Raw genomic sequence first — 57671 nt, forward strand, 5'->3', positions numbered from 1 at the left:
GCACCGACTCGGACTGGATCGCGGACATCGTGCGCTTCGTGGTGGCGCGCAAGCGCCGCTGGTCGGGAGGGGTGGCCTGATGAGCTTCACGGGTTTCACCGCCCCGTGGTGGTTCCTGCTGCTGATCGCCGTGGCGGCGGTCGCGGCGGTCTACGTGGTGATGCAGCGGGTGCTGCGCAAGCGGATGCTGCGGTTCGCGAACCTGTCCATGCTGGAGAAGGTCGCCCCGAAGCGGCAGGGCTGGTGGCGGCACGGGCCGGCGGCGTTCCTGCTGGTGGCGTTCATCCTGCTGACGGTGGCGCTGGCCGGGCCGACCGCCGAGCAGAAGGTGCCGCGCAACCGGGCGACGGTGATGCTGGTGATCGACACGTCGCTGTCGATGAAGGCGACCGACGTCCGGCCGTCCCGGCTGGAGGCGGCGCAGGTCGCGGCCAAGTCGTTCGCCGACGGCCTGACGCCGGGCATCAACCTGGGGCTGATCTCGTTCGCCGGGTCGGCGACCGTCCTGGTCGCGCCGACCACCGACCGCGGCGCGGTGACCCAGAGCATCGACGGCCTGAAGCTGGCGCAGGCGACCGCGACCGGTGACGCGATCGTCGCGGCGCTGGCGTCGATCGACTCGTTCGGCAAGGTCGTCGGGGGAGCCGACGGGCCGCCGCCGGCGCGGGTCGTGCTGATGACCGACGGCAAGGAGACGGTCGGCACGAAGCGGGCGTTCGACGCGGCGGAGGATGCCAAGAAGGCGGGCATCCCGATCTCCACGATCTCGTTCGGCACCGAGGACGGCGTGGTCGAGATCGAGGGCCGCCGGCAGGAGGTCCCGGTGGACGACGACTCGATGAAGGAGATCGCGAAGCTCTCCGGCGGCGAGTTCTTCAAGGCGGCCAGCGCCGAGGAGCTCCGCCGGGTGTACGACACGCTGGGCGAGCAGATCGGCTACGAGAAGAAGCAGGCCGACGCCAGCCGGCCGTGGGTGGTGCTGGGCACGCTGATCGGCCTGGCGTCGCTGGCCGGGGCGCTGCTGCTGGGGCAGCGCCTGCCCTGAAGGCGCGAACGTCGCCGAACCCGCCCGCGGCGCCCCTCGCCGCGGGCGGGTTCGTCCTTTCAGGTCCGTTCCGCCGACGGCGTTTCGTTGGTGGTGCGAAAGGGCGTGCGCCACGGTGATCACCGTGGCACCGGTCACGGCCGGATCGCTTCCCGCGCGCGGTTCGCCGGTACCCGGCAGGATGGCCGCCATGACCCAGGTGTCGAGTTGGAGCGAGATGGTCGACTGGTCGGTCGGCCTGCTCCACCGCAGTACCGGCCACGGGGTTCCGGAGTGGAACCGCCGGGTGCTGGAGTCCGGCATCGACTCCGAGCGCGAGCTGCGGTCGTGGCTGCGCGAGCGCGAGGTCACCGGGTACGCGCAGATGCTGCTGGTGATGGAACGCTTCGGCTACCCAGAACTGGAAGCGGCCACCTCGGACGAATTGGTCGACCGCCAGTACGCCGACCGCCCGGAACTGCGCCCCATCCTCGACCGGCTGCTCACCGAGGCGGCGCTGATCGGCCCGATGCACGTCCAGGCGCGCAAGACCTACGTCGCCCTGGTGTCACCGCGCCGCACGTTCGCGATCGTCAAGGCGACTACCCGCGCCCGCGTCGACCTGGGCCTGCGCCTGGCCGGCCACGAACCGTCCGGCCGGCTCGAAGGCGCGTCCGCGCTGGGCAACGACACGATCACCGTCCGGATCGCGATCGCCAGCGCCGACGCGATCGACGAGGAAACCCTGGACTGGCTGCGCCACGCCTACACCAGCAACCTTTGAGTCGCGGGGGTCACGTCGCGTCCGGGTCGTCGCCGACGGCACCACAGGTCGGGACCGTTCAGCCGGTGGAACCGGTCGAGCGCCCAGCCGTCGTCGTAGACGGTCGCGGCCCGGTACCGGTCGTCCAGCCCACGTGCGCACCCGTTCAGCGACTGTGAACGCCGCCCGCCAGCCGCGCTGGTGCAGCAGTTCGCCCACTTCGGTTTCGCCCGCCACACAAGTGAGGCTCTCACGCCGAAACCGTGCGGGCGATGACGAGGTGTCCCTCCGGTGCCGGCCACCCGTACCGGGTCCACGCGCCTCGCCGGACAACGGGGCAGCACTCAGCCGTGCAGGTCGCGGTACGCCTCTGCCGCACCGGGGTGCAGGGGGAGGTCTGCTGTGCCGATCAGGCTGCGGACGTCGAGGAACTGGGTGCCCAGAGCCTGTTCGGGTACCAGGGCGGCGGCTTTGCCGACCAGTGTCCGGGTGACGGCCGCGGCTACGTCGTCGGGCAGGGAAGCTCGGCACACCAACAGGTTCGCCACGCCGATGGTGGACACCTCGTGGGTCGCGCCGTACACGCCGGCCGGTACCGGGACCTGTTCGTAGACCGAGCCGTGGGCCGTGCGCAGGCCGGGCAGGAGGTCGGCCAGGGGCAGCAGGCGGATGTCGGGCAGTTGCGCCAGGATCGGGGTCGGCACTCCGCCGGACCACAGCAGGGCGTCGATCCGCCGCTCCACCAACGCCGCCACTGCCTCGGCCAGCCGCAGGTGCTCGACCCGCACCGAGGCCGCCAGGCCCGCCGTGCCGAGCATCCGCTCCCCGGACAGCGACGCGCCGGAGCCCGCCGCGCCCAGCGACACCACGCGCCCGGCGAGGTCCGCGACGCGGCGGGCCGGGTCGTCCGCGCGCACCACGAGTTGCAGGTAGTTCTCGTACACCCGGCCCAGCGCCCGCAGGTCCAGCGCCGGGTCGGCCGCGCCGGTCGCGTCGGCCAGGGTCAGCGCGACCTGCGCGGCACCGGAGCCGAGCAGGGCGAGGTTCGCCAGGCTGCCCTGGGTCTCCACGACCCGGCTGGGCGGGTCGAGCTGCCCGGCCAGCAGGGTGGCGAAGTCGAAGTACATCCCGCCGCGCTCGCCCGCCGCGACGGACAGCTCGCCGGCCCGACCGGTGGTCGCGCAGCCGCCGACGCACCCGAGCACACCCAGCAGGAAGACCCGGCGGTTCACAGGGCCGGCTCCAGCGGCAGCACCAGACGGGCCACCAGACCGTCCACAGAGGACAGTTCGAGCGCGCCGCCGCGGGCGCGCGCCAGCCGGTCCGCGATGGCCAGGCCGAGCCCGGTGCCGGCGCGGTCCGACCGGCCGCGCCAGAACCTCGACGTGGCCAGGGCAAGCTCCTCGGCACCGAGGCCGGGCCCGTCGTCGGACACCTCGACCCAGCCGACGCCCGCCGCGCGGTCCGCGCCCAACGCCACCCGCACCGCACCGCCGCCGTACTTGATCGCGTTGTCCAGCAACACGTCCAGCACCTGGGCCAGGTCCGCCTCCGGGCACCGGACCAGCACCGCGAGCGGCGGCACGGCCGGCACCGGCACCTGCCAGAAGTCCGCCCGGTCCGCCGCCACCACGCCCACGTCGGCCAGGTCCGGGGCCCGCCCGCCGGCCGCGACCTCGGTGGCCGTGCTCTCCGCCGTCGCCAGCGCCAACAGCCCGTCCAGCAGCGATTCCAGCCGTTCGATCTCGGCCACGCCCGCGTCGTAGGCGCGCACGCCGTCGGGTTTCACCTGGCCGCCCAACGTGTCCATCCGCAGCCGCAACGCGGCCATCGGGTTGCGCAACTGGTGCGAGGTGTCGGCGATCAGCCGCCGCTGCTGGTCGGCGGCCTCGGTCACGGCGTCGGACATCCGGTTGAACGACTCGGACAGCTCCCGCACCTCCGGCGGCCCGCTGCGCTCCGGCACGTGCGCCCGCCGTTCGCCGGCGGCCACCGCCCGCACCCCGACGGCCAGCTCCGCCAGCGGTTCGAGCAGCCAGCGCGCCACCGCGAGCACCAGCAGCACCGAGCCGACACCGGCGGCCAGCGCGCCCGCCAGCACCCACAGCCACCGCCGCGCCACGTCCGACGCCGCCCGGTCGACCGACGCGCGCAGCACCACCGCGCCCGCGACCCGCGTGCCGGTCCCCACCGGTCGGGCGAACACCACCGTCCCGGACGACCACGGCGTCACCGTCGGCACGGTCGGCGCGTGCTGGTTGCGCAGCGCCGCGTCCAGCACGTCGGCCAGCGCTGGGTCGTCGGCGGCGATCCCGGCCCGCGCCACGGGCCGCCGCCGCGCGTCCACCACCAGGACGGGCTCGCCGTAGAGCCGCACGTACGCCTCGACCTCGTCGACCAGCGCCGCTGTGCTGCCGGCGGCCTCGGCCTGCTGCGCCAGCGCGGCGAACCGGTCCAGTTCGGCGGTCCGGTCTATCACGAACCGCTGCGTGCGCTCGGTGGCCGTGGAGGCCAGCAGCGGCACGGCGAACGCGGTCACGGCCGCCGCCGAGAACAGCAGCAGCACCAGCAGGAGTCGGCGGCGCACCTAGTCACCGAGCCGGTAGCCGAAACCGCGGATGGTGGTCAGCAGGCCGGGGCGGTCCAGCTTCGCGCGCAGCCCGGCCAGGTGCACGTCCAGCGACCGCGACACCGCCAGGTACGCGTCGCCCCACACCTCGTCCATCAACTGCTGCCGGCTCACCGCCGTGCCCGCCCGGCACGCCAGCGCCGCCAGCACCTCGAACTCCTTGGTGGTCAACGTGACCTCCCGGCCGGCCGCGGTGACCCGGCGGGCCTCCAGGTCGATCTCCACGTCGGCCACCCGGACCAGCCGGTCGGCCGGTCCCAGTCGGGCGGTGCGCCGCAGCACCGCGTCCATCCGGGCCAGCAGCTCGCCCAGCCGGACGGGTTTGACCAGGTAGTCGTCCGCGCCGAGGCGTAAGCCGCGCACGATGGACCGCTCGTCGCCGCGCGCGGTCAGCACCAGGACCGGGGTCCGCGCGACCTTGCGGATCTTGCGCAGCACCTCCAGCCCGTCGGTGTCGGGCAGGCCCAGGTCGAGCAGCAGCAGGTCGAAGTCCCGGTGGCGGAGCAGCGCGTCCGCGCCCCGGGCGACCCGGCGGGGGCGGTGCCCGTGCGCCTCCAGCGCCTCCACCAGGGCGTCGGCGACCCCGTCGTCGTCCTCGACCAGCAGCACCCGCACGGGCCACCCCCTCGACCGGTAGCGGCGATTATGGCCCTCGCGGTGTAGAAAATGCTCGTGAGCATCGAAGACCGCGTGCCCGCCTCCCAGTTGGACGAGGCCAGCGAGGCGCTGGAGCAACTGGCCGGCGTGCTCGCCGACGAGCAATCGCTGGACGAGGTGTTGCAGCAACTGGTCGAGTCGGCGTCCCGGGTGATCCCGGACGCGGAGAACGTCTCGGTGACCGTCGTCGGGCCGGAAGGCGCGAGCACCGCCGCCGCGACCGACCAGCGGGTGGTCGCCATCGACACCGACCAGTACGCCGCCGGGCAGGGACCCTGCCTGGAGGCGGCGAAGACGCTGCGGCCGGTGCGGGTCGCGGTCGAGAGCGGCCGGGAGAAGTGGCCGGAGTTCGCGGCGGCCGCGGAGCAGGCGGGGGTGCAGGCGTACCTGTCCGCGCCGCTGGTGGTGGAAGGCGGCGTGCTGGGCGCGCTGAACCTGTACAGCTCGGTCGAGGCCGCGTTCGACCCGTTCGACGAAGCTCTGCTGCGGCTGTTCACCACGGCGTCGGCGGCCTCGATCACCGGGTTCCGCCGCTACGAGCGGTCACGCACGCTGGTGACGAACCTGGAGCGCGCGCTGGAGTCGCGCGGCGAGATCGACCAGGCGAAGGGGGTGCTCATGGCGGCGCACGGGATCACCGCGGCCGAGGCGTTCCAGCGGCTGGTCGAGGAGTCGCAGACGCACAACACCAAGCTGCGGGTCGTCGCCCGGAACCTGCTCGACTCGGTCCGCAGACCCTGAGGATTTCATTCCCGTGACCATCACCCGCTCCGAGTCGAGTTTTCGCCGGAGCTTTCAACGGATGTTCCCAACGGCAAGGGCAGTCGCGGGCTGCGCACCGACGACTTGGCGTTGACCTGCGAGATCGTCGTCGCCGACGCCGAGAAGGTCGCCCATCTGCCGCGCTGGTGCCGTGACCCCCGTCAGACGGACGGGGCCTCCTCGGTGTCGTCCTCGGCGAGGATGGCGACCATCTCGTCCGGGATCCAGAACTCGTCCGCTTTGACCCCGCTCAGGTAGTACGGGGTGAGCGCGGCCTCGACACCGGCGGCGACCAGGCCGACCGCTTGGAGGTCGTTGGTGATCCGGGCGGTCGGCTTGGTGAAGCCGGTGAGGTTGCGCTCCGGGTCGAAGTTCCCGAGCCGGTAGACGGCGTCGCGGTCGACCCGGCCGCCGTTCGCCGCTGCCGCGCGGATCACGTCGGCTTGCACGCGCCCTTCCGCGTCCAACCGGCTGAGCAGGGCGAACACCCCGCGCGGCGTCCACAGCGGGCGGTCCTGGGTCTCCCGGCTCACCCGGTCCACGTCGGCGACCGACCCGCTGGCGACCTCGAACTCCAGCGCCTTCGCCCGCCGCAGGAGGTCCGCCGGCCGCAGCATGAACAGCCGGCGCCCGCCCAGCGCGGCGAACTCGTCGGCCAGTTCGATGCGCGGACCGAGGAACTCCGACCGGTGCCGCCACCACCAGTCCTCCTTCTCGTCACCGGTGACCAGCAGCAGGTCGGCGTCGCGCCGCGCGGCCTCCTGGACGGCCTGGGACCAGACCAGGTAGTCGCCCGCCGCGCCTTCCGGCAGCTCCGACCCGAGCTTCTTGGAGTCGAGGTAGCCCGGCGGCTCGTCGTCGGCCACCCGGCGGTTGCCCTCCGCCACCAGCCGCTGCCACTCCTCGTCGTCGGGCCGGCCGCCGACCTTCCCGCGCAGCAGGGATTCGAGGCTGTGCAGCACCGGGTCGTCGGCGGGCTTGCCGACCACGGCCGGTGACGACGGGGTGTGCGCCCGCACGGCCTTCTCGACGTCGGCGAACAGCCCCCGCACCCGCTCGGCGAGCGAGTCCAGCTCCGGGACCGGGATCGCGGTCGCCTTGGCCCACTGGTCCAGCGCGTTCTTCGCCGCCCGCTGCTGCTTGCCGAGCGCGTCGAGGAGCTGGTCACCGGCCGACGCCCGGCCCGACAGCACGGTCAGCCGGCTGCGCCAGAACTCCCGCATCACCTGGTGCGGCACCCACAGCCGGTCGCCCAGGCGGGCCAGCACGCCCAGCAGGTCGTCGCGGGTCGATTCGTTGTACCGGTACAGGTTGAGCAGCACGTTCGCGTCGACCACGACCAGCGCGCCGCCCAGCGCGCCGTCGAGTTCGTGGTCCGCGGGCACGCGGTGGCCGGGGAACTCGTCGTAGATACCCATCATCGAGGGCTGCTCGTCCATGCCACTCCACGTCCGGTGTCCGTCCGCCCTCCCGGCGGGCGACTACCTCCCGTTGATCGGGGAAGGCTCGCGGTGCGTTGCGCGGCCGGGCGAAGGGCACCCGTTCGGCCCAGTCCCGGACGTCGGCGTGCTCGGTTTCGGACGGGCTCGGTGGGCTCAGTCCCGGACGGGTTCCAGGTAGAGCCACCGGCCGTCGTCGCGGACGAAGCGGCTGTTCTCGTGGAGTTCTTCCCGCCGGCCCTGCCACCGGTAGATCGCGCGGAACTCGACCGTGCCCGTCGTGTGCAGCAGACCGCCGCCGGTGCGGGCCAGCACCTCCAGCCGCAGCCACTTCTGGTCCGGGTCCAGGTCGAGTTCACCCGGACGGGTGGTCGGGTGCCACGTCGACAGCAGGTACGGCTCGTCCGCCACGGCGAACGCCGCGTACCGCGACCGCATCAGCGCCTCCGCCGTGGGCGCGGTCTTCAGCCCGGAGTGCAACGCGCCGCAGCACGTCTCGTACGGCTCACCCAACCCGCACGGGCACGTCACGGCCGCTCCACCTCGCACGCCGACCGCTCCGACCGGGAGAAGCGCAGCCACCGCAGCGCGGCCTCCGCCGAGGCGTCACCGCCCGCCGCGGCCGCCGTCAGCTCCGCGTGCGCCTGGTAGCGCACGTCCGCGGCGGCGTCCGGATCCGTCAGCACGGCCACGGCCTCGTCAGGGGTCACGCGCACCAGGATAGGGAAACCCCGGCCCCATTACCCTGCCGAGGATGAGCGACAACCACGTGGTGGTGATCACGACCACCGACAGCGAGGACGCCGCCGCCACCCTGGCCCGCGCCGTCGTGGACGAACGCCTGGCTGCCTGCGTGCAAATCAGCGCCCCGGTCCGCAGCATCTACCGCTGGGACGGTGCCATCCACGACGACCGGGAGTGGCAGCTCTGGATCAAGACCACCTACGACCGCCTGGACGAGCTGACCGGGTTCATCGAGGCCAACCACAGCTACGACACGCCCGAGGTGCTCGCCCTGCCCGTGCTCGGCGGCAGCCCCGACTACCTGGCCTGGCTCACCGAGCAGACCCGGTAGCCACGCCCAGCGCCCGCGCCACCAGCGTCGCGGTGTGCACGGGTTCGACCTCCGTACCGTGCCTGACCTGAGTGCGGCAGCTGAAACCGTCGGCCACCACGGCCGTCGACGGTGCGGCGGCGCGCACGGCGGGCAGCAACGTCTGCTCGGCCACCGCCATCGACACCTCGTGGTGCCCCTTCTCGAACCCGAAGTTGCCCGCGAGACCGCAGCAGCCCGACAGCACCGAAGCGTCCACGCCCGCCTTGTCCCACAGCTCCCGGTCGGCGTCCAGGCCCATCTCGGCGTACTGGTGGCAGTGCGGCTGGACCACCGCCGAACCGCTGCGCGGCAACGGTTCCAGCAGCGGGGAGACGTGTTCGGCGAACGTCCGCACGGACTGCGCGAGCCGCACCACGTCCTGGTCCTCGCCGGCCACCTCCAGCGCGTCGGACCGCAGGAACGCCGTGCAGCTCGGTTCCAGCCCCACCACCGGCACGCCCGCTGCCGTCCACGGCCGCAGCGCCCGCGCCGTCCGCCGCACGACCTGCCGCGCCACGTCCAGCTGCCCGGTGGAGAACCACGTCAACCCGCAGCACACCGCCGACTTCGGCACCTCGACGCCCTGCCCGGCGAACGACAGCACCGCCGCCGCGTCGTGCCCGACCGCCGGGTCGAAGTGGTTGGTGAAGGTGTCCGGGAACAGCAGCACCCGCTCGCCCGCGCCGCCGCCGGTGAACCCGCGCTGGAACGTCCGGCGCGCGGGGCGCGGCAGCGGCCGTTCGGCGGCCACCCCGGCGAACCGGGCGAACCGGGACGTCACGCCGTTGACCAGGCGCAGCCGCAACCACAGCGGCAGCCACCCCATCGAGTAGTGCGCCAACGGCCGTAGCCGCCGCTTGTAGTGCTGGTGCAGGAACTCCGCCTTGTACGTGGCCATGTCGACGTCCACCGGGCAGTCCCGCTTGCAGCCCTTGCACCCCAGGCACAGGTCCAGCGCGTCGCGCACCTCCGCCGAGCGCCACCCGTCGCGCACCACCGAGCCGTTGAGCATCTCGAACAGCAGCCGGGCCCGGCCGCGCGTCGAGTGCTTCTCCTCGCGGGTCACCCGGTAGCTCGGGCACATCACGCCGCCGGTGGTGTTGAGGCACTTGCCCACGCCCACGCACCGCCGGGTCGCCGCCGCCAAGTCGCCCCGGTCGGCGTGCAGCGCGAGCTTGGCCCGGGTCGGGATGGTCGGCGGCGCGACCACCACCCGCAGGTCGGCGTCCAGCGGCAGCGGGTCGACGATCCGGCCGGGGTTCATCCGGTTCTCCGGGTCGAACGCCGCCTTGAACCGGCCGAACGCGGCGATCGCGGCCGGTGGGTACATCCTGGTCAGCAGCTCCGAGCGGGCCTGGCCGTCGCCGTGCTCGCCGGACAGCGAACCGCCGTGCGCCACCACCAGGTCCGCCGCGTCCCGCAGGAACGACCGGTGCCCGGCGCGCAGGTCGAAGTCGATCCGGACGTGCACGCAGCCCTCGCCGAAGTGCCCGTAGGTCACGCCGCGCCGCCCGTGCCCGGCCAGCAGCGCGTCGAACTCGCGCAGGTAGGCCCCGAGCCGCTCGGGCGGCACCGCCGCGTCCTCCCAGCCCGACCACGCCTCGCCGCCGTCGGCCATCCGGGTCGCCAGGCCCGCGCCGTCCTCGCGCACCCGCCACAGCGCGCGCTGCCGCACCGGGTCGGTCACCACCACCGAGTGCGGGGCGAGCTTCGCCGCGACGTGGGCCACCGCCTCGTCGGAGGTCTCGACGAACAGCCAGCTCACGCCGCGCGGCAGCAGCAGCCGGGAGCCGCCCGCCGCCTCGGCCAGCGCCCGGTCGATGCCCTCCACCGCCAGCACGTCGAGGTGCCGCACCTGCTCGGCGAGGTCGGCCGCGTCGTAGGGCCCGTCGAACCCGAGCACCGCCAGCACCCGCCGGGGCGGGACGGCGACCAGGTTCACCGTCGCGCCCAGCACGGTCACGCAGGTGCCCTCGGTGCCCACCAGCGCCCGGGTCAGGTCGGGCAGCGCGTCCAGCCGGTAACCCGACACGCGGCGGTCCAGCGCCGGGAACCACGCCGGGTCGGCCTCGGGCAGCCGCAGCGGCGGGGGTGTGCGGGTGTCGAACCGCCGGCCGTCGGCCAGCAGCACGTCGAGGCCCAGCACGTTGTCGCTGGTCTTGCCCCACGCCACGGAGTGCGCGCCGCAGGCGTCGTTGCCGATCATCCCGCCGAGCGTGCACCGCGAGTGGGTGGACGGGTCGGGGCCGAACAGCAGGCCGTGCGGACGGGCGGCGTCGTTGAGCCGGTCGAGCACCACGCCGGGCTGGACGACGGCGGTGCGGGCGTCCGGGTCGATCGAGACCACCTGGTCGAGGTACCGGGCGAAGTCGACCACCAGGCCGGACCCGGCGGAGTTGCCCGCGATGCTGGTGCCCGCGCCGCGGTTGGTCACCGGCACCCCGAACGCCGCCGCCACGCCGACCGCCGCCACCGCCGCGTCGACCGACCGGGGCCGGACCACGACCTGCGGGACGTGCCGGTAGTTGGAGGCGTCCACGGAGTAGAGCGCGCGGGTGGCCGGGTCGGCCAGCACGTCCCCGTCCACCTCGGCCCGGAGCTGTTCGACGAAACCGGTCACCCGGTGATTGTGATCCACCCCGGCCACTGGTGGCGCACTTCGCGGCAGGAGATAGCCTCGCCCCGCATCAACCAGCGGCGATGGGAGCAGGGCGTGTCGAGGTCCGTACTGGTCACCGGCGGGAACCGGGGGATCGGCCTGGCGATCGCGCAGGCGTTCGCCGCGCAGGGCGACAAGGTCGCGGTCACCCACCGCGGGTCCGGCGCGCCGGAGGGCCTGTTCGGCGTGAAGTGCGACGTGACCTCCTCCGCCGAGGTCGACGCGGCGTTCACCGAGGTCGAGGCCGCGCACGGGCCGGTCGAGGTGCTGATCGCCAACGCGGGCATCACCGACGACACCCTGCTGCTGCGGATGACCGACGAGCAGTTCACCCGCGTCCTGGACGCCAACCTGAGCGGCTCGTTCCGGGTGGCGCAGCGCGCCTCCAAGGGCATGCTGCGCAAGCGCTACGGCCGGATCGTGTTCATCTCGTCCGTGGTCGGCCTGCTGGGCAGCGCGGGCCAGGTCAACTACGCGGCCAGCAAGGCGGGCCTGGTGGGCGTGGCCCGCTCGATCGCCCGCGAGCTGGGGTCGCGCAACATCACCGCCAACGTCGTCGCGCCCGGTTTCGTCACCACCGACATGACCGACGCGCTGCCCGAGGAGCGCCGCAAGCAGATCCTCGCCCAGGTGCCCGCCGGCCGGTACGGCAGCACCGAGGAGATCGCCGCCGCCGTCACCTTCCTGGCCTCCGACGCCGCCGCCTACATCACCGGCGCGGTGCTGCCGGTCGACGGCGGCCTGGGCATGGGCCACTGAGGCGCCGGGGCGCTCCGGCACCGACCGCACAACACAACTCTCGGAGGAAACACACGTGACGGGTCTGCTCGAAGGCAAGCGGCTGCTGATCACCGGGGTGATCACCGACGCGTCGATCGCCTTCCACGTGGCCAAGGTCGCCCAGGAGCAGGGTGCCCAGGTGGTGCTCACCGGGTTCGGCCGGATGAGCCTGGTGGAGCGGATCGCGAAGCGGCTGCCGCGGCCCGCCCCGGTGGTGGAGCTGGACGTGCAGAACCAGGAGCACCTGGACACGCTGGCCGACCGCGTGCGCGAGCACGTCGACGGCCTCGACGGCGTGGTGCACGCGATCGGCTACGCGCCGCCGTCGTGCCTGGGCGCGCCGTTCATGGACGCGCCGTGGGAGGACGTGGCGACCGCCATGCACATCTCCGCGTACTCGTACAAGGCGCTGGTGCAGGCCACGCTGCCGCTGATGGGGCGCGGCGCGTCGGTGGTGGGCCTGGACTTCGACGCCCGCCAGGCGTGGCCCGCCTACAACTGGATGGGCGCGGCCAAGGCGGCGTTCGAGTCGGTCAACCGCTACATGGCGCGTGACCTCGGCCCGCAGGGCATCCGGGTGAACCTGATCTCGGCCGGCCCGGTGCGCACCATGGCGGCGAAGTCCATCCCCGGCTTCTCCGACCTGGAGGCGATGTGGGGCGAGAAGGCCCCGCTCGGCTGGGACGTCAACGACCCGACGCCGGTCGCCCAGTCGGTCTGCGGCCTGCTGTCCGACTTCTTCCCGGCGACCACCGGCTCGATGGTGTTCGTCGACGGCGGCGTGCACTTCCTGGGCCTCTGACCAGGGCCTGACCCCGGCTCCGGCCGGGGCGCGGCCACCCGACCGGGTCGGCGTGCCGTTGATCACGCCGACCCGGTTGTGCGGTCGCCGGCGGCCGGGGCGAGGATGTCCGGGTGAGTTACGACGCGCTGCTCTGGCTGTCCTTCGGGGGACCGGAAGGACCGGAAGACGTCCGCCCCTTCCTGGAGAACGTGACCCGCGGCCGGGGTGTGCCGCCTGAACGCCTGGACGAGGTCGAGCAGCACTACCAGCACTTCGGCGGCGTCTCGCCGATCAACGCCCTCAACCGGGCCGCGATCGCGGCCGTCGAGGACCTGATCGACCTGCCGGTGTACTTCGGCAACCGCAACTGGCACCCGATGGTCGAGGACACCCTCGCCGAGATGAAGGCGGCCGGGGTGCGGCGCGCGCTGGTGTTCCCGACCAGCGCGTACGGCGGCTACTCGGCGTGCCGGCAGTACGACGAGGACATCCTGCGCGCCCGCGCCGCCGTGCCGGACGCGCCGGACCTGGTCAAGCTGCGCCAGTTCTTCGACCACCCGCTGTTCATCGAGTCGTTCGCGGACGCCGTGCGCTCCGCCGCCGCCGAGTTCGCGGAGTACCGCCTGGTGTTCACCGCGCACTCGGTGCCGATGTCGGCGGACCAGGCCGCCGGACCGCCGGCCGAGGGCGGGCACCGCTACTCCCGGCAGGTGGCCGAGGCGTCCCGGCTGGTCGCCCGGTCGGTCGGCGTGGACGACTACGACGTGGTGTGGCAGTCGCGCTCGGGCCCGCCGCAGGTGCCGTGGCTGGAGCCGGACATCGTCGACCACGTCGACGCCCTGCACGCCAAGGGCGTGGCGAACGTCGTGGTGTGCCCGATCGGGTTCGTCTCCGACCACCTCGAAGTGGTGTGGGACCTGGACACCGAGGCCCGCGACCGGGCGCTGGAGCACGGGATGGGCTTCGCCCGCGCCGGCACGCCCAACGACGACCCCCGGTTCGCCCGGCTGGTGGCCGAACTGGTCGCCGAGCACGTCGGCGGCGCGCCGACCCGGAAGCTGTCGGCGTTCCCGGCCTCCGGGTGCACGGTGAACGGCGCGCCGTGCGCGCCGCTGTGCTGCGAGCCGGCGAAGAGGCCCGCCCGGTGAGCGTCGACTTCATGTGGTCGCCGCGCGCGGCGGACTGGCGCGACGCGTTGCGGACCGCCGTGCCGCTGTACCGGTGGGCGCCGTGGTTCGGGCTGGCGCTGGGCGTGCTCGGGGTGGTCGTGCTGTTCCTCGACATGACCTGGGCGGGCGTGTTCGGCATCGCGCTGGCTGTGATCATCGTCGCACTGGTGCCGATCGGCACCGCGCTGAACTTCCACAACCACCCGCTCGCGGCGAAGACGGTGACCGGGTCGGCGGACGAGCACTCGCTGCGGATGTCGGTCGGCGAGGCGGCGCGCAGCGAGCTGGCCTGGGACGAGCTGCCCGGCTGGGCGGAGACGCCGCACGGGTTCGTCCTGCGCACCGGGACGTCGGCGATGTACGCCGTGCCGCACCGCGCCTTCACCGCACCGGACGACGTCGACCGGTTCCGTTCCCTGCTGGTGGAACACGTCGGCCCGGCGGCCTGACCGGTCGCGGTGCGCGCGTAACCTTGGCGAGCGTGTCCTGTGCGAGTGCGACGCTGGTCGTCTGGACGTCCGCCTGGCTGCATGGTGCGGCCGCGGCTGACGACGTCCTCGACGCTTTGGGGTTCTGGGCGGAGCTGCACGAGGTGGTGGCCGACGACGACGGCACGGCCACCGCGCTCGACCTCCCCGGCCCCGACGAACGCCCGGTGGGCCCGGCGCTGCTGCTGGCCGCGCTGCGCCGGGGCAACGCGAGCACCGCGCGGATGGTGCTGCCGATCCCGGGTGACGTGCGCGGGCTGGGCGGTCAGGGGCCGCTGAGCCGGTTCGCGCTCAGCGTCGGGCACGCGGCGGTGCTGCCGGAGGTCGGCGTGGGGCTGGTGCCCAAGCTCGTCGCGGACGGCGTGCTGCGGTGGACGGTGTTCGACCTGCCGACCGTGACGGCGGTCGAGCACGTGCCGATCGGCGAGGCGGAGCACGGGCTGGGGTCGGCGATGCGCGAGGCGGCGACGGCGCTGGTCACGCTCGACGTGGCGCGGCACCGGCCGAACGTGCGCGCGGAGATCGCGGAGCTGTCGGCCGAGCACTCGAAGCTGGCGTGGCCGGCCGGGATGCCGCCCCGGGCGTTGCGCGTGCTGCAACGGGCGGCGGAGGTCGCGGCGATCCTCACGGTGGCGGCGTCGGACGCGCCGGGCGGGGCGATGTCGGCGTCCGCGCAGGCCGGTCGGGACCAGGCGCTGCGCCCGTTGTCGGAGGCGGTCCGGCGGGCCCGGCTGGCGGCCGTGGACGAGGCCGTGCGGGTGCTGTCCGACCAGGGCGCGGGCCGGCACTGACCGCCGCTCCGCGCGTCGCGACGATCACCGCCGGGCGCCGACGTCGTCGGATTGTCCAACGATCGGGCGGTCAACGGGATCAAGCGGTGTGTTTCAGCCGCGTGGCCGTGTGCGTTCGGCCGCATTCCACGTAGGGTCGCCACTATTCGCTCCGACCGAATACCCGCGATTCCAGGTGACGGTCTTCCCGCCGCCAGTCGGACCGGGTAAGTGACTTGGGGTCGTCAGAGAGGAGACCCCTGTGCTCGGCAGACTGCGTCAGGCGCTGAGCGGCTCGCTGGCCCGGATCGTGAGCGACGCGGTGGACCGCGACGAGCTCGTCCGACAGCTGCGCCGCGAGTTCGAGGACGTCGCACGGCAGGAGACGGACCGGCTGGTGAAGGCCATCCGGGAGATCGAGCACGAGTCGCGGCGCGACATCCACGCGGAAGCCGACCGGTACGCGCTGCGCACCACGGAGCGGTTCGTGCGGGAGCACCTGCTCAACGCCACCACGTACGACAACCGGTTCGACACCCTCAAGCACGCGCTGGAGCTGGCCCCCGACACCGGCCTGGCGATGGAGTTCGGCGTGTACAAGGGCACGACGCTGAAGATCATCGCCGAGACCCGGGGCGGCCAGGACGTCTACGGCTTCGACTCGTTCGAGGGCCTGCCCGAGGACTGGCGGCCCAAGCGGCCGGCGGGCTGGTTCCGCAACGAGAACATCCCGGACGTGCCCGGCGCGGAGATCGTGCCGGGCTGGTTCGACGACACGCTGCCGAAGTTCATGGCCGAACACCCCGGCGACGTGTCGTTCCTGCACCTGGACGCCGACCTGTACTCCTCGACGGTCACCGCGCTGGAGCACGTCGGTCCGCGCCTGCGGCCGGGCAGCGTGGTGCTGTTCGACGAGTACTTCAACTACCCCGGCTGGGAGGTCCACGAGCACCTGGCGTGGCGGGAGTTCGTGACCCGGCACAACGTGTCGTTCGAGTACCTGTGCTTCACCGCGAACAACGAGCAGCTGGCCGTGCGGATCACCGAGATCTGAGCACCTGTCCACCGGCCGGTCACCGTGACGTCACGGTGACCGGCCGGTGTGGTCGTGGGCGGTGTCCGGATGGCGGACACCGCCCACGGCGTTCGCCAAGCCCTAACAAGGAGGCCGCGCCGAACGATCCCCCTCGGGACGACCCGTCCCAACGAAAGCCCGAGGAGGGCGCATGTTGCGGTTACCCAGGCTGCTCGCGGCGGTGTTCGCGGTGATCCTGGCAAGTTCGGGCACGGCCTACGCGCAGGACCACCCGACGGCGGGCATCCACACCCCGCGCGACGGCTCGTACGCCGCCGTCGGCGAGTCCCTGCTGGTCATCGGCGGCGCGGTCAACGGCGAGGCGGCCGGCATCACGGCGGTCGAGGTCTCCGTGGACGGCGGCACGACCTGGCAGCTCGCCGAGACGGTCAAGGAGCGGTGGCGGTTCCAGTTCACCCCCACCACGGCCGGTGACGTCACGATCGTCGCCCGTGCGCACACCCGGTCCACGGTCGGCAACCCCAGCCTGCCCGCCACGGTGCACGTGGGTGCGACGCCCGGCCCGCTGCCGCGGATCCACGACGCGACCAACACCCTGAGCCTGCCGACGTTCGACCAGGCCCTCGACCCCGACTGGGAGCCGGTCGAGCTGGGCCTGAAGTTCCAGGTGGACCGGCCCGGCACGCTGACCGGCGTGACCATCGACCGCGGCCCCTACACCGGCCCGATCGAGACCCGGGTGTGGACCGGGTCCGGTGAGCTGCTGGCCGACACGCTGTCCGGAGCGCCCGGGATCGGCCGGGAGTGGGTGTCGTTCGAGCCGCCGGTCCCGGTCCAGCCCGGCCAGGACTACGTGGTGTCGTACTTCAGCCGCTGGTCGTCGCGCTACCAGGCGTCCCAGGACTACTTCACCGGCACGATCCTGCAAGCCCCGTTCATCGTGAAGCCGGGCGCGGGCGTCTTCCACTACGAGGTGCACGGCGGCTTCCCGACCGACACCTGGCGCAACAGCAACTACTGGATCCTGCCCCTGTTCCACGAGTAGCCCGACGGGTAGCGGCCGGCCGGCGCGGAGCGGCTCGCTGGAGTCGCTCCACGTCGACCGATCGCCGAGGTGTGCGTAGCGTCGAAGGGTGACCTCTGGACTTCCCACGACCGTGGGCGCGCTGCGTGCCGCCGGGTACCCGCCGCGCAGCGTCAAGGCCGAGCTGCGGGAGAACCTGGTCGAGGCGTTGCGCGCGAAGCGCGACCCGTGGCCGGGCATCGTCGGGTTCGACCGGACCGTGCTGCCGCAGCTGGAGCGGGCCATCCTGGCCGGCCACGACCTGGTGCTGCTCGGCGAGCGCGGCCAGGGCAAGACCCGGCTGCTGCGCTCGCTGGTCGGCCTGCTCGACGAGTGGACGCCGGTCATCGACGGCGCGGAGCTGGGCGAGCACCCGCTGCTGCCGATCACGCCGGAGTCCCGGCGGCGGGCCGCGGAGCTGGGCGACGACCTGCCGGTGGCGTGGCGGCACCGCGACGAGCGGTTCGCCGAGAAGCTGGCCACGCCGGACACCAGCGTCGGCGACCTGGTCGGCGACGTCGACCCGGTGAAGGTGGCGCAGGGGCGCAGCCTCGGCGACCCGGAGACGATCCACTACGGCCTGGTGCCGCGCGCGCACCGGGGCATCATCGCGGTCAACGAGCTGCCCGACCTGGCCGAGCGGATCCAGGTGTCGCTGCTCAACGTGATGGAGGAGCGCGACATCCAGATCCGCGGCTACACGCTGCGGCTGCCGCTGGACGTGCTGGTGGTGGCGACCGCGAACCCCGAGGACTACACGAACCGGGGCCGGATCATCACCCCGCTCAAGGACCGGTTCGGCGCCGAGATCCGCACCCACTACCCGCTGGAGGTGGCCGCCGAGGTGGCGCTGGTCCGGCAGGAGTCGGAGCTGGTGGCGGAGGTGGGCGACCACCTGCTGGAAGCCGTGGCGCGGTTCGTGCGGCACCTGCGCGAGTCGCCGGCGATCGACCAGCGCTCGGGCGTGTCGGCGCGGTTCGCGGTGGCCGCGGCGGAGACGGTGGCCGCGGCGGCGTTGCGGCGCAGCGCGCTGATCGGCGAGCACCCGCCGATCGCCCGCCCGGTCGACCTCTACTCGGTGCCGGACGTGCTGCGCGGCAAGCTGGAGTTCGAGGCGGGGGAGGAGGGGCGTGAGCACGAGGTGCTGACGCACCTGCTGCGCCGGGCCGTCGCGGACACCGCGCGCTCGGCGTTCGCCGGGCTGAACCTGCGCTCGCTGGCCGAGGTGGTCTCCGACGGCCACCCGGTGGCGACCGGCGAGCAGGTGCCGGCGGCCGAGGTGCTCGCCGCGCTGCCGGAGCTGCCGGTGCTGCACGACGTGGCGCAGCGGGTCGGCGCGGGCCCGGCGGACCCGCCGGGGCGGATCGCGTCGGCCGTGGAGCTGGCGCTGGAGTCGCTCTACCTGACCCGTCAGCTGGCCAAGGACAGCGACGAGGACCGGACGGTCTACGGGTGACCGGGTACCGCTACGACCGCTACGTCGACGGGCCGGACCCGCTCGCGCCGCCGACCGACCTGCGGGCGGCGATGGACGAGCTGGGCCGCGAGGTCATGGAGGGCGCGTCCCCCGAGTCGGCGCTGCGCGAGCTGCTGCGGCGCGGGGTGCCGGGGTCGCGCGGCCTGGACGACCTGACGGCGCGGTTGTGGCAGCGGCGCTCGGCCATCCAGCGCCGGCACCGGCTCGACGGCACGCTCCAGGAGGTCCGCGAGCTGCTGGACCGGGCGCTGGAGGCCGAGCGGGCGGCGCTGTTCCCGGACCCGGACGACGACGCCCGGTTCCGCGAGGCGCAGCTCGACGCGCTCCCGCAGGGCACCGCGGCGGCCGTGCGGGAGCTGGCCGAGTACGACTGGCGTTCGCCGCAGGCCCGCGAGTCCTACGAACAGATCCAGAACCTGCTCGGGCGCGAGCTGCTCGACCAGCGCTTCCAGGGCCTCAAGCAGGCGATGCAGAACGTCGACCCGGAAGACGTGCGGCGCATCCAGGAGATGCTCGCCGACCTCACCGCGCTGCTGGCCGCGCACGCCCAGGGCGCCGACACCGCCGAGCGGTTCGCGGAGTTCATGCGCCGGCACGGCGAGTTCTTCCCGGAGAACCCGCGGACCGTGCAGGAGCTGGTCGACGCGCTCGCGGCCCGGTCGGCGGCGGCGCAGCGGATGATGAACTCGATGACCGAGCAGCAGCGCGACGAGCTGAACGCGTTGTCCCAGCAGGCGTTCGGCAACTCCGGCATCGGCTCCCAGCTGTCCACTCTGGACTCGCTGCTGCGTGGCCTGCGGCCGGGCGAGGACTGGGACGGCGCGGCGCGCTTCCGGGGCAACCAGCCGCTGGGCCTGGGCGAGGGCGCGCAGGCGATGGCGGACCTGGCCGAACTCGACGCGCTGGCCGAGCAGCTGTCCCAGTCCTACCCCGGCGCGCGCCTGGAGGACATCGACGTCGAGGCGCTGGTCCGCCAGCTCGGCGACGAGGCGGGCGTCGACGCGCGCCGGCTGGCCGAGCTGGAGCGCGAGCTGCGCCGGCAGAACCTGCTCGAACGCGCGCCGGACGGCTCGCTGCGGTTGACGCCCAAAGCGTTGCGGCGCTTGGGCGAGACGGCGCTGCGGGGCGTGATCGACAGCGTCCGGGCGCAGGGTCGGCGGGACAACTCGCACGCCGGCGCGGCGGGCGAGTTGTTGGGCAGCACGCGGGCGTGGCGGTTCGGCGACACCGAGCCGTGGAACGTGCCGCGCACGATCACCAACGCCGTGCTGCGGTCGGGTCTCGGCGAGATCCGGCTGGACGTGGCCGACGTCGAGATCAGCGAGACCGAGCAGCGGTCGCGCGCGGCGGTCGCGCTGTGCGTGGACACGTCGTGGTCGATGGTGCAGGACGGCCGCTGGGTGCCGATGAAGCGCACCGCGCTGGCCCTGCACCACCTGGTGAGCACCCGTTTCCGGACCGACGCGCTGCAGCTGATCACCTTCGGCCGGCACGCCGAGGCGGTCGACATCGGGCAGTTGACGGCGCTGGAAGGGGTGTGGGAGCAGGGCACCAACCTGCACCACGCGCTGCTGCTGGCGGGCCGGCACCTGCGCCGGCACCCGGACGCGCAGCCGGTGGTGCTGGTGGTGACCGACGGCGAGCCGACCGCGCACCTGGAGTCGGACGGCGAGGCCGAGTTCCACTACCCGCCGCTGCCGCGCACGATCGGCAAGACCCTGGTGGAGGTGGACGGCCTGGCCCGGCTGGGCGCGTCGATCACGGTGTTCCGGCTGGGCGACGACCCGAGGCTGACCGAGTTCGTCGACCTGCTGGCCCGCCGCAGCGGCGGCCGGGTGGTGGCCCCCGACGAGGACGGCCTGGGCGCGGCGGTGGTCAGCGACTACCTGAGGTCGCGCCGCAAGCGCTGACCGGCTCAGGTCGGCTCCGGCACCCAGACCAGGTGCGCGGTCACGCCGCCGGACGCGGCGAACAGCCGCACGGCCGTCTCCGGTTTCTCCGTGGTGAGCCGGAAGCCGCCGTCCACGCTGAGCACTTCGGCGTGGTCGCCGAGGTCGATGCCCCACGCGGCGACCCAGGCGTCCTCGCGCACCCCGTACTCCTCGACGATGGCGAACAGCCGGGGCGCGTCGCCGTCGACCAGGTCCCGGAGGATCGCGGCGAACTCCCGCTCGTCGCACAGCGGCTTGGGCTCGGCGGCCATCGGGGCCCCTTCCTGCGGAGTGACTATTGCCGGTTTGACAACTGCGAGACTATTACTGTCATGCGACGGTAGGAACTGCACGATCGGGTGTATTGCCCGGACCGGCTGCGTCCCGATATTCCTTGCGCCGCAACGGAACACCGGGACGAGAGGACCACCACCGATGGCCGACCAGCCGCCGCCCCTCGCGCGGCGCATCGAACTCGGCGCGCTGCTGCGCGCCTACCGCGAACGGGCGGGTGTCGACGCCGCCGCCGTGGCGGACGCGCTCGGCTGGTCGTACGTGCAGAAGGTCGGCCTGGTCGAGGGCGGCAAGCGCAAGCTCGCGGCCGTGGAGGTGACCGCGCTGGCCGACCTGCTCGGCCTCGACCCGGCCGAGCGCGCCAAGGTAGTGGAACTGGGCAAGATCGCCCGCAAGCGCGACCCCGGCCCGGCGTTCGTCGCGGACTGGGCGCAGACCTACATCGCGCTGGAGACGGCCGCCGACCGCATCGAGCTGGTGGCCGAGGAGTTGGTGCCGGGCCTGGTGCAGACCGAGGACTACGCCCGCGCGCTGCTCGGCCAGGGCGCGGCGCTCACGCCCGACGAGATCGAGTCGGCGGTCCGGCAGCGGGCCGACCGGCAGCGGCGGCTGCTCGAACCGGGAGCGCCCCGGGTGGACCTGGTGCTCAGCGAATCGGGGCTGCGCCGCCAGGTCGGCGGTCGCGCGGTGCTGCGCAACCAGCTCGCCCACCTGCGGGACCTGGCTTCCCGGCCGAACATCACCGTCCAGGTCCTGCCGTTCGAGGCGGGCGCGCACCTCGCGCTGGGCACCTGGTTCACCCTGCTCCACATCGGTGACCCGGCGGTGACGTTCGTCTACGTCGAGGCTCTGACCAACGCCGACATTCATGATCGTCCACCGCACACCGACGTCTATAGACTGGCGATGGACCGGGCCCGGCGCGCGGCGTTGTCAGCTGCCGATTCCCTTGCGCTGCTTGGTCGTCTGATCGGAGAACTCGACTAGCGGGAGGCTGCGCGCCATGGCGAACAGGTTCGGAGAACCCCAGTGGCGCAAGAGCAGCCGCAGTCAGAATGGCGCGAGCAACTGCGTGGAGATCGCCGACCTGCCGCGCGCGGCGGCCGTGCGTGACTCGAAGAACCCCGGCGGTCCGGTGCTGGTGTTCGCCCCGGCGGCGTTCGCGGGCTTCCTGGAGAGCCTCAAGGACTAGTAGGACGTCGTTGGGTGTGGTTTTGTCGGGGTGTCCGGGTCTGGACGTGTTGTCGGCGGGTGTGGCGGTGGCCTGTGCAGACCGCGAGTGGGTGGTGGAGGTGGCGCAGGGCGGCGTAGAGGGTCGGCCTTGCGCGGGGGCTTGTGGGGTGCGGCGGAGCTTGGTGCAGATCGCCTGGGCGACGGAGGCGAGGGTGCCGGTTGGCCGTGCTCTGGTGGGTGCCGTGGCGCCGGACGACGGACTTCCCCGCCGACCGGCCCGCGGCCATGGTCAGTGTCTTCAGGTCGACGGGCGGGTCGGGGTGGCGGGGTTCGGGTCGCCGGCCGGTCCGGCCGTAGGCGGGGGTGACCGGCACCGCCGTGGCGGGATACGCGGTGGCGATCGGGTCGACCGCCACCGCGTAGGCCGGTCCGCGGCCGGTGAGTTCGTCGATCATGTCCAGTGCCGGCCGTCACTTCTCCCGGTGCCGTTGGTCGCCGGGGATCGCACACCGCTGCCGCCCGCGTCGGGTTTCGGCGGCCCGCGCCGGGTCGGCGGCCTTGCGGTCGTCCCGGGACTCGGGCATAAACAACCGCCGGTCCAACGGTGTCGTCCACCGCGAACGCGTCCGGATCCACGAAGCCCCGCGCCCACACCGCCGACCGACGCCGCACCTCCACGTGATCCCACGTCGAAGTCGTCACGAACCGCTGCAACCGCCGGTGGTCCACCCCGAGACGCTCGCCCATCGGCCGCATCGACCTGCGCTTGCCCTCCGACAACAACCCACGCAGGCACAACCCGCCCTTGCCCCTCCGGTCACACCGGGCGAACCAGCACCATCTCCTCCGACCTCACCGCGCCCAGAAGCTCACACCCCAACACTCGACCTAACGAAGTCCCACTAGCCGAGTGGCGCAGCGTCTGCGAGCTCACTCAAGCGTGGCCAGGTCCAACTGGCGCATGTGGCGGCTTCGGACAGCAGGAGTGCCGCCGGGGCGAGCGTCGGCACGCTGAGGAGCATCCCGACCGTGCCCGCGACGAACGGCAGCTGCAGGCCAGTGACCCGGACCTCGCCTACCTGCCGACGCGGTGAACGACCTCAGACCCCGATGAACCAGCGACCGGAACCACTGGCAGTGGCCTAGGCACCGGCTCGGCCCGCGTCGACCCTGAGGCTCGACGGCAACGGCTGGTGCAGCCGGAAGGCCGGCACGCGGCGGGTGCGTGCCTCGCTCCGGTAGCGGCCCGGAGTCCGCCCGTGGGCACGGGTGAATGCGCGGGAGAACGCCGGCACCGACCCGTACCCGACGGCGGAGGCGATCGCCTCCAGGGAGTCGTGCGTGTCGCGCAGGCGGACCGCGGCCAGATCCATCCGCCAGTTCGCCAGGTACGCGGCTGGGGTCGCGCCGGTGGCCGCCGGGAACCGACGCGCGAGGGTCGCCCTGGAGACCGAGATGGCCGCCGCCAGCGTCGCCGTCGTCCACGGCGTCGCCGGGTCCTCGTGCAGGCATTCGAGCGCCTTGCCGACCACGGGGTCGTGGAGCGCGCCCAGCCACGTGCCGAGGCAGGCCGGGGGATCCTCGGCCAGCCAGGCTCGCAGCATCTGCACCAGCACCACGTCGACCAGGCTCTTGAGGACCGTCCGGGTGGCGATCTGCGGGTGGGCGAGCTCCCGGGCGAGCATGCGCACGGTGTCGTCCAGGCCGGTCGTGCCGGTCTCCGCCCGCACGTGCACGATGCCGGGCAGGATCGCCAGCACCTGCGTGAGCGCGGCCGGATCGCAGTCGTAGTGGATGGTCACGATCCGGGTGGTGGCCGGCGACGACCCGAGCCGGATCAGATCACCGTCGCCGCGCCCGCGGGCCGTGGCGTGCTCGCGCCTGTCGGTCCCCTCCGGATCCACAGGCTCGTCGCCGAGGCCGTGCGGGGTGCCGGCCGGAAGCAGCACGACGTCGTCGCCGGCCAGCTCCACCGGCTCGCTGCCCGGCACCGTGAGCCAGGCCCGGCCCGCGGTCACCGCGTGCAGGGCAACCCCCGGATAGTCGTCCAGGACGACCGCCCAGCGACCGCCGGCCTCGATTCGGGTGCTCAGCGTCCCCTTGACGCCCGAGACGTCCAGCACGTCACTGAAGGGATCCACCGTGCCACGGTAGCTTCCTGCCAGAGGCTGAGGCAACTAATCAATATGTTGCGAGATGTGAACATTGCTTGACTCAGCATCCGATACATACGGTTCATGTCATGAACTATCACGACTGGACCGGCCTTACCGTCAACGTCGCCGATGGGGTCGCGACCGTGACCCTCGACCATCCGCCCCTCAACCTCATGGACGGCGTGCTGCTGCCCTCGCTGCGCGGGTTCGTGCGGCAGGTTCGCGACGACGCGGCCGTGCGCGTCATCGTGTTCCAGAGCGCCGACGAAGAGTTCTTCAGTGCGCACGGCGACATGGGCTACCTCACCGACCCGGACGCCCTGCCCGCTGCCACCCGCGCCGCGCTCGCCGCCGCGCCGGACACGCCGGTTCCGGACGGCCTGAACATCATCCAGGCGTTGGGCGTGGAGGTGCGCGCTCTTCCGCAGATCACCATCGGCAAGATCGCCGGCTTCGCGCGCGGCGCCGGCAACGAGTTCCTCATGTCCCTCGACATGAGGTTCGCGGCGATCGGCCGCTCGGGTCAGGCCCAGCCCGAGTCGCTGCTGGGCATCCTCCCCGGTGGCGGCGGCACGCTGAACACGACCCGACTGGTCGGGCGGGCCCGGGCCCTGGAACTGGTCGTCGGCGGGCAGCTCGTGGACGCTGAGGTGGCCGAGCGGTACGGCCTGGTCAACCGCGCCCTGCCCGCCGCCGACCTGGACGCGTTCGTCGACGCCCTGGCACGCCGGATCGCACGCGTACGCCCCAAGGTCGTCGCCGAGATCAAGAGCACCGTCGACGCGGTGGCGCCGGGCATCTCGCACGAGGCGTACAAGGTGGAGAACGCCTCGCTGTACGCGCTGTTCAGCGACGAGGTCGTCGCCACCGCACGCCGGCAACTCACCGCAGGCGTGCAGACCCGCGACGGCGAGCGGGACCTCGAAGGACTGCTCGACCGCATCGCCTAGTGGGACTTCGTTAGGTCGAGTGTTGGGGTGTGATCTTCTGGGGCGGTGAGGCCGGAGGAGATGGCGCTGGTTCGCCCGGCGTGACCGGAGGGGCAAGGGCGGGACCGGCGGTTGTTCCCGCCCGGGTCCCGGGACGACCGCAAGGCCGCCGACCCGGACCGGGCCGCCTAAACCCGGCGCGGGAGGCAGCGGTGTGCGATCCCCGGCGACCAACGGCACCGGGAGAAGTGGCGGCCGGCACTGGACATGATCGACGAACCCACCGGCCGCGGACCGGCCTACGCGGTGGCGGTCGACCCGATCGCCACCGCGTAGGTCGGTCCGCGGCGGTGCCGGTCACACCCGCCTACGGCCGGACCGGCCGGCGACCCGAACCCCGCCACCCCGACCCGCCCGTCGACCTGGGGACCCTGACCACGGCCGCGGGCCGGTCGGCGGGGAAGTCCGTCGTCCGGCGCCACGGCACCCACCAGAGCCCGACCAACCGGCACCCTCGCCCCCGTCGCCCAGGCCGTCCGCACCAAGCTCCGCCGCACCCACAAGCCCCCGCGCAAGGCCGACCCTCAACGCCGCCCTGCGCCACCTCCAACACCCACTCGCGGTCTGCACCAGGCCACTGCCACACCCGCCGACAACACGTCCAGACACAAACAGCCCCACAAAACCGCACCCAACGAAGTCCTACTAGCGGGCCGGATCGCGCCTTGGGCGTGCCGGTCGGTGCAACCGCCCGCCCGGTCCGTCCCGTCCTGGTACCGACGGACAAGTCGGCGCGAGGAGGTCGGGACCGGTGAACCGGGTGGTGCTCGCAGTGCTGGTGGCGGGGGCGTTCGCGGTGGGTGGCTGTGGTGCCGGGAAGGGGCCGGAGCAGGTCGCGGAAGACCTGCCGAAACCCACGTCGTCCTCGGTGACGCCGACCAACGACCCGGCGGCCGAAGCCGCCGCGTCCGCGCTCGGACCGCTGCTGGAGACCGGGTTCCCGCAGACCTACGCCGGGCTGCGGCTCGTCGGCGACCGGGTCGTCGTCTACCGCCTGCCGGACCAGGCCCTGGACGACGCGGCGCGCGCCGCCGCGCACGGGGCTCGGCTGGAGCTGTCCGACGCGAAGTTCCCGTTGAGCCGGCTCAAGGAGGTCGCCGAGCGGATCGACGCCGACGCCGAGTACTGGAAGGGCAGGAACGTGCGGATCTCCACGTGGGGCCCGGCGGTGGACGGCTCGGCGGTCGACGTGACGACCGTGGACGGCAGCGACGCCGACCGGGCGGCGCTGGCCGAGCGCTACGGCGCGGACGTCATCCGGCTGTCGAAGGGCGACTTCCCGACCACCGCCCCGGCTCCCGCGACGACGTGACCGCGACGGCCATCGCGGTTCCGGGCCCCCGGCGCTCCAGGCCGTCGAGGATCGAGCGCAGGCCCAGTTCGAACAGGGCGTCCAGGTCGAGGTCGTAGCCGGTCTCGGCGAAGGTCGACATGATCCGGGCGAACGTCGGGTGGGCCGGCGCGAGGCGGCCCAGGTTGCGGGCCTGGCCGTCCATCCACTGCTCGGTCGACAGGCCGGTGGCCCCCTCCGCCTGCGCCTCCCGCTCCAGGTGCACCGAGAGCCCCAGGACGTGGCTGTAGAGCAGGACGTTCAGGTCGAACGTGGTCGTCGGGTCCAGTCCCAGCTCGGACAGGCCGGTCAGGGTCCACTCCGAGTAGGCCAGCAGGCTCGGCACCAGCATGGGCCGGGTCAGCGGGCCGAGCTGCGCCAGCCACGGGTGCGCGCGGTGCAGCTCCCACAGCGCCCGGACGCCCACCTCCACGCGCGCCCGCCAGTGCGCGGGCGGGTGCACGGGCAGTGAGGTCTCGCTGAACACCGCGTCGGCCATCATCAGCACGAGGTCGCCCTTGCTCGCCACGTGGCGGTAGGGCGACATCGCCGCGACGCCGAGCCGGGCCGCGATGCCGCGCATCGACAGCGCCGCGAGCCCTTCGGCGTCCGCGATGTCGATCGCCGCCCGGACGACCCGTTCCCGGGTCAGTTCGCGTTCGGGTGCCGCCGCACGCGGTCGCGGGCGGTCGGCGGCGACCACCGTGCCGACCCGGGGTTGCGTCTCGACCAGGCCGTTCTGGCGCAGCGTGGTCAGCGCCTTGGTGGCGGTGGCCAGCGCGACCTCCCACTCCTTGGCGACCTGCCGGGCCGACGGCACCCGGTCGCCCGGCGCCAGCTCGCCGGCGGTGATCCGGCGGGTGATCTCGGCGACGATCCGCTGGTAGGGCGGGATCATGTCGTGCCTCCTCTTGTACTAGTACAGAACCTACCAGGACAAAGGCCCTGACCAGGGGTTACTGAGCTAGTACAGCGTTGGTCAGTGCTGTGCGTACAGCGTAAATTCAGCGCCGTACCCACCGCTGAAGGAGACCCCGATGAAGACCGCGCTCATCTCCGGTGCCGGCCCCGCAGGTCTGACCGCCGCCCACTGGCTGCGCCGCAACGGCTACGCGCCCACCGTCGTGGAGCGCGCGCCCGGCCCGCGCCCCGGCGGCCAGGCGATCGACGTCCGGGGCGTCGCCCTCGACGTGCTGGACCGGATGGACCTGCTCACGCAAGCCGGTGAGCTGCGCACCCGGCTGCGCGGCATGGCGATGCTCGACGCGCAGGGCAACGAGCAGTGGCGCTCGACCGAGATGACCCTCAGCGCCGGCCGGCTCGACAGCGACGACATCGAGGTCCTGCGCGACGACCTCGCCGCCTTGCTGCACACCCGTGCCCGCGACGGCGTCGAGTACCTGTTCGGCGACGCGATCACGGCCCTCGACCAGGACGACGACGGCGTGCGCGTCACCTTCCGCGAGGCCGCGCCCCGCACGTTCGACCTGGTCGTCGGAGCGGACGGCCTGCACTCGGCGGTCCGGCGGCTGGCGTTCGGCCCGGAAGAGCAGTTCGTGCACCACCTCGGCGCGTACGTGGGCGTGTTCAGCACCGAGAACTTCCTCGACCTGGAGGACTGGCAGGTGTGGGTGCACAACGACACCCGCACCGCGAGCTACTGCCTCTACCCGGCCCGTGACAACACCGAACTGCGCGCCACCCTCGGCTTCGCCGCGGACCCGCTCGACCACGACCGGCACGACGTCGACGGGCAGAAGGCGCTCATCGCCGAGCGGCTGGCCGACCTCGGCTGGGAGACCCCGAGGCTGCTCAAGGCGATGTGGGCCGCGCCGGAGTTCTACTTCGACGCGATGGCCCAGGTGCGCCTGGACGAGTGGTCGCGCGGCCGGGTCGTGCTGATCGGCGACGCCGCGCACTGCCCGTCCCCGCTGTCCGGCCAGGGCACCAGCCTGGCGCTGGTGGGCGCGTACGTGCTGGCCGACGAACTCGGCCGGTCCGACGACCACCGCACCGCACTGGCCCGCTACGAGGAGCGGCTGCGGCCGTTCGTGGCGCTCAACCAGGCGCTGGCCACGGAGAACCCGGGGCAGGGCGCGTCGGAGGAGTCGATGGCGGCCGCCAAGCGCGCGATCAGCCTGGACGCCTGAACCAGGAGCCGGCCCGCTGGACCACCTCCACCAGTAGGCCGAAGCCGCCTGCCGGAGCCGTTTCACGTGGGTCGGGGCGGTGGCCTGCCGGGATTCGCTCGGTCGTGGTCCACCTGGTCACCCTCGTCCGGTGGTCGCGCTCCTCGCGGAGTACCGAAGTCCCGCGACCCTCGCGCCTGCGTCGTTGGTGGGCAGTCCGCCGAAAGAGCGCTGGGCACCGGGTGCGGCCGGCACACTCGCCCTTCGGTTCCGGCCACCGGAGGTGCGGGTGTCGCCTGAGCACAGGGATGTCGCCGTTTGGCTGGCGGTGGCGTTGGCGGGAATGCCGCTGCTCTACGGGATCCAGTTCGGATTCGCCTGGCTGGCCGGGCTGGTGCCGGGCCTGCCGTGGCTGTACTTCGTGTTCGCGGTCCCGGTCATCGCGCTGCCCGCGGCCGCGAACGTCGCGCCCTCGGCGGTGATGGACCTCAAGTCGGACCACCACCCGACGGTGGTCGTCGCTGCGGTGGCGGTCGCGGTGGCCGCGATCAGCTTCGTCATCCTCGCGCCGGGGCACGCCCTGTCGACCAGGGGAGACGTGGAGACGTGCGCTGTCGAGCGGTTCGACTACCGGCCCACGCACGACGACGGGCGGGACGACTTCGCGGTGCTGACGTGCCCGAGCGGCCGCTCGTCGACCACCTTCCAGACGTTCGACCTCGACGTCGGGGATCGGATCCCGGTGGCCTTCCACCCCGACGACCCGGGCATGTCGCTGGTCGCGGACCGCCCCGCGTTCCGCGTCCTGCGCCAGGTCGCCTGGGTGAGTTCCGCCGTGGTCGTGGCAGCCCACCTCGTCAGCGGCTGGTGGTTCCTCCTCAACCGCCGCCGCTCCCGGACGCCCTAGTCGGGTTTCGACGTGCGGTCGGTCGGCGCGAGCGCGGCCTCCGTCGTCTCGTCCGGTCGGACGCGTCGTCGACCCGGCTTGGCCAACGAGAAGTGCGCTTCCTCGCGCATCCGCTCGACCATGTGCGGGTAGTGCAGTTCGAACGCCGGGCGCTCCGAGCGGATCCGGGGCAGTTCGGTGAAGTTGTGCCGGGGCGGCGGGCAGGAGGTCGCCCACTCCAGCGAGTTGCCGAACCCCCACGGGTGGTCGCGTTCCGCCGGGTCGCCGAACCGGTAGCTGCGGAACACGTTCCACACGAACGGCAGCACCGACGCGCCGAGCAGGAACGCGCCGACCGTCGACACGGTGTTCATCGTGGTGAAGCCGTCCGACGGCAGGTAGTCCGCGTACCGGCGCGGGAAGCCGATGTTGCCCAACCAGTGCTGGATCAGGAACGTCAGGTGGAAGCCGATGAACGTGGTCCAGAAGTGCAGCTTGCCCAGCGGCTCGTCGAGCATCCGGCCGGTCATCTTCGGAAACCAGAAGTAGATCCCCGCGTAGGTGGCGAACACGATCGTGCCGAACAGGACATAGTGGAAGTGCGCCACCACGAAATACGTGTCGGTGACGTGGAAGTCCAGCGGCGGCGACGCCAGCAGGATGCCGGTCAGCCCGCCCAGCAGGAACGTGACCAGGAACCCGATGCTGAACAGCATCGGCGTCTCGAACGACAGCCGCCCCCGCCACATGGTGCCGATCCAGTTGAAGAACTTGATGCCGGTGGGCACCGCGATCAGGAACGTCATCAGCGAGAAGAACGGCAGCAGCACCGCGCCGGTGGCGAACATGTGGTGCGCCCACACCGCCACCGACAGCGCCGCGATCGCGAACGTGGCGAACACCAGTCCTTTGTAGCCGAACAGCGGTTTGCGGCTGAACACCGGGAAGATCTCGCTGACGATGCCGAAGAACGGCAGCGCCACGATGTACACCTCGGGGTGCCCGAAGAACCAGAACAGGTGCTGCCACAGGATCACGCCGCCGTTGGCCGGGTCGAACACGTGCGCGCCCAGGTGCCGGTCCGCCGCCAGGCCCATCAGCGCCGCGGTCAGGATCGGGAACGCCAGCAGGATCAGGATGCTGGTGACGAAGATGTTCCAGGTGAAGATCGGCATCCGGAACATGGTCATGCCGGGCGCGCGCAGGCAGCACACCGTGGTCACCATGTTCACCCCGCCCAGGATCGTGCCCAGGCCGCTCACCGCCAGGCCCATGATCCACAGGTCCGCGCCGATGCCGGGGGAGTGCACGGCGTCGGACAGCGGCGTGTAGGCGGTCCAGCCGAAGTCCGCCGCGCCGCCCGGCGTGACGAACCCCATCAGCACCATCGTGCCGCCGAACAGGTACAGCCAGTACGACAGCGCGTTCAGCCGCGGGAACGCCACGTCCGGCGCGCCGATCTGCAACGGCAGGACGTAGTTGGCGAACCCGAACAGGATCGGCGTCGCGTAGAGCAGCAGCATGATCGTGCCGTGCATGGTGAACAACTGGTTGTACTGCTCGGTGGACAGGAACTGGAGCCCCGGCCGGGCCAGCTCGGCGCGGATCAGCAGCGCCAGCAGGCCGCCGATCATGAAGAACACGAACGAGGTCGTCAGGTAGAGCAGGCCGATCTGCTTCGGGTCGGTGGTCTTGAGCAGACCGAGCAGCACCCCGCCCAACGGGCGTCGCCGCGCCGCACCGGGGTGCGCGACCACGGGCTCCGGCTTGAGCGCGGTCATGCAACCGCCTCCTCGTCCCGATGGCGTGGGCCACCTCACATGGTCCACCTGATCGGCTACCGGGGCAATCACTCGGCCAGGCAGTCGCTCAGCCAGGCAAGTGCTCAGCCAGGCAGTCGCTCGGCCGACGCCCGCGGTCCGGGAGGCACGCTGCGCTGCTCGTCCACCGGGGGTTCCGGCGGGGGTGCCTGGCCGGGTTCCTGCCGGGTGATCTGCTCGGACGCGCGTTCCAGGAACCGCAGCAGCTCGACCGGGAACGGCAGCACCAGGGTCGAGTTCTTCTCCGCCGCCACCTCGACGATGGTCTGCAGCAGCCGGAGTTGCAGCGCGGCGGGCGTCGCGGCCATCTGCGCGGCCGCCTCGGACAGCTTCTTCGACGCCTGCAGCTCGCCGTCGGCGGTGATGACCCGGGCCCGCCGCTCACGCTCCGCTTCCGCCTGCCGCGACATCGACCGCTTCATGCCCTCCGGCAGCGCGACGTCCTTGATCTCCACCCGGTCGATCTCGACGCCCCAGGACAGCGCCGGGTTGTCGATCATCAGCTCCAGCCCCTGGTTCAGCCGCTCCCGGTTGGACAGCAGGTCGTCCAGCTCGCTCTTGCCGATGATGGACCGCAGCGACGTCTGGGCGACCTGGAGCACGGCGAACCGGTAGTCCTCGATGGTGACGACCGCCTTCACCGGGTCGGCCACCTTGAAGTACACGACCGCGTCGACACGGACCGTGACGTTGTCCCGGGTGATGCCGTCCTGCGCCGGGATCGGCAGGGTGACGATCTGGAGGTTGACCTTCTTCAGCCGGTCGACCACCGGCACGACCAGGGTCAGGCCCGGCCCGCGCAGCGCCGGCCGCACCCGGCCGAAGCGGAACACCAGCCCCTGCTCGTACTGCTTGACCACCCGCGCACTGGCGCCCAGGCCCAGCGCGGCGGCTCCGAGGACGGCTAACACGATGTCGAGGATCATGGCCATCATCTCCCACGTTCAGGGTACGCCGACGTCCCGCCAGGCGGACGCCCGCTTGAACTGGCGAGTTAGGGTCGAACCCATGCAGACCTGGTCATCCACCCCTGTCCCGCGGGTAGCCGGCGAGCCGCGCCCGCTGCGGCTGTACGACACGTCGACCGGCGAGGTGCGCCCCACGGCCCCCGGTGACACCGCCAGGCTGTACGTCTGCGGCATCACCCCCTACGACGCGACCCACCTCGGGCACGCGGCCACGTACCTGACGTTCGACCTGGTCCACCGGCTGTGGCTGGACAACGGCCACGAGGTCCACTACGTGCAGAACGTCACCGACGTGGACGACCCGCTGCTGGAGCGCGCCGAGCGCGACCAGGACGACTGGGTGGTGCTCGCGATGCGCGAGACGGCCCTGTTCCGCGAGGACATGGTCGCGCTGCGCGTGCTGCCGCCCCGCGAGTACATCGGCGCGGTCGAGGCCATCCCGGAGGTCGTGGAGGCCGTCGCGAAGCTCCTCGCGGACGGCGCGGCGTACCGGGTCGACGACCCGGACCACCCGGACGTGTACTTCGACCACACCGCCTCCGGAAGGTTCGGCTACGAGTCGAACTACGACGAGGCCACCATGCTGGAGTTCTTCGCCGAACGCGGCGGCGACCCGGACCGCCCAGGCAAGCGCCACCCGCTCGACGCCCTGCTGTGGCGCACCACGCGTCCCGGCGAGCCGTCCTGGCCGTCGGAGCTGGGCGAGGGCCGGCCGGGCTGGCACATCGAGTGCAGCGCCATCGCGCTCAACCGCCTGGGCACCGGCTTCGACGTGCAGGGCGGCGGCTCCGACCTGGTCTTCCCGCACCACGAGTTCAGCGCCGCGCACGCCGAGGCGCTGACCCGCGAACACCCGTTCGCCCGGCACTACGTGCACGCGGGCATGATCGGCCTGGACGGCGAGAAGATGTCGAAGTCCCGGGGCAACCTGGTCTTCGTCTCCAAGCTCCGCTCCCAGAAGACCGACCCGAACGCGGTGCGCCTGGCCCTGTTCGCGGGCCACTACCGCGCCGACCGCCCGTGGACGGACGCGTTGCTGGCGCAGGCGCAGGAACGCCTGGCGACGTGGCGCCGCGCGGCAGCCCTGGAGTCGGCCCCGAACGCCGAGGCGACCGTCACCCGGCTGCGTGACCACCTGGGCGACGACCTGGACACCCCCCGCGCGCTGGTCGCGCTGGACGCGTGGGCGGCGGAGGCCCTGTCCACCGGCGGCAACGACGAGACCGCGCCGAAGCTGTTCCGCGACGCCGTGGACGCACTGCTGGGCGTCGAGTTGTAGAACCACCGGGGTAGGGCGTGGCTCCCGCGGCCGCGCCCTACGGCTGCGGTTGCTGCCTGATCCGCAACGCCTTCTCCAGCGACTCCCGCGCCTCGGCTTCGCGGCCCAGCGCCGCCAGCGCCACGCTGAGGTTCGTAGCCGAGATCGCCACGTACGGGTGGGCTGGGTGGTACGCGGTCTCGGCCAGGTGCATCGCACGGCGGAAGACCGGCTCCGCCTCGGTGGCCCGGTCGAGTTCGACCAGCGCGAAGCCGACGTTGTTCAGGCTCACCACCAGCGTGGGGTGGTCCGGCGGGAAGTACGCGCTGTCGATCTCCAGCGCACGTACGACCAGCGGCAGCACCTCGGCCGTCCGACCGAGCCCGCGCATGGCTTTTCCGAGCTTGCGGAGGGTGATCGCCACTTCCGGGTGGTCCGGGCCGTACTTCGCCCGGTAGATGGCCAGTGCGCGTTCCAGCAGCGGTACCGCCTCACCGGACCGGCCCAGGTTGACCAGCGAGTTCGCGCTGTTCGCCAGGTAGACGGCGGCGTACGGGTGATCGCCGCCGAACGAGCCCGCGCTCATCACCCCCGCCCGCTGGTAGAGCACGAGGGCGTCGGCGGACCGGTCCAGGTCGTCCAAGATCATGCCCACCTCGTTGAGGGTGACGGCGATCCGCTGGGAATCGGTCCCGTCCAGCGACTCCTGCACGGCCAGCGCGCGTTCGGCCGCGCCGAGCGCTTCGTGGAGGAGGCCCTGGCTGTGCAGGTGGCGTCCGGTTCCCACGAGCAGGGCGACCAGCGGTCCGTCCGCGTCCGGGCTCGCCGCGCACACCGCCAGCACGTGGGGCAGGAGGGTGTGCCACCTCGGCCACTTCTCGGGTTCCCCGCGGATCTCGATCGGGAGGTCGGCGACCAGCAGGGCCATCGCCGCACCGAGCGCGCCCCCGGGGTCGGCGCGGTCGCGCAGCGACTGGCCCAGCAGGCGGTGCACGACGGTGATCTCTGTCGCTGACCGCCGCACGAGGTAGTGGTCCACGAGCGCGCCCACGGTGTTGTTGAACGCGATCGGGTCCGTCACGGTCTCGGCGAGCGGTGCCGGCAGGGCGTCGGGGTGCAGGGTGAACAGGTCGAGCGGGACGGGTTCGGGTGCCAGGTGGGCGAGCAGGTCGAGCAGCCGGCGCTCGGCCGCGCCGAGTTCGGCCAGCGACAGGTCCCACAGCGTCGCCAGGGTCCGGTCGTGGCCGGCGACCTTGCCCTGCCGGATCACCTCGGCGGTGCGGGTGGTCAGCAGGTCCAGGTAGGACGCCACCGGCAGCCCGGTGGCCTTGATGTACGCCGACGCCTGCTCGACCGCCAGCGGCAGGTCGCCGAGCAGCTCCGAGAGGCTCGCCGCCTCGGTCGCGGTCGCGTCCGGCAACCGCCGGGACAGCAGCACGACGCTGTCCGCCCGGTCCATCACGTCCAGGTCGACCACCGAGCCCAGGGTGTCGAAGCCGCTGCGGCGGGTGGTGATCAGCACCCGGCCGGGTCCGGTCGGCAGGTATGGCCGCAGCGCGTCGGCGTCTTCGGCATTGTCGAACACCAGCAGCCACCGGCCCCTGCGACGCAGCTCCACGTGCACGGCCCGAACGGCCTTGTCCGGCGTGACGTCCAAGCCCAGGTCCGCGCCGAGGTCGGCGAAGTGGTGGGGAACGGCCGTGATCTGCTCGGACGGGATCCACCACACCACGTCGAAATCGCCCGCGTAGCGGTACGCGTACTCGGTGGCCAGCTGGGTCTTGCCGACGCCGCCCATGCCGCGCACCGACTTGACCGCCACCGTCCCCGTGGTCCGGTGCAGCAGGTCCAGGTGCTCGGCGCGGCCGGTGAAGTCGGGGTTGCGCGGGGGCACGTTCCACACGTCCGGCATCGCGCCCGGGAACCGGGGGGTCGCGCCCGGGAACACCGGGGGAGCGCCGGGTTTCGCCCGGCCGACGGTCACGCCGCGGACGGTGTCCAGCAGGCGTTGCCGGGTGGCCGTTTCGGACAGGCCGAACAGATCGGTCGACACGATCCCGGCCAGCAGGCCCGGTCGCTCGCAGTCCGCGATCCGCAGCACCACGAGCTTGCGCCGCTCGCCCACCGGGTCTTCGCGCCAGGCGGCCTGCCACTCGGCCTTGCCGTAGACCGACGACAGGTAGGCCGCGGACAGCACCGCGACGGTCCGCTCCGCTTCGCGGACGCCCTCGTCCATCCGGTCCACCCAGTTCGCACCGGGCACCATGTCCCACGCCTGCACGAGCACCCGGTGGCCGGACCGCTCCAGCTCCCAGGCGATCCACTCGGCCCACGCGCGGTCGACGTCGGTGTACGAGACGAAGAAGTCCCACTGCACCCCGCCATGGTGCACACGCGGCGGGACGTCCCGGCGCACCGGGCGTCCGGATCACCGGAATGGCGGTGGGGCCACCCGCAAAAGGTGGCCCCACCGTTGGGAGAACTCACATCACGCGTCGATGGTCCACGTGTCGATGCGGCCGGTGTCGATGGCCGCCACGTCGCGAACGCGCAGCTTCCACGTGCCCGACGCCGTCTCCGAGGAGGCGTTCACCGAGTACGTCTTGGCGATGTTGTCGGCGCTGCCGCCGGTCCGGTTGTGCAGGTTGTAGATCGTGCCGTCCGGCGCCACCAGGTCGACGATCAGGTCGCCGACGTAGGTGTGCACGATGTTGACGGTCACCGAGGTGGTGGCCGACGCGTTGCCCGCGCAGGAGAGCGTGATCGGGCTGTTCACGTCGCTGTTGTCGCCGACGGTGACGTCCGCGTCGTTGGTGGCCGGGTCGCAGCCGCCGGTGTTGTCACGCACGGTCCAGGTGAAGTTGGCGCTGCCGGTGCGCGACGCCGAGTCGGTCACCGTGACGGTCACGTTGGACGTGCCCGCCGTGGTCGGCGAACCGGTCACCGTGCCGTTCGAGTTGCCGGTCAGACCGGCCGGGAGACCGGTGAACGAGAACGTGTACGGCGCCGCGCCACCGGTCGCGGTGACGGTCAGGTTGACCGCCTGGCCCACGGTGGTGGTCTGGTTGCCGGGGTTGTTCACGCTCGGGTTGCTCGGCGCGACGTTCTGCACGAACAGCAGCTTGTTCGCCGACCCGGTGCCCGGGTTGGTGATCTTGCCGTTGGTCGCCGCGGTCACCAGCGCCGTCTCGACCTGGGCCGGGGTGGCGGTGGGGTTGGACGACACGTAGATCGCCGCAGCGCCCGCGACGTGCGGGGACGCCATCGAGGTGCCGCTGATGGTGTTCGTCGCGCTGTCGCTGGTGTGCCAGGTGGACGTGATGTCCTGGCCCGGAGCGAACAGGTCGGTGCAGGTGCCCCAGTTGGAGAACGACGCGCGCGCGTCGGACCGGTTGGAGGCGTTGGTGCTGATCGCCTCACGGACGCGGGCCGGCGAGTAGTTGCACGCGTTCTGGTTGTCGTTGCCCGACGCCACCGCGGTGGTGACACCGGCCGCGACGAGGTTGCGCACCGCGGTGTCGGTCGCGGTGTCCGCGCCGCCACCGAGGCTCATGTTCGCCACGGCGGGCTTCACGGCGTTCTGGGCGACCCAGTTGACGCCGTTGACGACGCCCGCCGAGGTGCCGGAGCCCTGGCAGTTCAGCACCTTGACGGCGACCAGCTTGACTTCCTTGGCCACGCCGTAGCTGCGGCTGCCGACGGTGCCGGCGACGTGCGTGCCGTGGCCGTGGCAGTCGGTGTTGTTGCTGTCGACCGTGTTGGTGCCCCAGGTGGCGCGACCGCCGAAGTCGGTGTGCGAGATCTTGATGCCGGTGTCGATGACGTACGCCCGGACGTTGCTCGCACCGTTGGGGTAGGTGTAGCTGTTGTCCAGCGGCAGGTTCGCCTGGTCGATCCGGTCGAGGCCCCACGACGGCGGGTTCGGCTGCACGCCGGCGATCTCCACCGGCAGGTCGGCCTGCACCCAGTCGACCCGGGGGTCGGCCGCGATGCGACGCGCCTGCTGCGGCGTGAGGGTGGCGTGGAAGCCGTTCAGCGCGTGCTGCCAGGTCGTGCGGACCTCGCCACCGAACTTGGTGACCAGCGAGCCCGCGGCCGAGGCCGACAGCGCCCGCGGCGACGCCGAGTCCTTCAGCGCCACGATGTAGGAGTTGGGTACGGCGTCGGCGCGGTCGGCGGCCAGGACCTGGCCCTCGGCCGCGGCCACACCGACGTTGACGAACGCCAGGGCGGCCGCCGACACCGCGGCCAGGCCGAGGACGGCCGTCTTTCTGAACAAGCGGGCGTCTCCCATTTGAGAGTTCTCCCTAGGGACAGGTTCGCTCGACCGGCCTGCCGGGTTGTGGCAGGGCGGTGGAGCGTGCAGGGATAAGGGACGTTCGCGCGAACGGGTGGTGCCGACCTGGTCACATGCATGGTCGGGACAAAAAGGGCCGGCGAGTAGCGCCGTTGGGCGTAATCAGGGGGAGCCGGACGCGCGCAGAGCGGAGAAACCGCTGTTCACGCGTACACGGTCAGGAGTTAAAGAGCTTGTCGCGGTGCGTCCGCCAGCGATCCAGCAGTCCCGGCAGCTCCGCGTGGACGAATTCGAAGAAGGCCAGCGTCTCGGCGATCCGCCGCCCGGCGGGGGTGTCCTCGCCCAACACGCCGATGCCCTCCTTGAGCGGGCCGCCCCAGCGGGCCATCATCTGGTCGCGGCGGAAGATGGCCTCGTACCAGACGTCGTCGTAGACCCGGAACACGTCCCGGCGGGACCCGGACTCGCGCTCGCGGCTCACCACGTTGACCTGGGTGAGGTAGCGGACCGCGCCGGAGATCGCCGCGGGCGAGACCTGGAGCAGGTCGGCCAGCTCGGCGGCGGTCAGCGTGCCCTCGTCGTCGGCGAGCAGGGCGACGAACACCCGCGCCGGCATCCGCGGCATCCCGGTCTCGGCGAAGGCCGCCGCGAAGCGCTCGATGAAGCGCAGCACCGCCTGCTGGTCCCGCTCCGTCACCTGGGTCACCGCCGAATCATCCCGTCCGCCACCTCGATCGGAGGGAGTTTATACGCTTCCTTAACTTCACGAGTTTGTGAAATGACTGTAACTTACCGGGGCATGAGCGCTGCGATCTCCGTGTCGGGCCTGGTCAAGACCTTCGGGCCGACGCGAGCACTGGACGGGCTGGACCTGACCGTCCGCACCGGGGAGGTGCACGGCTTCCTCGGTCCGAACGGGGCGGGCAAGTCGACCACCATCAGGGTCCTGCTCGGTCTCCTGCGCGCCGACGGCGGCCACGCCCGCCTGCTCGGCGGCGACCCGTGGCGCGACGCCGCCGCCCTGCACCGGCGGCTGGCCTACGTGCCGGGCGACGTCAGCCTGTGGCCCAACCTGACCGGCGGCGAGGTCATCGACCTGCTGGGCCGGCTGCGCGGCGGGCTGGACGACAAGCGGCGCGCGGACCTGCTCGACCGGTTCGAGCTGGACCCGCGCAAGAAGGGCCGCACCTACTCCAAGGGCAACCGGCAGAAGGTGGCGCTGGTCGCGGCGCTCGCCTCGGACGTGGAACTGCTCGTCCTGGACGAGCCGACCTCCGGCCTCGACCCGCTGATGGAGGCGGTGTTCCAGGAGGCGGTCAACGAGGAGCGCGGGCGTCGCACCGTGCTGCTGTCCAGCCACATCCTGGCCGAGGTCGAGGCGTTGTGCGACCGGGTGAGCATCATCCGCAACGGGCGCACCGTGGAGACCGGGACGCTGGCCGAGCTGCGGCACCTGACCCGGACCAGCGTGTCCGCCGAACTCGCCACCGCACCCGAGGGGCTGGCCGCGCTGTCCGGCGTGCACGACCTGAAGGTCGAGGGCAACCGCGTGCGGTTCGAAGTGGACACCGACCACTTGGACGAGGCCCTGCGCGCGCTGGTGACCTCCGGCGTGCGCACGCTGACCAGCCAGCCGCCCACCTTGGAAGAGCTGTTCCTGCGCCACTACGAGGTGCCCGAGGCGGCGGTGCGGTCATGACCGCGTCGATGGGGACGGGGCTGGTGGGAACCGGTCACCTGGTCCGGCTCGCGCTGCGGCGCGACCGCCTGCTGCTGCCGGTCTGGGTGGTGGGCCTGGTCGGCACCACGCTGGCCACCGCGTCCGGCATGACCGAGCTCTACGGCACGCAGGCGCTGCGGCAGCAGATGGGGGCCACCGCCGGCGCCAACCCGGCGTTCCTGGCGATGCTCGGCCCGATCTACGACTACTCCACCATCGGCGGCATCCTGGCCTGGCGGTGGGGCGTGTTCGGCGCGCTGCTCACCGGCCTGATGGCGATGTTCCTGGTCACCCGGCACACCCGGGCCGAGGAGGAGACCGGGCGGCTGGAGCTGATCGGCTCGACGGTGACCGGGCGGCACGCGCCACTGGCCGCCGGTGTCGCGGTGTCGGCGTTGGCCAGCCTGCTGATCGGGCTGCTGGTGGGCGCGGGCCTGACGGGTCTGGGGGAGGCCGCGTCCGGGTCGTTCGCGCTCGGCCTCGCCTTCACCGCCGCCGGGCTGGTGTTCGCCGGGGTCGGCGCGGTCACCGCGCAGCTCACCGAGAGCGCCCGGACGGCCAACGCGCTCTCCGGCGCGGTGCTCGGCGTGGCCTACCTGCTGCGCGCCGTCGGCGACGCGGCGGGCGACGCGGGCCCGACGTGGCTGACCTGGCTGTCGCCGATCGGCTGGCTGGAGCAGGTCCGTGCGTTCGCGGGCGACCGGTGGTGGGTGTTCCTGCTGTCCCTCGCGCTGGCGGCGGTGCTGGTCGGCGCGGCGTCGGCGCTGGTGACCAGGCGCGACCACGGCGGCGGGCTGCTGCCGACCCGGCTCGGCCCGGCGCGCGCCCCGGCGTCGCTGGGCAGCGCGTTCGGCCTGGCCTGGCGGTTGCAGCGGGGGATGCTGCTGGGCTGGACGCTGAGCCTGTTCGTGCTCGGCGGGGTGTACGGGGCGGTCGCGCGCGGCGTCGAGCAGATGCTGGAGGCCAACCCGGCGCTGGAGCAGGTCATCTCGCAGCTGGGTGGGACCGGCGCGATCGTCGACGTCTACCTGGCGTCGGTCCTGGGCATCATCGGCCTGTTCAGCGCGATCTACGTGGTGCAGGCGACGCTGCGGCTGCGCTCCGAGGAGTCCGACTTCCGGGCCGAGCCGGTGCTGGCCACGTCGGTGCGCCGGGGGTCGTGGGTGGCGAGCCACCTGGTGTTCGCCACGGTCGGCGCGGCCGTCGTGCTGGCCGCCGCCGGGCTGGGCGCGGGCCTGGTGCACGGCGCGCGGGTCGGCGACCTGGGCGGGCAGGTCGGCCGGCTGGTCGGCGCGGCGCTCGCGCACGTGCCGGCGGTGTGGGTGGTGGCCGGCATCACCCTGGCGCTGTTCGGGCTGGTCCCCAAGCTGACGGCGGTGAGCTGGGCGTTCCTGGTGGTGTTCCTGGTGCTGGGGCAGCTCGGCCCGTTGCTGGGGCTCGACCGGTGGGCGATGGACCTCTCGCCGTTCACGCACATCCCCAAAGTGCCCGGCGCGGACCTGTCGGCCGGCCCGCTGGTGTGGCTGACGGTGACCGCCGTGGCGCTGGTGGCCGCCGGGTTCGCGGGGTTCCGGCGGCGGGACATCGGCTAGAGGTCTGAAAGGTCTCTTTCGAAATAAGTCTTTCAGGTCTACCGTCGGGGCATGGACCTACCCCAGCCCCGACGGGTCACCGACGTCGACGCGCTCAAGGCGCTGGCCCACCCGCTGCGGGTGGCGCTGCTCAACCACCTGGTCGCGGTCGGCCCGCGGACCGCCAGCGAGTGCGCCGCCGAGGTCGGCTCGTCGGCGTCGAACTGCAGCTGGCACCTCCGGCAGCTGGCCAAGGCCGGGTTCGTGGACCGGGTCGAGGCGGGCGACGCGCGGGAGCGGCCGTGGCGGGCGCTCGACGTCGGGTACTCGGTCGGTGCGTTCTCCGAGGACCCGGCCGTGCGCAGCCAGCAGGACGCCCTGGTCGCGTTGCAGCTCAACGAGGACAACCGGCTCGCCCAGCGCTTCCTGGACCGGCAGCACGAGCTGTCCCGCGAGTGGCTCGACGCCGCCGGGATGCACGGCTACACGGTGACCGTGACGCCCGAGGAGCTGACCGGGCTGCTCGGCATGATCGACGACATCCTGCGGCCCTACCTCGTGCCGCTGCGCGCGGACGCACCCGAGGGCGCGCGGCCCGCCCACGTCGGACTGCGGGCGTTCCCGCGATGACCGGTCCGTTGCGGGTGCCGGCCTTCCGCCGGATGTGGCTCGCCGGGTTCGTCTCCGAGATCGGCGACTGGGTCCTGGTGGTCGCCCTGCCGGTCTACGTCTACCAGCTCACCGGCTCGGTCGGCTCGACCGCGACCACGTTCGTGGTGGCGCTGCTGCCGGGCCTCGCGCTCTCGCCGCTGGCGGGCGTGCTCGCCGACCGGTGGGACAAGCGCCGGCTGATGCTGTGGGTCAGCCTCGCCCAGGCCGCCGCCCTGCTGCCGCTGCTGACCGGGAACCTGGTGCTGGTCAACGTCGTGATGGCGGTGCGGGCGGCGCTGGCCGTGCTGTTCGAGCCCGCGAAGAACGCCCTGCTGCCCGAACTCGTCGGGCGCGACCAGGTCGCCGCCGCCAACGGGCTGGTCGGGCTCAACGCCAACCTCGCCCGGCTGCTCGGCGCGTCGCTGGGCGGGCTGGTGCTCGGCTGGTCCGGGCTGACCGGCGTGCTGGTGCTGGACGTGGCGTCGTTCCTGGTCGCGGCGGCGCTGCTGGTCCGGCCGTTCGGCGTGACCCCGGGCCCGAGCGGCGGTGCGCCGATGTGGCGGGCCTGGCTGGACGGGCTGCGCGAGATCAAGGGTCCGTTGCGCGGCATGGTGGCCGTGGTGGGGCTGATGGCGGCCGGTCAGGGCATGTTCGTGGTGCTGTTCGTGGTGTTCGTGACCGAACGGCTCGGCGGCGGCGAGGCGGAAGTGGGGCTGCTGCGCGGCATCCAGGCGATCGGCGGACTCGTCGGCGGCGCGGTGGTCGGCCTGGTCGCGCGCCGAGTCGCCGCGTGGCCGTTGTTGGCGTGGTCGCTGATCGCGTTCTCGGCGCTCGCGTTCGTCGGGTGGAACGGCTCGTACGTCACCACCGCCTTCACCTTCTACCTCGCGGTGTTCGCGGCGTGCGGCGCGCCGGGCGTGATGTCCGGCGTGGGCATGATGTCCGTGCTGCAACTGCACACCTCCGACGCGGTGCGCGGGCGGGTGCTGGCGACCTTCGGCAGCCTCTACGACGGGTTCCAGGCACTGGGCATGGTGCTGGCGGGCGCGCTGGCCGTGCCGCTCGGGCTGATGGCGCTGCTTGACGTACAAGCCGGGCTCTACCTGGTCGCGGGCCTTTCGGCGGTCGTGATCGCACGCCGGACCTCCCTAGAGTTGGCGGGACGCAGCTCTTGAGGGGGAGATCATGCGAATCGGTGTGGTGCTGTGCGTCTGGGCGTTGTCGGTGGGGGCGCTCGCCCCGCCCGCGAGCGGGCAGACCGTCGCCAGGGCGTCCTACCTGAACGTCGTCGCCCACCAGGACGACGACGTCCTGTTCCTCAACCCCGACCTGCGGAACTCGATCGCGGCCCGGCGGGCCAACACGACCGTGTTCCTCACCGCGGGCGAGGCCTTCCAGCCGGACGGCCCCGGCCGCGCGGGCGACCCGCCGCTCGCGACCTGCCGCGACGACCGGACGGTGGACCGCGAGGACTACGCCCGGTGCCGCCAACTCGGGGCACGGGCCGCCAACGCGCGGATGGCGGGCGTCCCGAACACGTGGACCCAGGCCGCACTCCGGCTGGACACCCCGGAGGGGCCGTACTGGGCCGAGGAGCACACGCTCACCGCGCGGCCGGACGTCCGCCTGGTGTTCCTGGACCTCCCGGAGTGGGCGGACAGCACCGACGACGCCTCCCGGCCGTGCGCCGGGACGCCGAAGCTGCCCGGCGCGAGCCTCAACCGGCTGTGGGCCGACGAGCGCGGCACCTGCTCGATGGTGCCCAGCGGCACCGTGCTGTGGGCCGACGACGTGCGCAACCCGGTGCACGGCAAGGCCCACCTGGTGCACCTGTTGCAGGCGCTCTACCAGCGCTACCGGCCCACGGTCGTGCGCACCCAGGACCCCGACCCCGACCAGCGCTACCTGGACCCGACCTGGCTGCACGACCACAACGACCACGTGACGGGCGCGCGGTTCGCCGTCGAAGCGGCGCGCGGCTACGGCCGGGCGCTGCGGATCGTCCCGTACCGCAACTACAACATCGCCGAATCTCCGGTGAACCTCGACAGCGGCAAGCGCGCCGAGAAAACCGGTGACTTCGCCGCCTACGACCTGTGGGACGCCTTCAGCGAGCCGACCGGCCCGTACGCGACCTGGCCCGAGCGGATGATCCACCGCGACACCACCGGCACCAGGTGGGTCAGCCGCAACCAGGACGGCCGGCTCCAGGCGTTCGCGGTGCAGGGCGGCGCGCTGGCCACCTGGTGGCAGACGCCGGGCGGCTGGTCGTCCACCTCACTGGCCACCCCGGGCCCGCTGTCGGCCGGCCTGGCCGTCACCGAGACCGGCGACGGCCGCATCCAGGTGGTCGGCCGCCGGGTGGACACGCACGAGGTCGTCACCACGGCCCAGCGGTCGCCCAACGCCGGCTTCGGCGGCTGGGTGTCGCTGGGCAGCCCCAACCCCGGCTCCACCCAGGTCGGCACGCCGGTCGCGGCGCGCGGGCCGGACGGGCTGGTCCGGGTGTTCGTGAAGAACGCCGGCGGCGGGCTGAGCCACCAGGCCCAGCAGGCCGACGGGACGTTCCCGGCGGTGTGGCAGGACGCGCGCGGCACCGACCTGCACGACGGGCTCGCGGTGGGCGTCGGCCCGTCCGGCGGGCTGGAGGTGTTCGGGTTCGCGGTGTCCGGCGGAACCGGCGGGCTCCGCCACTGGTCGGGCACCCCGTTGACGCTGCGCCCCGCCCCGGCGGGCCCGCAGCCGTCCGGTCCGCCCTCGGTGGCGCGCAGCCGCGACGGCCGGCTGGACGTGTTCTTCCGGCTGGCCGGCGACCGGGGCGGCGCGGTCGGCCGCACGTGGCAGCTCGCCGACGGCTCGTGGACGGCGGTCCGCGACGACCTCGGCGGCCAGGGCGGCGTCGGCGCGCCCGCCGTGACCGACGCGCCGGCCGTGGCCGACGCCCGCGTCCTGGTGTTCACCACCAACCGCGGCGGCGGCGTGAGCACCACCCGCCAGGCCGCCGACGGCGGCTACGCCACCCCGTGGTCGGACCTCGGCGGTTTCATCGTCGGCCAGCCCGCGTCGGCCGTCGACCCGGCCGGCCGGGTCGTGGTGTTCGCGCTGGACGACAACGGCGGGCTCACCGTCCGCCGGCAACGCGCCGCCGGCGGCGCGGCCGGCTTCGAGGACCGGGTGGCGCTGCCCGCGCCGTGACGGCACCGTCCGGCGCTGCCCGCGCCGTGACGGCACCGTCCGGCGCGTCGGTCGACGTGCCGGCCGGCCGGGTCAGGACCGGTCGCGACCGCGCCACAGCAGCAACGCCGGCGGGATCAGCAGCACCAGGGCGGCCGGCGCGAGGAACGAGGCGGCCGGCGACAGGTGGTAGAGCGGCACGAACGCCATCGGCGACGCCGACCCGCCCAGGAACCGGAACGACTGGAGCACCGAGATCGCCCCGCCCCGGTTGCCGCCGCGCCCCAGCACCAGCGCGCTCAGCCCGACGATCACCGCCTGCGAGAACGCGCCCGCCACCGCCCACAGCACGCCCACCGCCACCAGGCTCGGCAGGACCCCGATCAGCACCAGCAGCACCGACCCCACCGTGGTGCCCAGCAGCACGCAGCGCCGCGGCCCGACGTGGTCGATCATCCAGCCGGTCAGCCGGGCGCAGACGATGCCGACCACCCCGAACCCGGTCAGCACCAGGCCGCGCTCACCCGCGCCCAACCCGAAGTCGTCGCCCAACCGCAGGGCGACCAGGAACGACACCCCGCCCAGGCAGCCCCACCCGACGAACCCGGCCGCCGCCAACCGCAGCACCTCCGGCCGCCACGCGGTGCGCAGCCTCGGCGGCTGCTCGGTGCGCGGCGGGTCGGCGGGCACCCCGGCCGCGGCCAGCAGCACCGCCACCAGCGCGGCCCCGACGAACGCCCACCGCCACGACGCCTCCGCCGCCAACCCGCCCACCAGCGGCGCGGACGTCTGCCCGGCGGCCTGCATCGACGCGAACACCCCCAGCGCGCGCCCCAGCCGTTCCTTCGGCGTCACCGCCGCTATCGCCGCCAGCAGCAGGGGAGTGGTGAAGGCGTTCGCCACGCCCTGCAACGCCCGCCCGCCCAGCAGCACCGGGAACGACCACGACACCGCGCACAGCACCGACGCCACCGCGTACACCAGGTAGGCGATCCGGACCGTCCGCCGCGCGCCCCAGCGCTCGCCCACCGTCCCGGAGAACAGCATGAACCCGGCGAACGGCAGCAGGTAGCCGGTCAGCGTGGTCGCCGCCGCACCGGCCGAGACCTGGAAGTCCGCGCCGATCTCCGGCAGCACCGACGAGGTCATGGCACCGCCGAACGGCCCGAGGAACCCGCCGGCGTACAGCCCGACCACCGCGAGCCGTCGCGGGCCCGTCCGCACCTGCGCCACCCGCCGAGTCTCCCGCACCGACGCCCGCGCGCGACCGGGGTGTGACCAGCGTCAGAGCCCGGTCGGCCCGCGCCCCGGCCCGCGACCCCGGCGGCGCAGGTAGCGCTCGAACTCCGCCGCGATCGCGTCGCCGCTCGCCTCGGTGATCTGGATCTCCGCGTCGCCGCGCTCCTCCAGCGCCCGGACGTAGTTGCGCACGTCCTCGTCCTCGTCGGCCATCTCGCTGACCGTGCGCTCCCACTCCTCGGCCTGCTCGGGCAGCGCGCCCAGCGGCACCTCGACGTCGAGCACCTCCTCGACCCGGTGCAGCAGCGCCAGGGTGGCCTTGGGCGAGGGCGGCTGGGAGACGTAGTGCGGCACCGCCGCCCAGAACGAGATCGCCGGCACGCCGGCCTGCACGCACAGGTCCTGGAAGACCCCGACGATCCCGGTCGGCCCCTCGTAGCGGGACCGCTCCAGCCCGAACTTCTGCGCCGCCTCCGCGTCGTAGGCGGTGCCGGTCACCGGGACGGGCCGGGTGTGCGGGGTGTCCATCAGCAGCGCGCCGAGCGTGACCACGGTGGTGACGCCCAGGTCCTCGATGTGGCCGAGCAACTCGCCGGCGAACTTCCGCCAGCGCATGTTCGGCTCGATGCCGTGCACCAGCACGACGTCGGTGGCCGAGCCCGGCGGCCGGCACACCGACAGCCGGGTCGTCGGGAATTCAACCCTTCGGGTGATGCCGTCCACCATGCGGACCGTGGGGCGGGTCACCTGGAAGTCGTAGTAGTCGTCCGGATCGATCTCCACCAGCGGCGTCGCGTCCCAGGTGAGTTGGAGGTGCTCGATCGCCGTGCTGGCAGCGTCTCCAGCATCGTTCCACCCCTCGAACGCCGCCACCATGATCGGGTTGGTGAGCGGTTTCGCGGGGTCGAAGGGGATCTTGGCGGCCTGGTCCGGATCGGTCACCGGGTCAGACTACGACCCTCGCCGCGGACCCGACGCCGTAGGCTTGCGCCATGTCGGCTCGTGTCTCCCCGCCCGTCCCGGGCGGGCCGGCCGACCGGCTCGAGACGGCGGCCGGCGCAGCGCGCACGAGCACCCGCCCGGCCACCCCGACCTCCGCCGACGCCGCAGGTCACAGCGGGCGCGCCGAGATCGTGTCCGGGCCCCGGCCCGACCTCGCCGACCCCACCCGCCCGGCGCGGGGGCCCGGCCCGTTCTCTTCGGGACGGGCGCGACCGCGTGCCGCGTTCGGCGCAACCGGGTCGGCGTCCGGCCGCACCCGGCCGTTTCCCCCTCGGCCGCCACCGCCCGGCGAAATACTTCGACGCGTGATCGACGCGGAGCGGCTGATCAGGGGTAAGCGCCGGTCCCCCGACCGACCCGAATCGGATCCGCACCGCGGAGTCGGCGGTGGAGACACCGGTCTGGTCGTTCTTCGCGGGCGTGGCGGGCTTGGGCCTGATCGCGTGGGGTGCGCTGCCCGCCACGCGGCGGTGGTGGCGGCGGCGCGGGCTCGGGGCTCGGCGAGTGGCAGCACGGCGTCGTGTCCGGCCTGGGCGCGAAGCACCTCGGGATCCGGCTCGACGACGGCACCGGGCTGCTGCTGGAATTCCCGGTGCGCGCGGACCGGGCCGCGACCGGGCTGCTGGTCGGCGACCTGTGGTCGGCGCGCTCCGGCCGGGCCGGGGTGGTCTGGGGCGGTGTGGAGAGCGGGGAGGCCCGCGTCGTGAAGGTGGAGGAAGCCCCGTGGTGAGCGTCGAAGCGGTGCTGTGGGACATGGACGGCACGCTGTTGGACTCGGAGAAGCTGTGGGACGTCCCGCTCTACGAGTTCGCCGAGAAGTTGGGCGGCACCCTGTCGCTGGAGACCCGGCAGGCCATGGTCGGCTCGAACGTGCCCACGACGATGGCGCTGCTGTTCGCCGAAGTCGGCCTGACGCCGACGGAGGAGGAGACGGCGGACGGCGCGGCGTGGATCCTGCGGCGCACCGAGGAGGTGTTCCGGGCCGGTCTGCCGTGGCGGCCGGGAGCCCAGGACGCGTTGCGCGCGGTGCGGGCGTCGGGCGTGCCGATGGCGCTGGTGACGTCGACCGAACGGGCGTTGACCGAGGTCGCGCTGGACACCATCGGCCGCGACCTGTTCGACGTGACGGTGTGCGGCGACGAGGTCGAAGGCCGCAACAAGCCCCTCCCGGACCCGTACCTGAAAGCCGCCGCCCTGCTCGGGGTGGACGCCGCGGCGTGCATCGCGGTCGAGGACTCGCCGACCGGCGTGACCTCGGCGGTGGCGGCGGGGTGCACGGTGCTGGTGGTGCCGTGCGACGTGCCGGTACCGCCGGGCGAGCGCCGGATCTTTCGCGACTCCCTGGTCGGCGTAGACCTGCCCACCCTCACCGCCCTGCGCACCTGACCTCCGCAGCCGCGCACCTGACCGCTGCGGCCGCACACCGTCCCGCAACCGCAGCACCGCAGGCCGCAGCCTTGAACGCCACCGTCCCCCGCGGTGTGGACCGCGGAGGACGGTGGCGGGCGCTGCGCGGCACTCGGCGTCGAACGTCGCTCAGACGGCGACGGCCTTCACCTTGGTGGTGCTGTCGCGGCGCACAGCCGGGTCGACCAGCAGGCCGAACACGACACCGAGGCCCAGCCACAGGGTGGCCGTCTCGGCGAGTGACGCCAGGCGGAACTCCCACAGCACGGTGCTCGGCATGTCCGCCGGCACCGCGTCCGGCGGAGCGGGGAAGGCCAGCAGGAGCACCGCGAACGCGACGACCACGGCCAGCGCGACGACGGTGGACCGGACCGGCCCGCTCAGGTGCTCCAGCCGGGACGCCAGGAAACTCGCCCCGAACACCACCAGCAGCCCGGCCGCGATGAGCCCGAGGTAGAGCACCGTCCGGTAGTCCACCGTCTCCGGGTCGCCCACCGCCGGCGGGTTGGCCGGGTACTTGACGGCCGGCAGCAGCGCCGCCGCCCCGAACACCGCCGCCGCGAGCGTCACGCTCCGGCCGAACGGCCGCCGGCCGGTGAACCAGCGGCGCGACCCGGCGTAGGCGGTGGCGAACAGCGCGCCGACCGCCAGCCCGACGATCACCGCGGCGAGCACGCCGCCCACCACCTGGGTGCCCCGGCCGAACATCTCGCCGTGGTCGTGCCCACCGGGCTCGACCGGTTCGGCGGCGGCGCGGGCCTCTTCGACGGCCAGCGCGGCCCGGATCGGCGCCTCGACCACGACCAGGCCGACCAGGCCCGCGAGCAGGCCGGCGATGCCACCGGCACCGACGCCCCGCAGCAGGAGGTTCTTGTAGGTGTCCACGGCCGGCCCTAGTGGCACGGGACGCCGAGCGCGTGCCGCCCGTCGTGGAAGAACTCGTGCAGCGACTCGGCGGCGTGACCGAGCGCGACGCCGTTCTCCTGCAGGACCAGCCAGGTGATCAGCAGCGCGACGAGTGCGACGGCGTAGGCCCACTTGGGGATGGGGATGGACAGGGAGTGCGCGGGGCTCGTCAAGACGGCCTCCTCCATACCTCGTGGAAGGTCAACAACAACTCGCGCCGCAGCCGGTCTCCTGACTCCCGGATCGACACCGTCCCCGCGTCTTCCCAGTCGCACCGCGCGACCAGTGACGTTCTCGGCGGGTTGGCTCCCCGGTCACAGTGGCGAGGACCGCGCCGGATTCCCACCGGCTTCCCGTCCACTGCGGCTGTGGAACCGTAAATGTGCGCCGCGTCCGGGCACAACCGACCAGACGAGTTGTCGTCCACCTCACCTGCACCACACACGATCAAGCGCCGCTTTTGTCCTGATCCCGTCCTTGATCGACCCGATGCCGCAGGTAACCGCACCGGCTGGCCGAGCGGTTCAGTCCCAACGACGGACGCTTTTCATAACGCCGCCAGCTTTTCGTCACGTCCGGTCCCGCGCCTTTCGAGCTGGTCGCCCTCTCGGCACGCGCCGTGGCCGCCGCTGGGGCTCACTGCTGCGGGAGCGGGCAGTCGCCGCAGGTCCCGCCGCCGTCGAGGCGGTAGTAGAGGCAGCAACTGCGCCGCCGGAACGCCACCTCGCCGGGGAACGGGATGAAGTCGCCGGACCCCCGCAGCGGCGGCTCGTCCAGCAGTCGCTCGCCCAGCGCCACGCACTGCTCGGCGGACGCCGTGCCGCTGAGGCTCACCGTCCGCAACGCCCCGGCGATGGACGACGCCGCGTTACCCCACAACAGCCCCCGCGCCACCGGCACCACGTCCCGGATCGCCGCCACCACCGGCTCCAACGACGCGGAGATCGACACCCCGGCGACCGGTTCGCCAATCCGCACCCGCATCCCGTCCGGCCCGTAGTGCCACCACACGTTCGCCGGCCGGATGTCCGGCGCGACCCCGCCCACGGCGTGCGCGGCGACCGTCGGGGACAGCAGCCGAGCGGTGTACCCGAGGAAGAACAAGGACGCGGAAACCCGAGCCTCCCCAGTCCGGTACCGCTCACCGATGGCCCGCAACGCGCCCGACAGCACCGCCCCATCCGCGAGATCGTCCCCAGACCGCCAACCGCCGCCGTCCGCGTCGGAAGCGGGACGTCCCACGTCCAAGGCGAAGAACGGGCTCAAGCCGCGGATCTGTCGCAGCGTCGACAGCACTGGGGTGTAGTAGTCGGACACGTGGCCAGTCTGCCCGCCACCGTCCGGTCAGTGCCCCCGCCGCGCGCCGTCGCTCCGCACCCAGCCGCGCGGCTCGGCTCGGCGGGATGGCAGGAGTCGGCGGAGGTGCCTTTGCAGTGGGAGGTGGTGGGCTTGATTGCCGCGACTCCTGCGGATGGCGCGAGCGGATGTGATCGGGTCGCCTGGGCGCTGACGGCCGGCGATACCGGTCACCGACGTGCGGTGACGCCCGCCGGAGGCGCTGCTGGTGGCGGAGGTGTGGGGTGGGTGTCGGGGTGGTTGGTTACGGGATGTAGAAGGTCAGCAGGTCGGCCCGGACCGGCGGGAACAGGACGTGCATCAGGTCGGCGTTCGGTCCTGGGTAGACGTCGGGGAACCTGGCGGTCAGACCGCCCAGGCCGTGCGGGCCGAACAGCAGGGACTCCAGCAAGTCCGGCGCCACCCCGGCCCCGCCCGCCGCGCCCGGTGCCTGCATCACACCGCCCGCGACGACCGGGCCCACCTCGCCGGCCTTGAACGGCAGCCGGACGTGCGAACGGTAGAACGACACCACGGCCTCGCCGGCCTCGTCGGCGAACGACGAGGCGGCCAGCCGCCGGCCGAGCACCGGACGCAGGTGGTCCAGCAGCGCCACCGGGTCGGCGATCCGCACGTAGTACGAGGCCGCGTCCTCCGGCGTCGGCCCCAGGAGCGGTTCGAGCGCCGCACCCGCGACCGTGCCCGGCCGTTCGTTCGCCACCGTCGCCGCAGTGTGCGCGACCAGCGCGTGCACCGCAGGCGCGTCCATGGCCGCCACCTCGCACAAGTGCACGCCCTCGTCCGGCGGCGTCGAGCGTCCGGTGCCCACCGGCACCCCGTCCCGTTCCACCAGCCACTGGGTGCTGCCGCCACGCGCGACCAGCCAACGCCACAGCCCCGCCGAGTGCGGCATCCGAAGGTCGGCCCGCCGCTGCTCGGCGTCCTGCAACGCCGCCATCGCCGGGATGTCGTCGAACGTCGCCTCGCGCACCGTGTCCGTGCTCGCCGGCGGCGTGCCCACGACGTCCCGCGTCGGCGAGATCGGGACGGCGTAGGTGTAGCCGAACCGCCGGTAGAAGTACGGGATGCCCAGCATCACGTTCACCAGTTGCCCGCGCGCCGCCGACCGCTCGTGCGCCCACCGCATCAGCTCCCGGACCAGGCCGCGCCCCTCGTAGTCCCGGTGGGTGGCGACCAGTTCCACCTGGCCGGCCGGGACCTCCAGACCGTCCAGGACCAGCGTCTCGTCCAGCAACGTGGCCGTCGACACGACCCGGTCACCGTCCACGACGACCGCGCACGTCTCCCACCCGGCGTCCGGGTCCGAGACGACCAGGCGGTGGTCGACGGCGTCCTCCGGCTCGCCCCGTTCGCTCAGCAGCGCGCCGATCTGGTCGAGGTCTCGCGGCTCCGCGGTGCGCAGCACCAAGCCGTCGGGCAAGGTCACCCGAGCAGTGTCGGGTCTTCTCCTCTCGTCGTGCCACCGGATTTCCCCGATGGCGAGCCTTCCTCGGTGGAACGGAGTTGGCGGCCCACCTTCGGGTGACGCACAATCCGGCCATGTCCTGGCTGCCGTCCGACTTCGCCCACCCCACCCGTGTCGAGCTGGGCGCGGGCCACCACCTGAGGCCGATCCAAGAGTCCGATGTGGACTTGGACTACCCCGCCGTCATGGGCTCGCGGGAACGCCTGTGGTCGATCTTCGGCGAGAAGTGGAACTGGCCGCCCACGACCATGACCTATGAAGAGGACCGCGCCGACCTCGCCCGCCACGCGCGGGAAGCCGAGGCGCACGAGTCGTTCAACTACGCCCTGTTCGACAACGCCGAGACCGCGCTGCTCGGGTGCGTCTACATCGATCCCGCCGAGGACGCCCTCATCTCGTGGTGGGTGGTGGACGAGTACGCGGGCACCGATCTGGAACGCGCCCTGGACGCCTTCGTGCCCGAGTGGATCGCCCGCGACTGGCCGTTCGCCAGCCCTCAGTTCGGGCTCTGATCGATCGACTGGACTGATCCGGGCCGGCGGGCGGTTCATGGGGTGGGGTGGGGGTCGGGGTGCCGAACCATCGGTGTAGTGCGTGGGCCAGGTCGTCCGGGGCGGTGCCCGCCCAGGCCACGTAGCCGTCCGGCCTGACCAGGACCGCGTCGGCGGGTGGGACCGGGGTCGTTGTGGTGTGGATGTCGACGCGGTCGACCCAGGGCTGGGCGGTGGCGCGCAGTGCCGCGTTGTCGGCGAAGTCCAGCAGGAGCGGACGGCCGGAGCGCGACAGGTGGGCGAAGATCCGGCCGTGGGGGAGGGGGAGGTCGGGCATCCACCGGCCGATGAGCGGGTGGGCTGCGGTGCCCAGGTCGTAGACCGTGTCCGCGCCGGACATCAGGTCGGAGATGCGGCGCACCGCGCTCTGGTCCTGGAGGAGTTCGGTGAGGACTTCGCGCAGGGCGGTGATGTTCGGGCCCTCGGAGAGCAGCGCCGTCTGGGCCCGGCTGTGGGTGATCACGCGGAGGCCCACCGGGCGGCGCTCGGACTCGTAGGTGTCCAGCAGGTCGGGCGGTGCCCAGCCGTCGAGGTCGGCGGCCGGTTTCCAGCCCAGGTTCAGGGCGTCTTGCAGACCCAGGTTCAGGCCGGGGCCGCCGACGCCGGACTGGACGTGCGCGGCGTCGCCGACCAGGAAGACCCGGCCCTTCCGGTAGCGGTCGGCCAGCCGGGAGTTGGTGCCCTCCGCCCGGCGGTCGAGCGCCGAGGGGCGGCCGTCGTCGGGTTCGCTCATCGGCAGGTCGACGCCCAGGACGCGGTGTGCGGCCTCGCGGAGTTCGGACAGCGGCATCTCGTCGGTGTCGGTCAGGCCGGACTGCCCCCACTCGATCAGGGTGACGCGGTAGACGCCCGGTTGGAACATGCCGAACGCGAAGACGCCGTGTTCGGTCCGGTGGAACGTGCCCGGCCACAGCACGCCCATGCCCGGGACCTCCAACCGGCCCGTCCGGTGGTCGGCGATCGGTTCGTGGAGCACCACCGAGCCCGTGCGGTGCGTGAAGCCCTCGTCGGTGACGCCGGGGAAGCCGATGCCGGCCCGTTTGCGGACCACGCTGTGGCCGCCGTCGGCACCGACGACGTAACGCGTGGTGAGGCGGTACGGCCCGTCCGGGCCGGCGGCGTCGACCGTCACGTGGCCGTCCCGCTGGGTCAGGTCTGTCACCTGGTGACCGCGCCTGATCTCCACACCCGCTTGGTGCTCCAGCAGTTCTTCCAGCCGGTGTTGTGGCACGGGCAGGGCGAACAGGGCGTTGTCGTCCAGTGTGGACAGATCCAGCGGGAGGGCACCGAACTGGAAGAACGGGGCCGGTCTCGGCGGTCCTGGGCTGCCGGTGACGGCCTCGTGCAGCCCCCGGTAGTCCAGGGCCTGCACCACGCGGCCCACCAGACCGTTGGCCTTCGGAGCCGTGGCGCGTTCGGGCAGGGCGTCGAGCACGGTGGGGCGCAGGCCGGCCAGCCGCAGTTCGTTGGCGAGCATCAGGCCGTTCGGGCCCGCGCCCACGATGAGGACCCCGGTGTCGACCGAGCCGGTGTCGGCGGTGGAGGTGGAGGTGGCAGCGGTGGGGGCAGCGGTGGTGGTGGTGAGTGGCATGGGGGGCTCCTTGGGGTGTGGCTGAATAAGCCCCACGTCGGGCGGGGCTGGGTCGGTGGGTTCGAGGTGGGCCGGTGGCGGAGTCAGCCGGCCTGGGGGTCTGGCAGGCCGGCTGCCACCTGGGTCAGGGCGTCGTGGACGAGCGGACCGAGGAGGATTGGCGGGTCGGCGGTCAGCCAGCGGTCGGTCGCCACTTCGATGGCCGCGCCGACCGACGCCGCCACCAGGCGGGGGTAGAGGTCGACCGCCACGTTCGTCCGGGTGCGCTCGGCGATCGCCTCGGCCAGCTCGCGCTCGATCACCGAGCTGGCCCGCAGGAACTCGCCGATCAGCGCCGGTTCGCTGGTCATGAGGCGGACCCCGGCTGTCCACTCGGGGTCCGGCAGGCGGTCGTTCGGCGCGTACTGCGCCAGCGCCGCCTCCAGGATCGACTCCCACACCGTCTCGCCCGGGGGGCGGCGGCGGACGTGGTCCGCGAGTTGCCGGCCCCGGTCGAGGTGGCGGGAGGTGATCGCCTCGGCCTTGCTGGAGAAGTAGTTGTTGAAGGTGCGCGAGGAGACCCCCGCCGACGCGGCGATGTCTTCCACCAGGACGTTCTCCAGGCCGCGCTCGACCGCCAGCCGGAGCGCCGCCCAGCTCAGTGCCTGGCGGGTCTCCAGCTTTTTGCGCTCACGCAAGCCCAGTCGTTCGTCCATGTGATCAAGGTAGGGGAAAAGTGCGGGGCCCGCAAGATTTCGGGATACGCACTTTCGGGGTGGTTTTCGGCGGCCGGCCCGGGGATGCGAGGATCAGCCCCCGTGAAGACCTTCGACGAGCTGTTCGCCGAGCTGAGCGAGCGCGCCCGCACCCGCCCCGAGGGGTCCGCCACGGCCGCGGCGCTGGCAGACGGTGTCCACGCGCAGGGCAAGAAGGTGCTGGAGGAGGCGGGCGAGGTCTGGATCGCCGCGGAGCACGAGTCCGACGAGCGGCTGGCCGAAGAGGTCTCCCAGCTGCTCTACCGCGTGCAGGTGCTGATGCTCGGTCGCGGCCTCACCCTGGAAGACGTCTACAAGCACCTGTGACCGGTGGCCGGGGTGCTCAGCGGGACCCTGCGCGCGCCGGCGACGCTCCCGCTGCGCAACCCGATCATCCTCGCGTCGCTGCTCGGCGTGCGCGCAGGCCCGCAGTGCTCAGCTGTCCAGGGACGCCGTCCTGCTCCAGCAGCTCACCGCTCCCGGACGAACAGCGACTGCGCGGTGCGACCCACCGGCCCCTGCTCGTCGTGCAGGACACTGCCCGCCACGCCGACACCTGACGGGCCCACCACCGTCTCCGCGTCCAGCGCGAACCACTCCCCGACCGGCTCGCGGTGCAGGTGCACCGACAGGTCGGTGTTGATCGCGTACCAATTCGAGATGTCGAGCCTGCTGGACACGCCGCTCGCCGAGTCGGCCACGGTGAACAACCGCTGCAACGCTGTCGGCTGCTCGCCGGCCACCACCGCGACCCGGGGCCGCGCCCAGACCGCCGCGTCGCCGGGCGTGAAGATGCCGCCGGACACCGAGCGCCACTCCATCGCGGCCAGGTAGCCGCACCGCCAGTCGTCCGGGATCGCCATCGGCACACAGCCCTGCGGCGGCACCAGCGACCCGCCCTCGCCGGACGCCACCGCCGACGTGTCGCCGCCGACGATCCGCCACGCCCGCGCCCGCACCACCGCACGCCCCTCGTGCGACAGCGCGGCGGACAGCAGCTCCACCGAACGGCCGGGGCGCTCCAGCTCCGCCGTCACCTCCAGCTCGGCCACCGGGACCGGCCCGAGCACCTCGAACGTCACCCGGGACAGCACCGTCCCCGGCCGCGCCGCGACCCGCTCCAAGGCCCGCACCAGCAGCGCGGACGGCGGGCCCAGGTGCTGGCCGGTGCTGCTCCACGGCCCGGCGGTGTGCTCGGTGGAGGCGAACCGGTGCCCGTCGAGCTGCTCGTAGAACGACGTCATCAGTCCGCCCTGTCCAGTGCCGTCTCCTGCCCCGCGTCCGGCTCCGGCCAGCCCGGGTAGGGCGGCGGTGTGCCCTCGAACGCCGGGCAGAGCGCCTTGTGGTCGCAGTAGTCGCACAGCCTGCTCGGGTTGGGTCGGAAGTCGCCGGACTTCGCCGCGCGCAGGATCGCGTCCCAGATGGCCTCCAGGGTCCGCTCGAACCGGCTGAGCTCGGCCTCGTCCGGGGTGTAGGCCAGCGCCTGCCGGTCGGCCAGGTACATCAGCCGCAGCTGCCGGGGCACCGCGCCGCGCAGCCGCCACAGCACCAGCGCGTAGAACTTCATCTGGAACAGCGCCTTCGCCTCGCCGACCTCGCGCGGCGCGGCCCCGGTCTTGTAGTCGACCACCCGGATCTCGCCGGTCGGCGCCACGTCCACGCGGTCGACGTAGCCGCGCAGCAGCACGCCGGAGGGCAGCTCCCACTCGACCAGCAGCTCGCGGGCGTCGGCGTCGAAGCGGCGCGGGTCCTCCAGGGTGAAGTAGCCGTCCAGCAGGCCGGCCGCGGAGGCCAGCCAGTCGGCCTGCTCCTCCTCCTGCCCGCCGGCGAACAGGTCGGCGAACTCCGGGCGCTCGGCGCGGACCCGCTCCCACGCGGGTCCGACCAGTTCGCGGGCGCGCTCGGGCCGGCGCTCGGCGGCGGGCAGGCCGAACAGGTCCTCCAGGACGGCGTGCACGACGGTGCCGCGGACCTGCGCCCTGGTCGGCTTCTCGGGCAGGCGGTCGACCGCGCGGAAGCGGTACAGCAGCGGGCACTGCTTGAAGTCGCCCGCACGGGAGGGCGACAGGGCGGGCCTGCGTACGGGGCGCTCGGTGATCGTGGGCACTGCCATGGTCAGAACGATAGGGCAGACCCCCGACAAGATCGGGATCAGCGGGCAGCGCGGTGCGCCCGCCTGGTCACGTGCTCGCCGCAGCGGGGAACGGGCAGGGCGTTTGTCGTGGTAGGCCGGGCAACCAGGGCCGCCGGCAGAAGTCCCGTCTCCGCCACCGGAAGGTGCCGGGCGGGGGTCGGAACTGGGTGTGATCGGGCGTGTCACAGCGTCAACACACCTGAGCACCTACTCTTTCGCCGTGGTGACCAAGGTGAGCTGGCGGCGGCAGGTCGGTCGGGACGGTGGGCTGCCGCTGTTCCGGGCGGCCGGGATCCCGGTGCTGCTCGCGCCCTCCTGGTGGCTCGGCTCGGCGGCGATCGTG

55 protein-coding genes, 2 pseudogenes and 1 riboswitch (2 of these 58 only partly in view) are annotated in these 57671 nt (G+C 72.9%); of the genes and pseudogenes, 31 read left to right on the top strand and 26 right to left on the bottom strand.

The window, feature by feature from the left end:
* The 3 genes from BN6_RS15120 to BN6_RS15130 all read left to right on the top strand — a co-directional run.
* Positions 1–80, top strand: partial view of a DUF58 domain-containing protein gene (locus BN6_RS15120; protein WP_051075981.1) — the end only. It extends 817 nt beyond the left edge of the window; 80 of the gene's 897 nt are visible here — the last part of the coding sequence; the start codon falls outside the window, past its left edge; its stop codon occupies positions 78–80.
* Complete coding sequence (locus BN6_RS15125; RefSeq protein ID WP_015100525.1) at positions 80–1045, top strand: VWA domain-containing protein; 966 nt, start codon at positions 80–82, stop codon at positions 1043–1045. Before BN6_RS15120 ends, BN6_RS15125 begins: the two co-directional genes overlap by 1 nt.
* A gap of 190 nt (positions 1046–1235) precedes the next feature.
* The gene (locus tag BN6_RS15130; RefSeq protein ID WP_015100526.1) at positions 1236–1808 is read left to right on the top strand and encodes a DUF5655 domain-containing protein; all 573 of its coding nucleotides are present in this window, start codon (positions 1236–1238) and stop codon (positions 1806–1808) included.
* Positions 1809–2131: 323 nt separating this feature from the next.
* Here BN6_RS15130 and BN6_RS15135 read toward each other — a convergent pair whose 3' ends face one another.
* Genes BN6_RS15135 through BN6_RS15145 form a run of 3 tightly spaced genes read right to left on the bottom strand, consistent with a single transcriptional unit; the run spans position 2132 to position 5031 of the window.
* Positions 2132–3019 carry a TAXI family TRAP transporter solute-binding subunit gene (locus BN6_RS15135; RefSeq protein ID WP_015100528.1) on the bottom strand — a complete coding sequence of 296 codons (888 nt, stop codon included), beginning with the start codon at positions 3017–3019 and terminating at the stop codon, positions 2132–2134.
* Positions 3016–4374, bottom strand: coding sequence for a sensor histidine kinase (locus BN6_RS15140; RefSeq protein WP_015100529.1), 1359 nt, complete (start codon positions 4372–4374; stop codon positions 3016–3018). Before BN6_RS15140 ends, BN6_RS15135 begins: the two co-directional genes overlap by 4 nt.
* Positions 4375–5031 carry a response regulator transcription factor gene (locus BN6_RS15145; RefSeq protein WP_015100530.1) on the bottom strand — a complete coding sequence of 219 codons (657 nt, stop codon included), beginning with the start codon at positions 5029–5031 and terminating at the stop codon, positions 4375–4377.
* A gap of 51 nt (positions 5032–5082) precedes the next feature.
* Between BN6_RS15145 and BN6_RS15150 the strand changes: the two genes are divergently transcribed.
* Positions 5083–5814 (top strand): ANTAR domain-containing response regulator, encoded by a 732-nt coding sequence (locus BN6_RS15150; RefSeq protein WP_015100531.1) that lies wholly within the window; start codon positions 5083–5085, stop codon positions 5812–5814.
* A 182-nt stretch (positions 5815–5996) separates the two neighbouring features.
* On the opposite strand, the gene BN6_RS15155 is transcribed toward BN6_RS15150, so the two are convergent.
* From BN6_RS15155 to BN6_RS15165, 3 genes are all read right to left on the bottom strand, one after another.
* Positions 5997–7274: a PIN-like domain-containing protein gene (locus BN6_RS15155; protein ID WP_015100532.1), complete on the bottom strand. Its 1278-nt coding sequence runs from the start codon at positions 7272–7274 to the stop codon at positions 5997–5999.
* A gap of 156 nt (positions 7275–7430) precedes the next feature.
* Positions 7431–7805 carry a YchJ family protein gene (locus tag BN6_RS15160; protein ID WP_231905301.1) on the bottom strand — a complete coding sequence of 125 codons (375 nt, stop codon included), beginning with the start codon at positions 7803–7805 and terminating at the stop codon, positions 7431–7433.
* Positions 7802–7984 (bottom strand): hypothetical protein, encoded by a 183-nt coding sequence (locus tag BN6_RS15165; protein WP_148302885.1) that lies wholly within the window; start codon positions 7982–7984, stop codon positions 7802–7804. The genes BN6_RS15160 and BN6_RS15165 overlap by 4 nt, the downstream gene beginning before the upstream one ends.
* Positions 7985–8028: 44 nt before the next feature.
* Between BN6_RS15165 and cutA the strand changes: the two genes are divergently transcribed.
* The gene (gene cutA, locus BN6_RS15170; protein ID WP_015100535.1) at positions 8029–8349 is read left to right on the top strand and encodes a divalent-cation tolerance protein CutA; all 321 of its coding nucleotides are present in this window, start codon (positions 8029–8031) and stop codon (positions 8347–8349) included.
* On the opposite strand, the gene BN6_RS15175 is transcribed toward cutA, so the two are convergent.
* Entirely contained in the window at positions 8330–10990 is a 2661-nt protein-coding gene (locus tag BN6_RS15175; protein ID WP_041312843.1) for an FAD-binding and (Fe-S)-binding domain-containing protein, read from the bottom strand. The two genes, cutA and BN6_RS15175, sit on opposite strands and share 20 nt — an antisense overlap.
* 93 nt (positions 10991–11083) lie before the next feature.
* On the opposite strand from BN6_RS15175, the gene fabG reads away from it, so the two are divergent.
* From fabG to BN6_RS15220, 9 genes are all read left to right on the top strand, one after another.
* Positions 11084–11788 (top strand): 3-oxoacyl-[acyl-carrier-protein] reductase, encoded by a 705-nt coding sequence (gene fabG / locus BN6_RS15180; protein WP_015100537.1) that lies wholly within the window; start codon positions 11084–11086, stop codon positions 11786–11788.
* Between the two features lie 55 nt (positions 11789–11843).
* Complete coding sequence (gene fabI / locus BN6_RS15185; protein ID WP_015100538.1) at positions 11844–12611, top strand: enoyl-ACP reductase FabI; 768 nt, start codon at positions 11844–11846, stop codon at positions 12609–12611.
* A gap of 113 nt (positions 12612–12724) precedes the next feature.
* Complete coding sequence (locus tag BN6_RS15190; RefSeq protein ID WP_015100539.1) at positions 12725–13741, top strand: ferrochelatase; 1017 nt, start codon at positions 12725–12727, stop codon at positions 13739–13741.
* Positions 13738–14211, top strand: a complete 474-nt coding sequence (locus BN6_RS15195) for a YcxB family protein (protein WP_148302886.1) — start codon at positions 13738–13740, stop codon at positions 14209–14211. Before BN6_RS15190 ends, BN6_RS15195 begins: the two co-directional genes overlap by 4 nt.
* A 32-nt stretch (positions 14212–14243) precedes the next feature.
* Positions 14244–15041 (top strand): hypothetical protein, encoded by a 798-nt coding sequence (locus BN6_RS15200; RefSeq protein WP_041312846.1) that lies wholly within the window; start codon positions 14244–14246, stop codon positions 15039–15041.
* Between the two features lie 241 nt (positions 15042–15282).
* A complete protein-coding gene (locus BN6_RS15205; RefSeq protein WP_015100542.1) occupies positions 15283–16074 on the top strand; it encodes a TylF/MycF/NovP-related O-methyltransferase in 792 nt (263 codons plus the stop codon).
* Positions 16075–16246: 172 nt separating this feature from the next.
* On the top strand, positions 16247–17101 hold the full coding sequence (locus BN6_RS15210; protein ID WP_015100543.1) for a DUF4082 domain-containing protein: 855 nt from the start codon (positions 16247–16249) through the stop codon (positions 17099–17101).
* Between the two features lie 88 nt (positions 17102–17189).
* Positions 17190–18575, top strand: coding sequence for an ATP-binding protein (locus BN6_RS15215; protein WP_015100544.1), 1386 nt, complete (start codon positions 17190–17192; stop codon positions 18573–18575).
* The gene (locus BN6_RS15220) at positions 18572–20506 is read left to right on the top strand and encodes a vWA domain-containing protein (RefSeq protein WP_015100545.1); all 1935 of its coding nucleotides are present in this window, start codon (positions 18572–18574) and stop codon (positions 20504–20506) included. Before BN6_RS15215 ends, BN6_RS15220 begins: the two co-directional genes overlap by 4 nt.
* Before the next feature lie 5 nt (positions 20507–20511).
* On the opposite strand, the gene BN6_RS15225 is transcribed toward BN6_RS15220, so the two are convergent.
* Complete coding sequence (locus BN6_RS15225; protein WP_015100546.1) at positions 20512–20799, bottom strand: hypothetical protein; 288 nt, start codon at positions 20797–20799, stop codon at positions 20512–20514.
* A gap of 163 nt (positions 20800–20962) precedes the next feature.
* On the opposite strand from BN6_RS15225, the gene BN6_RS15230 reads away from it, so the two are divergent.
* Positions 20963–21808 (top strand): helix-turn-helix domain-containing protein, encoded by an 846-nt coding sequence (locus tag BN6_RS15230; RefSeq protein WP_015100547.1) that lies wholly within the window; start codon positions 20963–20965, stop codon positions 21806–21808.
* A gap of 16 nt (positions 21809–21824) precedes the next feature.
* Positions 21825–22013 (top strand): DUF397 domain-containing protein, encoded by a 189-nt coding sequence (locus BN6_RS15235; RefSeq protein WP_015100548.1) that lies wholly within the window; start codon positions 21825–21827, stop codon positions 22011–22013.
* A gap of 181 nt (positions 22014–22194) precedes the next feature.
* Here BN6_RS15235 and BN6_RS50385 read toward each other — a convergent pair.
* Positions 22195–22825, bottom strand: a pseudogene (locus BN6_RS50385) (transposase); the annotation flags it as partial.
* 311 nt (positions 22826–23136) lie between these two features.
* Positions 23137–24135, bottom strand: a complete 999-nt coding sequence (locus BN6_RS15240; protein ID WP_015100550.1) for an AraC family transcriptional regulator — start codon at positions 24133–24135, stop codon at positions 23137–23139.
* Positions 24136–24236: 101 nt separating this feature from the next.
* On the opposite strand from BN6_RS15240, the gene BN6_RS15245 reads away from it, so the two are divergent.
* The gene (locus BN6_RS15245; RefSeq protein WP_015100551.1) at positions 24237–25100 is read left to right on the top strand and encodes an enoyl-CoA hydratase/isomerase family protein; all 864 of its coding nucleotides are present in this window, start codon (positions 24237–24239) and stop codon (positions 25098–25100) included.
* A gap of 790 nt (positions 25101–25890) precedes the next feature.
* On the top strand, positions 25891–26451 hold the full coding sequence (locus tag BN6_RS15250) for a hypothetical protein (protein WP_015100552.1): 561 nt from the start codon (positions 25891–25893) through the stop codon (positions 26449–26451).
* On the opposite strand, the gene BN6_RS15255 is transcribed toward BN6_RS15250, so the two are convergent.
* Complete coding sequence (locus tag BN6_RS15255; RefSeq protein WP_015100553.1) at positions 26393–27367, bottom strand: GntR family transcriptional regulator; 975 nt, start codon at positions 27365–27367, stop codon at positions 26393–26395. The genes BN6_RS15250 and BN6_RS15255 overlap by 59 nt on opposite strands.
* A gap of 139 nt (positions 27368–27506) precedes the next feature.
* Between BN6_RS15255 and BN6_RS15260 the strand changes: the two genes are divergently transcribed.
* Positions 27507–28619, top strand: coding sequence for an FAD-dependent monooxygenase (locus tag BN6_RS15260; RefSeq protein WP_015100554.1), 1113 nt, complete (start codon positions 27507–27509; stop codon positions 28617–28619).
* A gap of 268 nt (positions 28620–28887) precedes the next feature.
* Positions 28888–29505, top strand: coding sequence for a hypothetical protein (locus BN6_RS15265; protein WP_231905302.1), 618 nt, complete (start codon positions 28888–28890; stop codon positions 29503–29505).
* On the opposite strand, the gene ctaD is transcribed toward BN6_RS15265, so the two are convergent.
* Together ctaD and BN6_RS15275 are read right to left on the bottom strand one after the other, a co-directional pair.
* Complete coding sequence (gene ctaD / locus BN6_RS15270) at positions 29502–31265, bottom strand: aa3-type cytochrome oxidase subunit I (protein WP_015100556.1); 1764 nt, start codon at positions 31263–31265, stop codon at positions 29502–29504. The two genes, BN6_RS15265 and ctaD, sit on opposite strands and share 4 nt — an antisense overlap.
* A 104-nt stretch (positions 31266–31369) precedes the next feature.
* Positions 31370–32230, bottom strand: a complete 861-nt coding sequence (locus BN6_RS15275; protein WP_015100557.1) for an SPFH domain-containing protein — start codon at positions 32228–32230, stop codon at positions 31370–31372.
* An 82-nt stretch (positions 32231–32312) separates the two neighbouring features.
* On the opposite strand from BN6_RS15275, the gene mshC reads away from it, so the two are divergent.
* Positions 32313–33551 (top strand): cysteine--1-D-myo-inosityl 2-amino-2-deoxy-alpha-D-glucopyranoside ligase, encoded by a 1239-nt coding sequence (mshC, locus tag BN6_RS15280; RefSeq protein ID WP_015100558.1) that lies wholly within the window; start codon positions 32313–32315, stop codon positions 33549–33551.
* A 37-nt stretch (positions 33552–33588) separates the two neighbouring features.
* Here mshC and fxsT read toward each other — a convergent pair whose 3' ends face one another.
* The 3 genes from fxsT to BN6_RS15295 all read right to left on the bottom strand — a co-directional run bounded on the left by fxsT (position 33589) and on the right by BN6_RS15295 (position 38533).
* Positions 33589–35907, bottom strand: a complete 2319-nt coding sequence (gene fxsT, locus BN6_RS15285) for an FxSxx-COOH system tetratricopeptide repeat protein (protein WP_051075580.1) — start codon at positions 35905–35907, stop codon at positions 33589–33591.
* A 111-nt stretch (positions 35908–36018) separates the two neighbouring features.
* Positions 36019–37809: a S8 family peptidase gene (locus BN6_RS15290; RefSeq protein ID WP_231905303.1), complete on the bottom strand. Its 1791-nt coding sequence runs from the start codon at positions 37807–37809 to the stop codon at positions 36019–36021.
* 235 nt (positions 37810–38044) lie between these two features.
* Positions 38045–38533, bottom strand: a complete 489-nt coding sequence (locus BN6_RS15295) for a GbsR/MarR family transcriptional regulator (protein WP_015100561.1) — start codon at positions 38531–38533, stop codon at positions 38045–38047.
* A gap of 93 nt (positions 38534–38626) precedes the next feature.
* Between BN6_RS15295 and BN6_RS15300 the strand changes: the two genes are divergently transcribed.
* From BN6_RS15300 to BN6_RS15320, 5 genes are read left to right on the top strand one after another with little or no spacing between them, the layout of a single operon-like run.
* Positions 38627–39526, top strand: a complete 900-nt coding sequence (locus BN6_RS15300) for an ABC transporter ATP-binding protein (protein WP_041312850.1) — start codon at positions 38627–38629, stop codon at positions 39524–39526.
* Positions 39523–41139 carry an ABC transporter permease gene (locus BN6_RS15305; RefSeq protein WP_015100563.1) on the top strand — a complete coding sequence of 539 codons (1617 nt, stop codon included), beginning with the start codon at positions 39523–39525 and terminating at the stop codon, positions 41137–41139. Before BN6_RS15300 ends, BN6_RS15305 begins: the two co-directional genes overlap by 4 nt.
* A 51-nt stretch (positions 41140–41190) precedes the next feature.
* The gene (locus tag BN6_RS15310) at positions 41191–41748 is read left to right on the top strand and encodes an ArsR/SmtB family transcription factor (RefSeq protein ID WP_015100564.1); all 558 of its coding nucleotides are present in this window, start codon (positions 41191–41193) and stop codon (positions 41746–41748) included.
* Entirely contained in the window at positions 41745–42944 is a 1200-nt protein-coding gene (locus BN6_RS15315; RefSeq protein WP_015100565.1) for an MFS transporter, read from the top strand. Before BN6_RS15310 ends, BN6_RS15315 begins: the two co-directional genes overlap by 4 nt.
* A gap of 10 nt (positions 42945–42954) precedes the next feature.
* Positions 42955–44964 (top strand): PIG-L family deacetylase, encoded by a 2010-nt coding sequence (locus BN6_RS15320; RefSeq protein ID WP_015100566.1) that lies wholly within the window; start codon positions 42955–42957, stop codon positions 44962–44964.
* A 72-nt stretch (positions 44965–45036) separates the two neighbouring features.
* Here BN6_RS15320 and BN6_RS15325 read toward each other — a convergent pair whose 3' ends face one another.
* Positions 45037–46176, bottom strand: a complete 1140-nt coding sequence (locus tag BN6_RS15325) for an MFS transporter (RefSeq protein ID WP_015100567.1) — start codon at positions 46174–46176, stop codon at positions 45037–45039.
* 51 nt (positions 46177–46227) lie between these two features.
* Positions 46228–47124 carry a PAC2 family protein gene (locus BN6_RS15330; RefSeq protein ID WP_015100568.1) on the bottom strand — a complete coding sequence of 299 codons (897 nt, stop codon included), beginning with the start codon at positions 47122–47124 and terminating at the stop codon, positions 46228–46230.
* A gap of 508 nt (positions 47125–47632) precedes the next feature.
* Here BN6_RS15330 and BN6_RS15335 point away from each other — a divergent pair.
* A complete protein-coding gene (locus BN6_RS15335) occupies positions 47633–47914 on the top strand; it encodes a hypothetical protein (RefSeq protein WP_041312854.1) in 282 nt (93 codons plus the stop codon).
* A 23-nt stretch (positions 47915–47937) separates the two neighbouring features.
* The gene (locus tag BN6_RS15340; protein ID WP_041316862.1) at positions 47938–48570 is read left to right on the top strand and encodes an HAD family hydrolase; all 633 of its coding nucleotides are present in this window, start codon (positions 47938–47940) and stop codon (positions 48568–48570) included.
* 150 nt (positions 48571–48720) lie between these two features.
* Here BN6_RS15340 and BN6_RS15345 read toward each other — a convergent pair whose 3' ends face one another.
* The 4 genes from BN6_RS15345 to BN6_RS15360 all read right to left on the bottom strand — a co-directional run bounded on the left by BN6_RS15345 (position 48721) and on the right by BN6_RS15360 (position 52279).
* Positions 48721–49476, bottom strand: a complete 756-nt coding sequence (locus BN6_RS15345) for a CbtA family protein (RefSeq protein WP_015100571.1) — start codon at positions 49474–49476, stop codon at positions 48721–48723.
* A gap of 8 nt (positions 49477–49484) precedes the next feature.
* Entirely contained in the window at positions 49485–49670 is a 186-nt protein-coding gene (locus tag BN6_RS15350; RefSeq protein ID WP_015100572.1) for a CbtB domain-containing protein, read from the bottom strand.
* Between the two features lie 31 nt (positions 49671–49701).
* A riboswitch (cobalamin riboswitch) is annotated at positions 49702–49877 on the bottom strand.
* 256 nt (positions 49878–50133) lie between these two features.
* Positions 50134–50814: a (2Fe-2S)-binding protein gene (locus BN6_RS15355; RefSeq protein WP_015100573.1), complete on the bottom strand. Its 681-nt coding sequence runs from the start codon at positions 50812–50814 to the stop codon at positions 50134–50136.
* A 283-nt stretch (positions 50815–51097) separates the two neighbouring features.
* Entirely contained in the window at positions 51098–52279 is a 1182-nt protein-coding gene (locus BN6_RS15360) for a GNAT family N-acetyltransferase (protein ID WP_015100574.1), read from the bottom strand.
* 113 nt (positions 52280–52392) lie between these two features.
* Between BN6_RS15360 and BN6_RS48740 the strand changes: the two genes are divergently transcribed.
* Entirely contained in the window at positions 52393–52830 is a 438-nt protein-coding gene (locus BN6_RS48740) for a GNAT family N-acetyltransferase (RefSeq protein ID WP_041316865.1), read from the top strand.
* 67 nt (positions 52831–52897) lie between these two features.
* Here BN6_RS48740 and BN6_RS48745 read toward each other — a convergent pair.
* Positions 52898–54460, bottom strand: a pseudogene (locus BN6_RS48745) (FAD-dependent monooxygenase); the annotation flags it as partial.
* 83 nt (positions 54461–54543) lie between these two features.
* Positions 54544–55155, bottom strand: a complete 612-nt coding sequence (locus BN6_RS15375) for a TetR/AcrR family transcriptional regulator (protein WP_015100577.1) — start codon at positions 55153–55155, stop codon at positions 54544–54546.
* A 102-nt stretch (positions 55156–55257) separates the two neighbouring features.
* On the opposite strand from BN6_RS15375, the gene BN6_RS15380 reads away from it, so the two are divergent.
* Positions 55258–55521, top strand: coding sequence for a phosphoribosyl-ATP diphosphatase (locus BN6_RS15380; protein WP_041312859.1), 264 nt, complete (start codon positions 55258–55260; stop codon positions 55519–55521).
* A gap of 143 nt (positions 55522–55664) precedes the next feature.
* On the opposite strand, the gene BN6_RS15385 is transcribed toward BN6_RS15380, so the two are convergent.
* Positions 55665–56441 carry a thioesterase family protein gene (locus BN6_RS15385; RefSeq protein WP_148303309.1) on the bottom strand — a complete coding sequence of 259 codons (777 nt, stop codon included), beginning with the start codon at positions 56439–56441 and terminating at the stop codon, positions 55665–55667.
* Positions 56438–57307 carry a RecB family exonuclease gene (locus BN6_RS15390; RefSeq protein WP_041312861.1) on the bottom strand — a complete coding sequence of 290 codons (870 nt, stop codon included), beginning with the start codon at positions 57305–57307 and terminating at the stop codon, positions 56438–56440. The genes BN6_RS15385 and BN6_RS15390 overlap by 4 nt, the downstream gene beginning before the upstream one ends.
* Positions 57308–57548: 241 nt before the next feature.
* On the opposite strand from BN6_RS15390, the gene BN6_RS15395 reads away from it, so the two are divergent.
* Positions 57549–57671: the beginning of a site-2 protease family protein gene (locus BN6_RS15395; protein ID WP_231905304.1), read on the top strand. The gene runs 1008 nt beyond the window's last position; only the first 123 of its 1131 coding nucleotides appear in the window; the start codon lies at positions 57549–57551; its stop codon lies off the right edge, out of view.

Source organism: Saccharothrix espanaensis DSM 44229 (assembly GCF_000328705.1).
Taxonomy (GTDB): domain Bacteria; phylum Actinomycetota; class Actinomycetes; order Mycobacteriales; family Pseudonocardiaceae; genus Actinosynnema; species Actinosynnema espanaense.

Coding starts and splice junctions, on each gene's coding strand:
- BN6_RS15125 (WP_015100525.1), top strand. CDS start 80: ATGAGCTTCACGGGTTTCACCGCCCCGTGGTGGTTCCTGCTGCTGATC.
- BN6_RS15130 (WP_015100526.1), top strand. CDS start 1,236: ATGACCCAGGTGTCGAGTTGGAGCGAGATGGTCGACTGGTCGGTCGGC.
- BN6_RS15150 (WP_015100531.1), top strand. CDS start 5,083: ATGCTCGTGAGCATCGAAGACCGCGTGCCCGCCTCCCAGTTGGACGAG.
- BN6_RS15155 (WP_015100532.1), bottom strand. CDS start 7,274: ATGGACGAGCAGCCCTCGATGATGGGTATCTACGACGAGTTCCCCGGC.
- cutA (WP_015100535.1), top strand. CDS start 8,029: ATGAGCGACAACCACGTGGTGGTGATCACGACCACCGACAGCGAGGAC.
- BN6_RS15210 (WP_015100543.1), top strand. CDS start 16,247: ATGTTGCGGTTACCCAGGCTGCTCGCGGCGGTGTTCGCGGTGATCCTG.
- BN6_RS15225 (WP_015100546.1), bottom strand. CDS start 20,799: ATGGCCGCCGAGCCCAAGCCGCTGTGCGACGAGCGGGAGTTCGCCGCG.
- BN6_RS15230 (WP_015100547.1), top strand. CDS start 20,963: ATGGCCGACCAGCCGCCGCCCCTCGCGCGGCGCATCGAACTCGGCGCG.
- BN6_RS15235 (WP_015100548.1), top strand. CDS start 21,825: ATGGCGAACAGGTTCGGAGAACCCCAGTGGCGCAAGAGCAGCCGCAGT.
- BN6_RS15245 (WP_015100551.1), top strand. CDS start 24,237: ATGAACTATCACGACTGGACCGGCCTTACCGTCAACGTCGCCGATGGG.
- BN6_RS15255 (WP_015100553.1), bottom strand. CDS start 27,367: ATGATCCCGCCCTACCAGCGGATCGTCGCCGAGATCACCCGCCGGATC.
- BN6_RS15260 (WP_015100554.1), top strand. CDS start 27,507: ATGAAGACCGCGCTCATCTCCGGTGCCGGCCCCGCAGGTCTGACCGCC.
- ctaD (WP_015100556.1), bottom strand. CDS start 31,265: ATGACCGCGCTCAAGCCGGAGCCCGTGGTCGCGCACCCCGGTGCGGCG.
- BN6_RS15275 (WP_015100557.1), bottom strand. CDS start 32,230: ATGATCCTCGACATCGTGTTAGCCGTCCTCGGAGCCGCCGCGCTGGGC.
- mshC (WP_015100558.1), top strand. CDS start 32,313: ATGCAGACCTGGTCATCCACCCCTGTCCCGCGGGTAGCCGGCGAGCCG.
- BN6_RS15300 (WP_041312850.1), top strand. CDS start 38,627: ATGAGCGCTGCGATCTCCGTGTCGGGCCTGGTCAAGACCTTCGGGCCG.
- BN6_RS15305 (WP_015100563.1), top strand. CDS start 39,523: ATGACCGCGTCGATGGGGACGGGGCTGGTGGGAACCGGTCACCTGGTC.
- BN6_RS15310 (WP_015100564.1), top strand. CDS start 41,191: ATGGACCTACCCCAGCCCCGACGGGTCACCGACGTCGACGCGCTCAAG.
- BN6_RS15315 (WP_015100565.1), top strand. CDS start 41,745: ATGACCGGTCCGTTGCGGGTGCCGGCCTTCCGCCGGATGTGGCTCGCC.
- BN6_RS15320 (WP_015100566.1), top strand. CDS start 42,955: ATGCGAATCGGTGTGGTGCTGTGCGTCTGGGCGTTGTCGGTGGGGGCG.
- BN6_RS15340 (WP_041316862.1), top strand. CDS start 47,938: ATGGACGGCACGCTGTTGGACTCGGAGAAGCTGTGGGACGTCCCGCTC.
- BN6_RS48740 (WP_041316865.1), top strand. CDS start 52,393: ATGTCCTGGCTGCCGTCCGACTTCGCCCACCCCACCCGTGTCGAGCTG.
- BN6_RS15375 (WP_015100577.1), bottom strand. CDS start 55,155: ATGGACGAACGACTGGGCTTGCGTGAGCGCAAAAAGCTGGAGACCCGC.
- BN6_RS15390 (WP_041312861.1), bottom strand. CDS start 57,307: ATGGCAGTGCCCACGATCACCGAGCGCCCCGTACGCAGGCCCGCCCTG.